Here is a 55,390-nt window from a genome sequence, read left to right on the forward strand (position 1 = left end):
GGCCGCGGCCGTGGTCGTCACGGCCGGCGTGACCGGGTTCCTGGTCCTCGGCGGCGACAAGGACGACCAGGCCGACGGCGGATCCGGGACGCAGACCAGCCAGTCGCCCACACCGACGGCCGAACCCACCGCCACCTCCTCCGGGAGCGACGACAACCCGCGCGACGGCGAGGCCGAGAAGCCGACGATCGCGGGCTGGAAGGTCGTCGTGAACCCCAGGTGGGGCGTCGCGTTCGACGTGCCGGCCGACTGGGAGGTGCAGGACCCGGGCACCCTCATCGCGTTCGAGGAGGAGAACGCGGACGAGCTCAAGCCCCTCGTCACCATGACCGGTACCGCCGTCTACCAGTCCAAGTGGTGCACGTCGGACGACGACAAGGACGGCCGGTCCGACGACACCTCGCTGGCCGCGGTCGGCACCAAGGGCGCCGACGGCGCCAAGGACACCGACGAGGTGGCGATCAACACGGTCGCCTGGTGGGTCTACGGCGGCTACACCCAGCCGGACAAGAAGAGCATGGTCTTCGAGGAGAAGGCCGAGCCCTTCACGACCACCTCCGGCATCGAGGGCAGCATCGCCTGGGCCGAGTCGAAGAACACGCCCAAGAAGGGCAAGTGCGCGACCGACGGCAAGGCGATGACGTTCGGCTTCAAGAACTCCTCGGGCAACTACGTGTCCTGGAACTTCTTCGGCGCCAAGGGCGTGCAGAAGGAGGTCCCGAAGGAGACGATCCTGAAGATCGCCGGAACGGTCCGCCTGCACGGTGAGCCCACGGAGAGCTGACCTGCGCCGACGGGCGGCGGGAAGCCGGTTTGGCAAGTCGGCCCCGGGGCGGTGATAGTCAGCCGGTGAACTCCGCCGCCTGTCCCGCCGCCCCCGGGCGCCGCCCGCGCAGACCCGCCCCGCGCAGACCCGCCTGGGCGGGCCGCAACTACAGCCTGCTGACCGCCGCCGCGGGCGTCACCCACCTCGGCAGCCACGGCGCTCTCATCGCCGCCGCGTTCGCCGTGCTCGACGCCGGTGGCGACGGCGGCGACGTGGGCCTGGTCGCCGCCGCCCGCACCCTGCCGCTGGTGCTCTTCCTGCTGATCGGCGGCGCGCTCGCGGACCGGCTGCCGCGGCACCGGGTGATGGTCGCGGCGAACGTCCTCAACTGCGTCTCGCAGGGCCTGTTCGCCCTGCTGGTGCTCACCGGCGACCCGCAGCTGTGGCAGATGATGCTGCTCACCGCCCTCAACGGCACCGGCCAGGCGTTCTTCAGCCCGGCCGCCGAGGGCATGCTGCTCTCCTCCGTGCAGGGCGAACAGGCCGGGCGGGCCTTCGCGGTGTTCCGGATGGCGATGCAGGGCGCGGCGCTGGGCGGCGCGGCCCTCGGCGGCGCCATGGTCGCCGCGATCGGACCGGGCTGGGTGCTCGCGGCGGACGCGGCGGCCTTCGCCGTCGCCGCCGGGCTGCGCTCCTTCCTCGACGTCAGCGGTGTCCCGTCGCGCGCGCCGGGCGGCGGCTTGCTCGCCGATCTGCGCGAGGGCTGGCGGGAGGTCGCCGGACGGCCCTGGCTGTGGGGCATCGTCGTGCAGTTCTCCCTCGCCAACGCGGTGGTCGGCGCCGCCGACGCGGTCTACGGACCGCTGGTCGCCCGCGACCACCTCGGCGGGCCCGCGCCCTGGGGCCTGGCGCTCGGCTTCTTCGGGGCGGGCACGGTCGTCGGCGCGCTGCTGATGACCCGCTGGAAGCCGCGCCGGCTGCTGCTCGCGGGCACGCTGTGCGTCTTCCCCCTGGCCCTGCCCTCCGCGGCGCTCGCCGTACCGGTGCCGGCGGCGGCGCTGTGCGCGGTGATGTTCGTGACCGGGGTGACGCTGGAGGTGTTCGGCGTGTCCTGGATGACCGCCCTGCACCAGGAGATTCCCGAGGACAAGCTCTCCCGGGTCTCGGCCTACGACTGGTTCGGCTCGGTGGCGCTGATGCCGCTGGCGACGGCGCTGGCCGGGCCCGCGGAGCAGGCGTTCGGGCGCACCCCGGCGCTGTGGGGGTGCGCGACGCTGGTCGTGGTGGCCACGGCGGCGGTGCTGTGCGTGCCGGACGTGCGCAATCTGCGGCGGCGGACCAAGGAGGTCGCGGTGGCGGGCGCGCCGGCCGTACCCGGCGCCGAGAGCGGGTCAGCCGATGCCGAACGCCCCGTCGGGGGGCTCGGGTGACGGTACGGCGTCCTCGTCCCGGACCGGCCGGGCGTCGCCGATGAACGCCCGCAGCGCGCGCCCGTGTTCGACCCTGGCGGGGAAGACGTCGGCGGCGGTGAGCCGGGTCAGGGCGGCGATGTCGACCGGGTGGTGCGCGGCGACCAGTACCGCGTTGCCGAACCGGCGGCCGCGCAGCACGGCCGGTTCGGCGATCAGCGCCAGCTCCTCGAAGACGGCCGCGAAGGTGGCCAGCTGGGAGCGGAGGAAGGCGAAGGGCGCGGCGTCGGCGAGGTTCGCCAGATAGACACCGCCCGCGCGCAGCACCCGCTGTGTCTCCCGGGCGTAGGCGAGGGAGGTCAGATGCGCGGGCACCCGCGAGCCGCCGAACACATCGGCGACGAGGACGTCCGCGCTGTCGTCGGGGGCCTCCGCCAGCCAGGCCCGGGCGTCGGCCGCGTGCAGCGCGATCCGGGCGCCGGCCGGGAGGGGCAGCTGCTCGACGACCAGGTCCAGCAGCGCCCGGTCGGCCTCGACGACGTCCTGCCGGGAGCCGGGACGGGTCGCCGCCACGTACCGGGGCAGCGTCAGCGCCCCGCCCCCGAGGTGGAGCACGTCCAGCGCCCGCTCCGGCTCGGCGACGGTGTCCAGCACATGCCCCAGCCGCCGGGCGTACTCGAACTCCAGATGCGTCGGCTCGTCGAGGTCGACGTACGACTGCGGCGCTCCCTCGACGGTGAGCAGCCAGGCCCGTTCCCGGTCCACGTCGGGCATCAGCTTGGCCGTCCCCTGATCGACGGACCGGCTGACGGGTATGGGCTCGTTCACGGGTCCATTGTGCCGGTGGCGGCGACCCCGCCCCGCCGCGCCCGGTCACGCCGCCTCCCTTGGGGGAGCCTCCCTCCGGGAAGCCCGCTCCGGTAACGGCTCCCGCGGCACGCGCCGCTCCGGCCTCCGCCTCTTCTCCCCCTTCAGCACTTCACGTCCGGCGCCGGCCGTCGGGCGCGGCCGGCGGCCGGATGCCGGCACCGCGCAGCTCACGGTGCGCGCGTCGAGCAGGGACACGCCGCAACGGGCAAGCGGGGCCCGCCTCTCGGCACGGTGCCGAGGCGGACCCCACCCGTTTCAGCCGACGGTCGTCACCGTGCCCGCGCCGACCGTGCGCCCGCCCTCGCGGATGGCGAAGCCGAGGCCCGGCTCCAGCGGCACCTCGCGGCCCAGCTCGACCGTCATGGTGACGGTGTCGCCGGGGCGGGCGACCGCGGTCTCGCCGAGGTCGACGGCGCCGACCACGTCGGCGGTGCGGACGTAGAACTGCGGCCGGTAACCGGTGGCCACCGGTGTCGTACGGCCGCCCTCGCGGGCCGACAGGACGTACACCCGGGCGGTGAAGCGCCGGCTGGGCGCGACACTGCCGGGCGCGGCGACGACGTGCCCGCGCCGGACCGCGTCGCGGGGCACGCCGCGCAGCAGCAGGGCCACGTTGTCCCCCGCCTGCGCCTCCTCCATCGGCTTGCCGAACGTCTCCAGGCCGGTGACGACCGGCTCCACCCCGGCGCCCAGCACCTCGACGCGGTCGCCGAGCCGGACCGTGCCCCGCTCGACGGCACCGGTGACGACGGTGCCGCGGCCGGTGATGGTCAGCACGTTCTCCACCGGCAGCAGGAACGGCGCGTCCAGATACCGCTCGGGCAGGGGCACATAGGTGTCCACGGCGTCGAGCAGCGCCTCGATGGACGCCGTCCAGCGCGGGTCGCCCTCCAGGGCCCTGAGCCCGGAGACGCGGACGACGGGGACGGAGTCGCCGCCGTAGCCGTGCGCGGTGAGCAGGTCGCGGACCTCCAGCTCGACCAGGTCGATCAGTTCCTCGTCGCCCGCGTCGGCCTTGTTGAGCGCGACGACGACGTGGTCGACGCCCACCTGCCGGGCGAGCAGCACGTGCTCCGCGGTCTGCGGCATGATCCCGTCGAGCGCGGAGACGACGAGGATCGCCCCGTCGAGCTGCGCCGCGCCGGTGACCATGTTCTTCACGTAGTCGGCGTGGCCGGGCATGTCCACGTGCGCGTAGTGCCGGGTGTCGGTCTCGTACTCGACGTGCGCGATGTTGATGGTGATGCCCCGGGCGGCCTCCTCCGGGGCGCGGTCGATGCGGTCGAACGGCACGAAGGTGCCGGTCCCGCGCTCGGCGAGGACCTTGGTGATGGCGGCGGTCAGGGTGGTCTTGCCGTGGTCGACATGGCCCATGGTGCCGATGTTGAGATGCGGTTTGGTGCGGACGTACGCCGTCTTGGACATGGCTGTACCTCGAAGTCTCTGCGGAGAGGGCTCCGCGCCGGAGAGGGGGACCCCAAGGATGTGCCGACCCTCCCCCTGCGGGGTCCGCCGGACGATCCGGAGAGGGTCAGCGTCGGGCGCCGTCGACGGCGGCCGGGAAGACGGGCACGGCAGCCTTCGGGGCATCCGCGACCGCGGATGCTGCGAGGAGGAAGGCGTACCGGAACATGACGCAGATCATTGCCGACGCGTTGTCCCACGTCGAATGGTTTTCCGGGGTGCGGGACCGGGCGGCGGGCGGGAGCGGTTGCGGCGATCACGCGTCGTCGTCGGTTAATGTCACCGAATGCTCGATGCCACCACCCGCTCTGGGGGCACCGCCACGGCCACTCCCCTGGCCGCCGCCTCGGAACTCGCCGTCGCCGTTCCCGCGCCCGCCGGTCTCCCGGCGCGCTGCGCGCGCGTACTGCTCTCTCCCTGGGCCCGTTTCTCGCTGCTCGTCGCGCTGCTCATGGCCGCCGCCGCCTCGGTGCTGCTGTTCGAGCCGCAGCGGCTGCTCGCGCACGGCTGGCCGCCGCAGCTGGGCGGCGCCGCGGCGGTGCTGGTGTTCGCCCTCGCGTACGGCCTGTGCACGGTGGCGTTCGTGCCCCGGCCGCTGCTGAACCTGGCGGCGGGCGCGTTGTTCGGCTCGCAGCTGGGGCTCGGCGCGGCGGTGGGGGGCACGGTGCTCGGCGCGGGGCTCGCCTTCGGGCTGGGCCGGATGCTGGGGCAGGACGCGCTGCGTCCACTGCTGCGGGGCCGGGTGCTCACGGCCGTGGACGGGCAGCTGAGCCGGCACGGGTTCCGCTCGATGCTGGCGGTGCGGCTGTTCCCGGGGGTGCCGTTCTCGGCGGCGAACTACTGCGCCGCCGTGTCCCGGATGGGCTGGCTGCCGTTCCTGTTCGCGACGGCGCTCGGTTCGGTGCCGAACACCGCCGCGTACGTCGTGGCCGGTGCCCGTGCCTCGACGCCCACGTCGCCGGCCTTCCTGATCGCGATGGGCTGTATCGCGGTACCGGCGCTGGCCGGTGCGGTGGTGGCCTGGCGCAAGCGCCACCACCTGCGGGGCCGCTGATCCGTCAGACTCCTTCCAGGATCATCGCGTTGGCGAGTCCGCCCGCCTCGCACATGGTCTGCAGGGCGTAGCGGGCGCCACGCGCGCGCATGGCGTGCACGAGGGTGGTGGTCAGGCGGGTTCCGCTGGCGCCGAGCGGGTGCCCGAGGGCGATCGCGCCGCCGTGCGCGTTGACCTTGGCGGGGTCGGCACCGGTCTCCTGCTGCCAGGCGAGCACCACGCTGGCGAAGGCCTCGTTGACCTCGAAGAGGTCGATGTCGTCGAGGGTGAGGCCGGCCCTGCGCAGCACCTTCTCGGTTGCCGGGATGACGCCGGTGAGCATCAGCAGCGGGTCGGACCCGGTGACGGCGAAGCTGCGCAGCCGGGCCAGCGGGCGCAGGCCGAGGCGGGCCGCGGTCTCGCTCGACGTGATGAGCACGGCGGAGGCGCCGTCGTTGATCGGGCTGGCGTTGCCCGCGGTGACGTTCCACTCGATCTGCGGGAAGCGCTCGGCGAACCCCGGGTCGTGGTAGGCGGGCTTGAGGCCGGCCAGGATCTCGGGGGTGCTGGACGGCCGTACGCACTCGTCGCGCGCCGCCCCGTCCAGGGGTGCCACCTCGGCGTCGAACAGGCCCTGCTCCCAGGCGGCGGCCGCCTTGCGGTGCGAGGAGACGGCGAACGCGTCCATCTGCTCGCGGGTGATCGACCACTTGGCGGCGATCAGTTCGGCGCTGATGCCCTGGGGGACGAGGCCTTCGGGGTAGCGCTCGGCGACACCGGGGCCGAAGGGGTCCTTGCCGGGCGGCACGTTGGACCACATCGGCACCCGGCTCATCGACTCGACGCCGCAGGCGACGACGAGGTCGTAGGCGCCGGAGAGGACGCCCTGGGCGGCGAAGTGCACGGCCTGCTGGGAGGAGCCGCACTGGCGGTCGACGGTGGTCGCGGGGACGGACTCGGGGAAGCCCGCCGACAGCACGGCGTAGCGGGTGGTGTTCATGGCCTGCTCGCCGACCTGGTCGACGGTGCCGCCGATGACGTCGTCGATGAGCGCGGGGTCGACGCCGGAGCGCTCGACGAGGGCGCGCAGGGTGTGGGCGAGGAGTTCGACGGGGTGGACGTGGGCGAGGGAGCCGCCTGGCTTGCCCTTGCCGATGGGGGTGCGTACGGCTTCGACGATGACTGCGTCGCGCATGCTGCGGGCCTCCTTGGCCGCCGTGGCGGGGGCCGGCGGACGCGCCGGCCGGCCCACCGGCTCCATTACCAGTGAGTAGGAAATCCGAACTCACCATAGCCCTACGAGTTGGAAAATCAAACCCTCACCTAGACTGGCGCTCATGGCCGCCCCCAAGGACCCCCGCCCCTGCTCGATCGCCGACGCCCTGGCGCTCGTCGGCGAGAAGTACTCCCTGCTCGTCGTACGGGAGGTGTGTCTCGGCAACGGCCGCTTCGACCAGCTGGTGCGCAACATCGGCGCCCCGCGCGACATCCTGGCCACACGGCTGCGCCGGCTCGTCGACGCCGGGATCCTCACCAAGCGGGCCTACAGCGAACGCCCGCAGCGGTTCGAGTACCGCCCGACGCAGGCGGGCCTCGAACTGGTCCCGGTGCTGCTCACTCTCATGGAATGGGGCAACCGCCATCTGCGCCCCGACGGCGACCGGCCCATGGTCCACGAGCACAGCTGCGGCAACGAGCTGGTCCCGGTGGTCACCTGCCAGAGCTGCGGCGAGTCCGTCCACCACCAGGACCTGACGCCCCACCCGCAGTCCCCGGGCTGGACGGTGGCGGGCCCGACGGCGGCGTGACAGCGCCTCCGGGACGGGCATCGAGATCGCTGCCGAAGCCGTCCTGGAGCGGGAGGCGTACTTCGGCGCCCCGGCCGAGCGCCTGCTCCCGCTCGGCCGGTTCCATGCCCGTGACCGGCCCCGTTACGGGGCGCCGACCGTCGGCGACGGCACCGGCGTGTTCACCGTCGCGGCGACACTCACCCGCGCACTCGCCGGCGGCGCCCCCGACGAGCTGGACACCTGCGCCGCCCTCCCGGGCCGAACGCTCCCGACCACGTACGGGGACGGCCTGCCGGACGACGACCCGCGCGCGGTCGCGGAGGGCGTCGCCCGGCTCGCGGCGACCGCCGGAGACAGCGGCGCGCCGGATCCGTACCGCTGGCCCTACTGACGCACTCGGCCCTGAAGAAGATCAAAGCCGGTCCATGACTCCCCGCCGGTAGACGTCCAGGCGCCCGCACATCCCCAAGCGTCCCCGCGCGTAGGGCTGTTCCGCGTGGACGACGGCTTCGGCCAGGTGGGAGGCGTCGCCCTGCTCTAGCCGGTCGAGCTGGGCCCCCGTCGCCGCGGCGGCGGCCGCCGCACCGCGCTGCCAGCGGTCCCGCCACTCGGCGAGCCGGGGCCCTGCCAGCGCGGCGGCGGCCCGGTGGAAGGCGGCCAGCGCCTCGGGGCCGCCCTCGCGCAGCTCCCGGTAACCCTCCAGCGCCAGATCCCGCCGGGCGCGGGCGATCCGCTCCCGCTCCGCCTCCGGGGCGTCCGCCGGGATCGCGGTCGCGGCGGCGTAGGTCTCCGGGTCGGCGAGGTGGCGCGGGGGCAGTGTGAGCACCGCGTCCCCCGCTTCGGGCAGCCCGCTGTTCTGCATCAGGACGGTGATGCGCAGCTCGCCCTCGTTGACGAGCCGGTGGACGGTGCCGGGCGTGAACCAGACGACCGTCCCCGGCGCCAGCCGCGTGACCTCGTACCCGGAGGCGGTGAGCGTCTGCACGGCCCCGCGCCCGCCGGTGACGACGTACCCCTCCGAACAGACCACGTGCATGTGCGGCGTGCCGCCGCGGACGCCGTCCGCGGCCGGCCAGTCGTACACCGTCAGCCCGGAGACTCCCACGCCGCCGGGCAGGCCCTCGAAGGCGGCGGCCCTCACCACGGGTGCGTCTCCAGGTACTCGGCGATCTCCTTCCGCTGCCACGCCCCGTCTGCCACCACGACCCGGTAGCGGCGGGTGAGGGTGTCGCCGGGTGCCAGCTCCAGTTCCTCGAAGAACGCCCAGGACGGCGCGACGGCCGCGAACGGCTCGTCGCGTACGAACCAGTGGGCGGGGTGGGCCCCGTGCTTCCCGGTGTGGTCGTTCTCCGGGGCGTGTGCGAAGACCAGGGTGGCGTGGCCGTCCACGCCGTCGTGCTCGCCGCAGTACGCGAGCCAGGGCGCCTGCGTGCCCATCAGGCCGGGCCCCTCACCTTCCGGGCCGGTGATCCGCCCGCCCCGGAAGGCGCGCGGGCCGCGCCAGAACAGGCCGGTGTAGCCGGCCAGCTCCCGCCCGGCGGTGGTCGGACTGCCGAACAGCAGCGGCTCGGCACGCCGGTTGGTGATGGCGCTCGTCCAGGTCAGCGCCCATGAGCCGCCCGCCGGATCGACGTCGTGGACCTCGATGCGCCGCCGCTCCTCGGCCCACAGCTCGCCGCTGTGCGGGTGCCAGGTCAGCCGCTCGGCGACGACCACCCGGTCCCCGTCACCGGCGACCTCCTCGAAGCCTGCGTGGGCCATCGAGCCGATCCGCTCGGGCAGCGCCAGGTAACCCTCGCCGTGGACGTAGGAGTTGCCGCCCCACAGGTTGGCCCCGGACAGATGGGAGGCGGTCAGCTGAAGGCCCTTGTGCCAGCGGTGGTCGTTGGGCCGGTAGCCGGTGACGACCGCGCCGGACAGGGTGCGCAGCGGGTGGAGATAGGGCTTCGGGGCCTCCCAGGCCGCCTCGGGCCGGTAGACGTAGGCGAGCAGTTCGACGCCGGTCCGCGGATCGGTCACGGTGATGCGGTCCCCGTGCGTGTGCGTGATGCGCGGGCCGCCGGTCACGCGGGCACCTCCTGGCTGCCGGCGGACGCTGCGGGGGCGGCGCCGGGCGCCCAGCCGGGGGCGCCTCCGTGCAGCTCGGTGTAATAGGGGTCACCGGGGCCGATCTCGCCCCGGCGCACGGTGGCGTCCGTGAACGCCGACTTGTACAGCGCGGTGACCAGCTCCAGGCTCTTGCGTCCGTCCGGCCCGCTGCTGCGCGGCCGTTCCCCCGCGCGCATGCTGGCGACCAGTTCGCGCAGCTGCGCCAGGTGGGAGCTGGGCACGTCCGCGCCGAAGTCCCGCCAGGTGGCGGCCTCCGCCTCGGGCACGTCGCGCGCGGGCGTGATCCGCCAGGAGGCGTTGCTGTAGCCGTACAGGTGGGTCAGCTCGATGGTGGCGCGCTCGCAGTCGATCCGGATCCGGCTGACCTCGTCGGGGCTGAGCACGCTGTTGACGACGGTCGCCAGCGCACCGTTCTCGAACCGCACGAGGGCCGTGGAGACGTCCTCGGTCTCCACGTCGTGCACCAGCCGGCCGGCCATCGCGCGCAGCTCGCTCCACGGGCCGAGCACGTCGAGCAGCAGGTCGGTCTGGTGGATGCCGTGCCCCATGGCCGGGCCGCCGCCCTCGGTCCGCCAGCGTCCGCGCCAGGGCACGGCGTAGTAGGCGGTGTCGCGGTACCAGGTGGTCTGGCAGTGGGCGACCAGCGGGCGGCCGAGGGCGCCTTCGGCGAGCAGCCGCCGCACATGGGCGGCGCCGGAGCCGAAGCGGTGCTGGAAGACGATCGCGGCGTACGGTCCGCCGTCGGCGCCCTCCTCGGCCTCGACGGCGTCGAAGTCGGCGAGCGAGGGCACGGGCGGCTTCTCGCACCACACCCAGGCCCCGGCGCGCAGCGCGGCGACGGTCTGCTCGCGGTGCAGGGTGGGCGGGGTGCAGACGCAGACCAGGTCGGGGCGCTGTTCGCGGAGCATCCGCGCCAGGTCGGTGTAGGGGTTCGGAATGCCGCCTTCCGCACAGAACGCCTCGACGGCGCCCGCGTCGATGTCGACCGCCGCGACCACCTCCGTCTCGCCCTCCTCGGCGAGCGCGGCCAGGGCGGGCAGATGCTCACCGCGGGCGATGGCGCCGGTGCCGATGACGGCGGCGCGGACCGGGCGGCCGGCGAGGGAAGCGGACGACGTGGGCATAGGGCTGATCAGCACTCCTCGGGGTGGCGAGCCAGGACAGCACCGGCCGCAGCAAGCGCTTTCCCTCGGCTGGCAACGTAGGCTCCCGCGCGCCGCCCGGTCAACACCCCGAAGCGATCACCCGCGATCTCCTTGAAACCCCTGTGTCGGGCTTGTCATCCGGGGACGCTACGCTGCCCCTCGACACATCTGATCACCGCGCGCGTGGGGCCCGGTGTGCCTGTCATCACCGCTCATCACCGCGCGCGGCGGCAAGAACGTCTCCCGTCGTCCGTTCCACGATCGGCACTTGGACTCCGTAACTTCCATGTCTTGGTTCGAATCACTCATCCTCGGACTCGTCCAGGGGCTGACCGAGTTCCTCCCCGTGTCCTCCAGCGCGCACCTGCGGCTGACCGCGGCCTTCTCCGGCTGGGACGACCCGGGCGCCGCCTTCACGGCGATCACCCAGATCGGCACCGAGGCCGCCGTGCTGATCTACTTCCGCGAGGACATCGGGCGGATCGTCTCGGCGTGGTTCCGCTCGCTGTACGACAAGGCGTGGCGCAAGGACCACGACGCCCAGATGGGCTGGCTGGTGATCGTCGGCTCCATCCCGATCGGCGTGCTGGGCGTGACGCTCAAGGACCAGATCGAGGGGCCGTTCCGCGATCTGCGGATCACCGCGACGATGCTGATCGTGGTCGGCGTGATCATCGGGATCGCCGACCGGCTGGCGGCGCGCGACGAGACGGGCGGCCGGCACCGCGCGGTCAAGGAGCGCAAGGGCCTTCAGGACCTCAGGGCCAAGGACGGCCTGATCTTCGGCCTGTGTCAGGCCGCCGCCCTCATCCCGGGCGTCTCCCGCTCGGGCGCGACGATCAGCGGTGGCCTGTTCATGGGCTACCAGCGCGAGGCCGCGGCCCGCTACTCCTTCCTGCTCGCCATCCCTGCGGTACTCGCCTCCGGCTTGTTCGAGCTGAAGGACGCGATGGAGGGCGGCCATGTGACCTGGGGGCCGACGATCTTCGCGACCGTCATCGCCTTCGTCACCGGATACGCGGTCATCGCCTGGTTCATGAAGTTCATCTCGACCAAGAGCTTCATGCCCTTCGTCTGGTACCGCATCGCCCTCGGCGTCATCCTCATCGCCCTGGTCACCTTCGGCGTCCTCAGCCCGCACGCGGCCGAATCGGCACACTGACCGGCGCCGCGCGTTTCGGCCATGAGCGGGGCGAGGTGGCGCGATCACGGCTCGTGACCAACTCCATACGAATCGAGTAGCCGTGCGGTAGCGCAGTGTCAGTGCGACCGCCTAGGCTTGCCCGCATGTCCCGTGATTCCGTTGCCCCTGGTTCCGTGCGCTCTGCGGCCGAGGTGAACGAGCAGATCCGCGCGCTGTGGCTGCGCGCGGGCGGCACCCTGTCGGCGCAGGAGCGAGCGGAGTACGAACTGCTGGTGGTCGAATGGGCCGCCGCCATGCGGGGCGAGGTCGTCGCGGCGGCCTGAGAACGGCGGTATCCGGCACCTGACGGACGTTCCGCCGCGCCGCGGCCCCGTCGTCCTGGTCGCTGTGCGCTGTCCCCCGGAGAGCTGGAACGCCGGGAGCGCGCGGGCGGCGACCGGCCGGCCGGTCTCGCCGTACGCCGGCCGCGGCGAGTGCACGCGCACCGGCCGTACGACTTGGCCGACACCGGCGCCGCCGAGTGCGCCCGCCGGATCAGGGATTTCCTTCCCGCACGGCCTTGCCCGGCCCCCTCCGAGAAGCCGCGCGCGGCGTACTGACGCTTCGGATCGTTCACCCGCCCGCCCTCGCCCGCACCACCCGCTCGGAGCCACCGCATATCGCGCACCGCACGCCCTCTTGGCGGGAGGGGTCCGGTACCCAACACTGAGCCGATGACGCAGCGCGTGGAGCTTGCGACCGTGATGGACCGGCTGGCCGTGGACGGGCTGGTCACCGACTACGCCGTGGCCGTCGACGACGGCGACTGGGAGGCGTTCCGAGAACTGTTCACCCCGGACGGCCGGGCGGACTACCGCTCGGCCGGTGGGGTCGAGGGCGAGGCGCGGAGCGTCGCGGCGTGGCTCGCCGAGAGTCTGCGGGCGTATCCGATGCGGCAGCACCTGATCGTCAACCGCCGGGTGCGGTTCGGGATCCTGGAGCAGGACACCGGTGACACGGCCCGGGTCCAGGCCGACTACGTCAGTCCGATGGGGTTCGCCGCCGCCGACGGCGACTCGGCGGCGCCCCATCTGGTGTGCGGCGGCAGGTACTCGTTCGGGCTGCTGCGGACGGCGGACGGCTGGCGGCTGCGCGAGGTGGTCGTGCGGGAGAAGTGGCGCCGGCTGCCCGAGGGCACGGGTGCCGCTGTGCTCGACTGATCCCGCGCCCCCTGTTTCGAGATCGTCCACAGCGCGCAGACTGGAAGCCACGGGTAGGGAGGCGCGTATGAACACGCTCGGACGGTGGCTCGGCATCCCGTGGCGGCGCTCCGTCCTCGCCGCGGCGGCGGGCGCGCTGCCGATGCTCACCTTCCCCGGCCCGTCCCTGTGGTGGTTCGCCCACGTCGCGCTGGTGCCGTGGATCCTGCTGGTCCGCACGGCGCCGACCGGGCGGCGGGCGCTGTACGACGGCTGGTGGGGCGGGTTCGGGTACATGCTGGCCGTGCACCACTGGCTGCTGCCGAACCTGCATGTGTTCACGTTCGTCATCGGGGCGCTGCTCGGCGCGCTGTGGGCGCCCTGGGGCTGGCTGGTGCGGCGTCTCCTGGGCGGTACGCCGGGGCCGGGCCGGGTGGCGGGCGCCCTGCTGGTGCTGCCCTCGGGTTGGCTGGCGGTGGAGCTGGTCCGCTCCTGGCAGGGCCTGGGCGGGCCCTGGGGGATGCTGGGCGCCGGCCAGTGGCAGGTGGCGCCGGCGCTGCGGCTTGCCTCGGTGGGCGGCGTGTGGCTGCTGAGCTTCCTGCTGGTGGCCGTGAACGTCGCCGTCGCCGTGCTGGTCGCGGTGCGTGCGGCGCGGGTGCCGGCGGTGGCCGGGCTGCTCGCCGCGGCGGCGGCCGGCGCGGCGGCCTGGGCGTGGGCGCCGCGCCCCGAGGTGCGCGGCGAGGTGCGGATCGCGGTCGTGCAGCCCGGTGTGGTGCACGGCCCCGGCCAGCGGTTCGACCGCGAGGAGGAGCTGACCCGGCGGCTGGCCGGGCAGGACCTGGATCTGATCGTGTGGGGCGAGAGCAGCATCGGGTTCGATCTGCTGGCCCGGCCCGACCTGGCCGAGCGGGTCGCGGCTCTGTCCCGGCTGACGGACACGCCGGTACTGGTCAACGTGGACGCCCGGCGCTCGGACCGGCCCGGTATCTACAAGAGTTCGGTCCTGGTCGGGCCGGGCGGCGTGACCGGCGACCGGTACGACAAGATGCGGCTGGTCCCGTTCGGCGAGTACGTCCCGGCGCGTTCGCTGCTCGGCTGGGCCACCTCGGTCGGCGAGGCGGCCGGCGAGGACCGGCGGCGCGGCACCCGGCAGGTGGTGATGGACCTCGGCGGCGGCCTGCGGATCGGCCCGATGGTGTGCTTCGAGTCGGCGTTCCCGGACATGAGCCGCAAACTCGCCGGGGCGGGCGCCGATGTACTGATCGCCCAGTCGGCGACCTCGACCTTCCAGCAGAGCTGGGCGCCCGCGCAGCACGCCTCGCTGGCCGCGCTGCGCGCCGCGGAGACCGGCCGGCCGATGGTGCACGCGACCCTGACCGGCATTTCCGCCGTCCACGGCCCCGAGGGGCAGCGGATCGGTTCCTGGCTCGGCACGGACCAGAGCGCCGCCGAGGTGTACGAGGTGCCGGTGGCCGCCGGGACGACGCCGTACGTCCGGTTCGGCGACTGGCCGGTGTACGCGGCGCTGCTGGTGCTCGCCGGGTTCGCCGTCGCCGAGGGGGCGCGGGCGGTCAGGCGGCCGGTCCGGAACGCTCCAGAACCGCCCGCACCACCCGTTCGCACAGTTCGTGCGTCGCCAGCGCGTCCCGGGCGCTGAGCACCCGGCCCGCGCGGACGGCGTCGAGGAAGCCGAGGGCGGCCTGTTCGATGCCGCGCTGCCGGGCCACCGGCACCCAGTCGCCGCGCCGCCGCACGGTCGGCTGGCCCTTGTGGTCGATCACCTCGGCGAGGTTGACCACCTGCCGCTTGGTGTCCTGCCCGGACACCTCCAGGATCTCCTCGGTGGAACCGCTGAGCCGGTTCATCACGCCGAGCGCGGTGAAGCCGTCCCCGGCGAGCTGGAGCACGACGTGGTGCAGCAGCCCGTCCTGGATCCGGCCGCGCACGGTCACGTCGTCCACCGGCCCCGGCACCAGGAACCGCAGGGTGTCCACGACGTGGATGAAGTCGTCGAGGATCATCGACCGCGGCTCTTCCGGCAGCCCAACCCGGTTCTTCTGCATGAGGATCAGCTCGCGCGGGTGGTCGGCGCACTGCGCGTAGGAGGGCGCGAGCCGCCGGTTGAAGCCGACGGCGAGACTCACCCCCCGCTCCTCGGCGAGCGCCACCAGCCGCTCGGAGTCCGCGAGTTCGTAGGCGAGCGGCTTGTCGACGTAGGTCGGTACGCCCGCCTCCAGCAGCCGGGTGACGATTTCCGGGTGGACGGCCGTCGGCGCGTGCACGAAGGCGGCGTCCAGGCCCTGGGCGATGAGCGAGTCCAGGTCGGCGTGGCGCTGCCCGGCGGGCAGGTGCAGGCCGTCGGCGACGCGGGCGAGCGTCGCGGGGGTCCGGGTCTGCAGGTGCAGCTCGACCCCGGGCAGGACGCCGAGCACCGGCAGATACGCCTTCTGAGCGATGTCCCCGAGTCCGATGCAGCCGACCTTCACGTGCTCTCCTCCGCCCCGTGACTACCGCTTACCCGTGTGTGTCTCGTGCGTCTTGCCGGTCTCGTGCGTCTCGACGGAAGCATACGGGGGCTGCGGGGGCCGCCAGTCGGCGATGCTGTCGAAACCGCGCAGGAAGAGGGCGGGCCCGGCCTTGGAGAGGGCGGCGAGCGCCGTGTCGCGGAGGGCCATGCCCGCGCGGTTGCGCAGCATGTTCAGCCGGGCGACCCTGACGGCCCGGCGGGCGACGGCGGTGGTTCGCGGGAGGCGGGTCGCGGTGTAGGCGGCGAGGTCGTCGCAGTGATGGGCCAGCACGACCGCGTCCTCGATGGCCTGGTTGCCGCCCTGCCCGAGGGTCGGCGGCATGGCGTGCGCGGCGTCACCGAGCAGGGCGACGCGGCCGCGGTGGTAGGAGGGCAGTGGCTGGGCGAGATGGCGTACGTCGTGGCGCAGCACGTCCTCGGGGCGGGCCGCGGCGAGCACGGCGGGGATCGGGTCGTGCCAGTCGCCGAAGCGGCGCAGCAGTTCGGCGCGTTCGTCGTCGCAGCGTCCGCCCTCGGGGGTGACGGCGGCGGCGTACGCGTACACCCGGCCGTCCTTCAGCGGATGTGTGCCCCAGATGCGGCCCCGGCCCCAGGTCTCGTGCGAGGCGAACTCCGCGCCGGGCAGCGGGATCAGCACCCGCCAGGTGGTGAAGCCGGCGTAGACGGCCCCCGGATGCCCGGGGAACAGGGTGCGGCGTACGGCGGAGCGGATGCCGTCGGCGGCCACCACCAGGTCGGCCTCCAGCTCGCCGTCGGGCGTGGTCACTCGGGCCGGGCGGCGGGTGTCGCCCGGGTCGGCGAGGGTGGCCCCGGCGGCCGTGCGGACGGTGCCCTCGGGGAGCAGCGCGGCCAGGTGGTCGATGAGGGTGGCGCGGTGCAGCAGGACCAGGGGGCCGCCGAAGCGCTCCTGGGCCGTGGCGGCGCTGGTGCGGGAGAGCCAGCGGCCGCTGGGCGTGCGCAGTCCTCCGTCGCCCTGCCAGGCGGCCAGGTCGCGGATGGTGGCGCCGAGACCGATGACGTCGAGGGCGCGCAGGGAGTTGGGGGCCAGGGAGATGGCCGCGCCGACGGGCGCCAGCGAGGGGGCCCGTTCCAGGACGGTGACCCGCGCGCCCCGCTGGTGCAGGGCGACGGCCGCGGTCAGGCCTCCGATGCCACCGCCGATCACGACCGCCCGCGTGGGCTGTGCCATGGCTCCTCCTCGTCACACGGCTTCCTCGTCAGCCGGGAACTACGGATGTAGTGTCGGCTCATCCCGAGCGTACTACAGGCGTAGTGCAGGGAGAAGCCTGCCGATAGGGTTGGCCTCCATGTCCGAACGCTCCGCCAGCGGCGCCTCCCGCGCCGGCCTCGTCGCCGACACCGCCCTCGCCCTGCTCGCCGAACGCGGCATGCGCGGGCTGACCCACCGGGCGGTCGACGAGGCGGCCGGGCTGCCCCAGGGCTCCACGTCCAATCTGGCCCGCACCCGGCAGGCCCTGCTGGAGCTGGCCGTGCGGCGGCTCGCCGACCGGGAGGCGCGGGTGCTGGCGCTGCACGAGATGCCGGACCCCCGCGGCGGCCTCGACGCACTGGCGGACGGGCTCGCCCTCGCGACCCACCGCGCGCTCACCGGCAACCGCGAGCTGACCCTCGCCCGCTACGAGCTGGCCCTGGAGGCGACCCGGCGCCCGGAGCTGCGGACCTACTTCGACGCCACGGGTGCCCGTTTCCGCGACCAGTTGCACGCCCTCCTCACCGGGATGGGCTCCACCGCCCCCGACCGGCACGTGCTGTCGCTCGCCGCCTGGGCGGACGGGCTGATGTTCAGCTGTGTCGCGGGCTCGTTCAGCACCCTGGCGCCCAGCCTGGACGACATCAGGTCGGACCTGCGGGAGCTGCTGCACGGGATGCTGGGCGGCCCCCGGCACTGAACGACCCGCGTCAGCCGCACGAGACGTGAACCCTTCGCACGGGGCCGGAGATCACCCGTACGGCGTAACGTCCGCTGGTCCGTGGTGCCCGGGGAAGCCGGAGCCATCATTGTTGCCGGGTGCATCGAACGACGACCACCGCAACGCTTCTGGTCACCGTGGCCGTCTCGGCCCTCTCCGGCTGTACGACGGTCCCCCGCCCGCCCGGGCCCGAACCGTCCGCCGCGCCGTCACCGCCCGCGGCACCGGCTCCGGCTCCGAGCGTGCGGACCGAACCGCAGATCGTGCAGGCGCCGGCCCAGGAGGCCCTGGGACTCGTCGGACCTCCACGGCAGCGGGAGCGCTCCGTGCCCGAGCCCTCCACGCCGCCCGCGACCACCTCCGCGCCCGCAGCCCCGCCCGCTCCCCCCGCCCGGCCCCGCCCGCCACAGCGCCCACAGCGCCCGGAACCCCGGTACTCGAAGCAGCCATCCGGCGTCCCCGACATCGCGGAGTCCACCCGCGGGGAAGTGACCCGGCAGGTCCCGCAGCGCCGGGCGGACGTCTGCGCCCTCGGCAGGAAGTACGGCGGCTGGCGCTCCGGCAGTCCGGAGTCGGCGATCTGCGACGAGACGTACGGTCGCTGAACCGGGGAGGCGGGACGAGGGCCGTTACGAGGGCCGTCGCTCAGGCCGGGCGGGCGGGACGCCGGGGCTCAGGGACGGTGCTGCGGGGGCGGCCCCCAGCTCCCGCCGCCCGGGGAGTCACCCCCTGAACCCCCGGAGCCCCCGGAACCCCCGGAACCCCCGTCTCCCAGGGTCAGCTCCAGCCTGCCGATCGCCGCGCGCACCCCGTCGCCGTACCCGTCGTCGCCGAGGGCGTCGGCCGCGCCGCGGGCCAGGCGCAGATGCGCGCGGGCGGCGTCGGAGCGGCCGAGCCTGGCGTAGTCGGCGGCCAGGTTGAGGTGGAGGGAAGGGTAGAGGGCGCGCACGGCGAGGGTGCCCTCGTGCTCGGCGAGCCGGTCGTCGCTCAGTTCCTCCGCGGCCGTCAGAGCCCGCAGGTCCCAGGCCAGCTCATCGGAGGGGTCGTCCTGGGTGTCGGCCAGATAGTGCGCCAGGGTGCAGCGGTGCAGCGGTGCTCCGTCCTCGCCGATCTCCGCCCACAGCTGGAGGAACCTCTGCCGGGCCTCTTCCCGGTCCCCCGCGTGATGCAGCATCACGACCTGCCCGATCCGCCCCATCACCGCGTCCGGCACCGCCTGCCCCTGCCGCTCCACGACCACATCCCTCCGCCCGCTCGCCGTCGATCCCGTCCCTCCCGACGCTAACGGCCCCCACGGACATTCCGTCCGAGGCGGCTCCGCGCGGCGGGAAGCAAGGGAGCCGGGGCGGGGGCAGGGCCCCGCCCCGGTGGGCGAAGCGGAGCCGTGCCCGGCGGCGGACCGGGTCAGCCCAGGTTCGGGATGCGCCAGTCGATCGGCTCGTGGCCCTGGCGGGCGATCGCCTCGTTGATCTGGGTGAAGGGGCGGGATCCGAAGAACTTCTTGGCGGAGAGCGGGGAGGGGTGGGCGCCCTTCACCACCACGTGGCGGTCCTCGTCGATCAGGGGCAGCTTCTTCTGGGCGTAGTTGCCCCACAGGACGAAGACCGCCGGGTCGGGGCGCTCGGCCACCGCGCGGATCACCGCGTCGGTGAACTTCTCCCAGCCCTTGCCCTTGTGCGAGTTGGCCTCGCCCGCGCGGACGGTGAGGACCGCGTTGAGCAGCAGGACGCCCTGCCGGGCCCACGGCATGAGGTAGCCGTTGTCCGGGACCGGCAGGCCCAGCTCCTCCTGCATCTCCTTGTAGATGTTGCGCAGCGACGGCGGGGTCCTCACCCCGGGGCGCACCGAGAAGCACAGGCCGTGGCCCTGGCCCTCGCCGTGATACGGGTCCTGGCCGAGGACCAGCACCTTCACCTGCTCGTACGGCGTCGCGTCGAGGGCGGCGAAGACCTCCTCGCGCGGCGGGTAGACGGGACCCTTCGCCCGCTCCTCCTCCACGAACTCCGTCAGCTCCTTGAAGTAGGGCTTCTGCAGTTCGTCGCCCAGGACCCCGCGCCAGGACTCGGGCAGCATGGCGATGTCGGTCACATCAACTTCCTTACGGTGTGCGGTCGCTTCCAGGTCTCAGAACCTACAGGCGACCACTGACAACCGGCCGCGCGGACCGTCTCGGCCCGGCCTCACCAGCTGGTCTTGCGGTCCAGCTCCCACATCATCATGATCGTCGACGGGTCCAGGGCCCGCTCCCCGCCGGAGATCTCCTCGCTCGCCGCGATGTACTGCTTGCCCTGCCACAGCGGCAGCAGCCGCGCGTCGTCGACGAGGATCTGCTGGGCCTCCTCGAACTCCCGCTCCACCTGGGCGCGGTCGCTCTCCCGGCGGGAGCGGGGCAGCAGGTCCTGGGTGATCTCGGGCGCCGGGTAGGGCGTGCCGAGGGCGTTCTCCTTGCCGACGAACGGCGCGATGTAGTTGTCGGCGTCGGGGAAGTCGGGGAACCAGCCGCGCCCGAAGACCGCGTACTCGCCCTTCTGGTAACCCTCGACGTACGTCTTCCAGGGCCGGCTCTTCAGGGTGATCTCGAACAGGCCGGACGCCTCCAGCTGCCGCTTCAGCTCCTTGAACAGGACGGCGGTCTCGGAGCCGTAGCGGTCGCTGGTGTACCAGAAGGTCAGCGGGACGGGCTCGGTGATGCCGGCCTCGGTGAGGATCGCGCGGGCCTTGCCGGCGTCGGGGTCGCCGTAGTCGTCGAAGAAGCCGGTGGTGTGCCCGTTGATGCCGTTGGGGACCATGGAGTACAGCGGGTCCACGGTGTCCTTGTAGATCTTGTGGGCGATGGTCGGCCGGTCCACGAGCTGCGCGACGGCCTTGCGCACGGCGGCCTTCCCGGCCCACGGATCGCTGGGGTTGAACACCAGGTAGCTGATGTCGATGCCGGCACCCTCGACGAGCTGGATGGTCCGCTCGGCGTCCCTGGTCTGGAGGTCGACGATGTCGTCGGCGGCGAGACCGCGGTAGGTGAGGTCGATCTCCTGGCTCTTCAGGGCCTCCACCATGGCCCCGGAGTCCTGGAAGTAGCGGATGGTCACCGCGTCGTTGCGGCGCTCGGCGTAGCCGTCGTAGTGGTCGTTGGTGACCAGTTCGGCCCGGTCGTTCTCCTCGTAGGCCTCGAGCTTGTACGGCCCGGAGCCGGTGACCTCGTCGCCCTGGCGCAGCGCGTCGGCCGGGTAGCTGCCGGGCTCGACGATGGACATGGCGGGGGTGGCGAGCACGAACGGGAAGGTGGCGTCGGAGGTCTTGAGGTGGAAGACGACCTCCCGGTCGCCGCGCGCCTCCACCCGGTTCAGGCTGCCGAGCAGGCCCGCGGGCCCGCCGGGCGCCTTGATGCTCAGGATCCGGTCGATCGAGTGCTTGACGGCCCGGGCGTCCAGCGGGCTGCCGTCGGAGAACTTCAGTCCCTTGCGCAGCTCGCACCGGTAGGTGCGGTTGGCGGTGTCGGTGAACTCGCAGCTCTCGGCCGCGTCGGGCTGCGGCGTGGTCGAGCCGTTGGGGTAGCTCAGGAGGGTCTGGTAGATGTTCCGGAACAGCTCCCAGGAGCCGTCCCAGGACGCGGCGGGATCCAGGGTGGTGGGCGCGCTGGTGGTCCCGACGACGATCGGGCCTTCGTCGGCCTCGCCGCTGTCGGAGAACAGGCCGCAGCCCGCCACCAGGGATATGGAAGCGATCGCCGCCACTTGCCGCAGGCATCGGTTCCGGTTGAACACGCGCACGCTCCTCGATCTGCCATACCAAATGTCGGCAGACACTACCGCAGCAACACGCCGTGCGGACCGTCCTTGCGGGAGGTAGTTGATCACCTTTTGGATGACGACGTTGTCAGGCTCCGGTGAGCGGTCCTACGTCGACACGGGCGCCGCTTCCGTCAACATCGATCACGTCACGTGCGGAGCACGAAACCATCTCGACGCGGGTCGACGGAGAACGGCGCCCGGACAGCGCCGGCGTCAGGCGACGCCCGCGTTGAGGAAGATGCCGCCGTCCACCACCAGCGTCTGGCCGGTGACCCAGTCGGCCTGCTCGGAGGTGAGGAACGCGGCGGCGCCGCCGATGTCCGACGGCACCCCGAGCCGCTTCAGCGGGTAGGCGGCGGCCGCCTCCTCCTCGCGGCCCTCGTACAGGGCCTGGGCGAACTTGGTCTTGACCACGGCCGGGGCGATCGCGTTGACCCGCACCTTGGGCGCGAACTCGTGCGCCAGCTGCACGGTCAGGTTGATCAGAGCGGCCTTGCTGACCCCGTACGCGCCGATGAAGGGCGAGGGAGCGAGGCCCGCGACGGAGGCGATGTTGACGATCGCGCCGCCGTTGTCCTTCTGCCAGGCGTGCCAGGTGCGCTGGGCGAAGCCGAGTGCCGAGACCACGTTGGTCTCGAACACCTTGCGGGCCACGTTCAGGTCGAGATCCGCGATCGGCCCGAAGACCGGGTTGGTGCCCGCGTTGTTGACCAGGTAGTCGACCCGGCCGAAGGCCTCCATGGTGCGTTCGACGGCGAGCGCCTGGTGGGCCTCGTCGTGGGCCTTGCCGGCCACGCCGATCGCCCGGTCGGCGCCGAGTTTCTCGACGGCCTCCTTGAGGGCGTCCTCATTGCGGCCGGTGATGCAGACCCGGTCGCCGCGGGCGACCAGGGCCTCGGCGACGCCGTACCCGATGCCGCGGCTGGCGCCCGTGACGAGCGCGACCTTGCCCGAGAGTTCAGTCATGGTGATGTGGTCCCTAGTCGAGCGGTCCGCCGGCGACGTACAGCACCTGGCCGGAGACGAAGCCGGCCGCCTCACCGGTGAAGAAGGCGATGGCGTTGGCGATGTCGTCCGGCTCGCCGACGCGCTGCACGGGGATCATCGAGGCGGCGGCGGCCTTGAAGTCCTCGAAGCCCATGCCGACGCGCTCGGCGGTGGCGGCGGTCATGTCGGTGGCGATGAAGCCGGGGGCGACGGCGTTGGCGGTGATGCCGAACTTGCCGAGCTCCTTGGCGAGGGTCTTGGTGAAGCCCTGCAGACCCGCCTTGGCGGCCGAGTAGTTGACCTGGCCGCGGTTGCCGAGCGCGGAGGACGAGGAGAGGTTGACGATCCGGCCGAAGCCCGCGTCGACCATGTGCTTCTGGCAGGCCTTCGACATCAGGAAGGCGCCGCGCAGGTGCACGTTCATGACGGTGTCCCAGTCGGCGACGCTCATCTTGAACAGCAGGTTGTCGCGGAGCACGCCCGCGTTGTTGACGAGGATGGTCGGCGCGCCCAGCTCCTGGGCGATCCGCGCGACCGCCGCCTCGACCTGCGCCTCGTCCGAGACGTCGCAGCCGACCGCGAGGGCCTTGCCGCCGGCCGCGGTGATCTTCTCCACGGTGTCCTTGCAGGCGGCCTCGTCGAGGTCGATCACGGCGACGGCCCGGCCCTCGGCCGCCAGTCGTACGGCGGTGGCGGCGCCGATACCGCGCGCGGCGCCGGTGACGACCGCGACCCGCTGCTCAGTGGTGGACATTGCTGCTTCTCCTCGCCCTTGGGATGCGGCTCTCACGGCCGCCCATCCGGTGAGCGACCGCTTAGTACCTTCAGCAGACGTGACGCTAGAAGCCCTGGCACCCGGTGTCAACGCCCGATCGGGTGCGTGTGATCGATTACCTGAACGGCCTAGCGCCGCGCGCCCCCGCGCCATGCGGCGCCTAGCGTCGAGGGGCGAGCCCTTCGTGGCCGGAAAGGAGGCGCTCCATGCGCCGTCGCACCGGTGCCGCAGGCACGCTCTTCGCGATCATCGCGACAGTGCCGTTGGCCGGCCCCGCTCACGCACAGGATCTCGACTGCACCCACGTCAGCCACCGGGAGGACGCGCGGGCCGTCTTCGACGCCGACCGGAGTGATCCCCATCGCCTCGACGAGGACCAGGGACCGGACGACGGTGCCGCCTGCGACATGCTGCCCGTCCGGGGCGGCGACGGCGGTGACGGCCTCACCTCCTCCACCTCCCGGCCCAGGCGGCACACGGCTTCCCCGACCCCTGCGGTCCCCGGCACGTCGACCGCCACGGTCTCAGCCGCCGCCACGGCCCCGGCCACCGCCACGGCGACCGGCGCCCCGACGCGCGGCGTGCGGGGCGGGCTGGGCGGCGCGACCGGCACCGGGCCGGGCGCCTGGGACCTCGCCCTCGGCGCCACGTTCGTCGCGGGCGCCGTGCTCACCACCGGCTACGTCGTGCGACGCCGCAGCCGCTGACCGGCCCAGGGGTGCGGGCGCGCCTCTGGCCCGGTCAGCGCACGAGCAGGTCCAGCAATCGCTCCGTCTCGGCCGCCGGATCGGCGGTCAGCCCGGTGTGCACCGGCCCCGGCTGCACGATCGTCGAGCGGGGCGCGATCAGCCAGCGGAAGCGCCGCCCGGCGTCGTCGCCCGCCGCCTGGCCCGCCGCGTCGCCGCCGGCGCAGACGCCCTCGACGGCGCGCAGCGCGGCCCGTACGCCGGCCACGTCGGCCCGCGGGTCCAGGGCCAGCAGCCGTGCCTCGTCGAGGTGGGTGCGGGCGCCGACGTACGCCTTGGCCCGGCAGTAGACGAGCACCCCGGCGTTGACGCACTCCCCGCGCTCGATCCGCGGTACGACCCGTAGCAGCGCGTACTCGAAGACGTCCCGGTCGCTGCGCCGGGTGCCCTTGATGATGTGGCGCTCGGTCATGAGGCGCTCTCCGTCCCATGGATGCGGTCGTGGACGGCGGCGGCGCGGGCGAGCAAGGGCCGCGCGTACGCCCTTCTCAGGTCGTCCGGCGAGTCGAAGCCGGGCTCGTCCGCCAGCCAGGCGTCCGGGATCTCGGCGGTCACCTCGGCGAGCAGCTCCTCGGTGACGCGCGGCGCGAGTTCCGCGGCGGCGGCCCGGACGTCCGGCGCGAAGGTCCGCAGAGCGTGGTCGGAGGCGTCGTAGGGGCGGGCGGCGGAGGCCTCGGCGGACGGCCAGTTGTGGTGCCAGATCATCGTGGCGCCGTGGTCGATCAGCCACAGCTCGCCGCGCCACATCAGCAGGTTGGGGTTGCGCCAGGACCGGTCCACGTTGTTGACCAGCGCGTCGAACCAGACGATCCGCCCGGCCTCCTCGGGGCTCACCGGGAAGGCGAGCGGGTCGAAGCCGAGGGCGCCGGAGAGGAAGTCCATGCCGAGGTTGGTCCCGCCGCTGGACTTCAGCAGCTCCTGCACCTGCTGGTCGGGCTCGCCGAGCCCGAGGTCGGGATCGAGGTCGACGGTGACCAGCCGGGGCGTACGGAAGCCGAGGCGGCGGGCGAGTTCCCCGCAGACCACCTCCGCCACGAGGGTCTTGCGTCCCTGCCCGGCTCCGGTGAACTTGAGGACGTAGGTCCCGAAGTCGTCGGTCTCGACGAGTCCCGGCAGTGAGCCGCCCTCACGCAGCGGTGTGATGTAGCGGGTCGCGGTGACTTCCTTGAGCATCGCCCCAGGTTACTGGGGCGTTCGGGGCGGCCGGCCGCGGCCCGGAGCGGCCCGCGTCCCGATCGGGTGAAGAACCGCGTGGCGGCTGAACCGAACCCGCGTCCCGGCCGTACTGCTGGACGTCGCACCACAGCAGGCCGACCGGACACCAAGTCAGCGGAAGGAAAACCCAGGATGCCCACGGAATCGCTTCACCCCGGGTCGGGCCCGGCCCGTCGTACCGTCATGGCGGCGGCCGGAGCGGCGGGGCTCGCCGTCGCGCTCGCCGGCTGCGGGTCGGACGACGGCGCCTCGTCGGGCACCGTGCTCGGCCCGGTCTCGGAGGTCCCCGAGGGCGGCGGCAAGGTCTTCGCCGACGAGGGCGTGGTGGTCACCCAGCCGACGGCGGGCGAGTTCAAGGCGTTCTCGTCGACGTGCACCCACCAGGGCTGCGCGGTGAAGGACGTCCGGGACGGGCTGATCATCTGCCCTTGCCATGACAGTCACTTCTCGGCCACCGACGGCAGCGTCAAGAAGGGCCCGGCGACCAAGCCGCTGCCGGCCGCACAGATCACCGTCGAGGGCGACGAGATCAAGCTGGCCTGAGCAGCGCGGCCGGGCTCAGCGGCGACCGGGGCGAGGGGGTGCCGGATCCCGCGACGGCCAGGTCGCGCAGCGGGGCGCCGGCCTCGGCGCCCTGGAGGGGCGACGGGCCGTGCGGCCGCCGTACGTTGCCGTCGGCCTGGGTGTGTCGTTGCGCTTGCCGTCGGGGGCGCGCCGCCCCACCCTTGGCTGAACGACCGTCAGATGCCGTATCCGGCAAGGAACTTCGCATGACCGCCACTCAGCGCCGGGGCCGGAAGCTCATGATGACACCCGGCGAGCTGGACGAGTTCCTGGCCACCGAACGCACCTGCCGCGTCGCCACCGTCTCGGCCGACGGCACCCCGCATGTGAGCCCGCTCTGGTTCGTCTGGGACGGCGACGCGCTCTGGCTGTACTCGATCACCCGCAGCAAGCGCTGGGCCCATCTGCGCCGCGACGCCCGCCTCGCCGTGGTGATCGACGCCGGGCGGGAGTACGACGAGCTGCGGGGCGCCGAGCTGTCCGGGACCGCCGCGTTCGTGGGCGAGGTCCCGCGCACCGGCGAGCCGCACCCCGAGCTGGAACACGTGGAGCGGCTCTTCGCGCACAAGTACTTCGGCCTCGACGCCCTGCCGCACGACGGCCGCCACGCCTGGCTGCGGCTGGCACCGGACGCGGTCAGGTCGTGGGACTTCCGGAAGCCGGGCCCGCCGCAGGCGTCTCCGCCTGTCCGGTGATCCGCTCCCCCGCCGTCCGCAGCGCCCGCACCGCCGCCCGGATCGACGGCCGGCGGTCGGCGTCCGCGCGCCAGACGACGTAGACATGCCGCCGCACCCGCTGCCGCAGCGGGACGGTCACCACGCCGGGCGGCATCGGATGGCGGCCCAGCAGCGGCACCACGCACACCCCGAGCCCGGCGGCGACCAGCCCCAGCTGGGTGTGCGTCTCGGCGGCGCGATGGCCGAGGTGCGGCTCGATGCCCTTGGAGCGCAGGGTGAACAGCAGCCACTCGTGGCAGAACTCCCCCTCGGCCCAGGTGATCCACTCGTCCTCGGCGAACTCCGCGAGGTCCACCTCCTGCCGCCCGGCCAGGGGATGGCCGGCCGGCAGGGCGACGTCGGCCGGGTCGTCGAGGATCGCCGCCTTCACCAGGCCGTCGGGCAGCGGCATCGGCTTGTTGTACCAGTCGAGGACCACCGCGAGGTCGAGGTCGCCGCGCACCACGCCCCGGATCCCGCGCTCGGGCTCCAGCTCGCAGGAGCGCAGCCGCAGCGCCGGATGCTCGGCGCGCAGCGCGGCGAGCGCGGTGGGGAACAGACCGCGCGCGGCGGTCGGGAACGCCGACAGGCGCAGCTCACCGACCACCCGGCCGCGCTGCGCCTCCAGGTCGGACTGGGCGAGCGCGACCTGCGACAGGATCCGCGCGGCGTGTTCGGCGAGCAGCCGCCCGGCATCGGTGAGGCGGACCCCCCGCCCGTGCTTGGCCAGCAGTTGCTGCCCGACCTCCCGCTCCAGCTTGGCCAGCTGCTGGGAGACGGCCGAGGTGGTGATGTGCAGCCCCTCGGCGGCGCCGCTGACCGAGCCGTGCCGGGCGAGGGCGTCGAGGGTGCGCAGTCGGTCGAGGTTCAGCATGCGGTGATGCTACGACCCTACGCTTAAGCAACGCTACGAGATATCGCGTGCGAAATCTCGATTGTGCTACGAGATCCACTCCAGCATCGTTGCCTCCATGACCACCGTCGCCTCCACCGCCCGGACCCCGTCCGCCGCCCGTCCCCGGCTCCGCCGCGCCCTCGACTGGCGCGTCCGTTTCACCGTGCTGTCGCTGATCTGGGGCTTCAGCTTCCTGCTCATCAAGGTGGGCACCGAGAGCTACGCGCCCTTCCAGGTCACGCTCGGGCGGCTGGTGTTCGGTACGGCGGTGCTGGCGGCGGCGATGGCGGTGAAGCGGGAGCGGCTGCCGCGCGGCGCCCGCACCTGGGCGCATCTGACGGTCGCCGCCTTCCTGCTGAACGCGCTGCCGTTCTCCCTGTTCGCCTACGCCGAGCTGACCATCCCCTCCACACTGGCCGGCATCTGCAACGCCACCTCGCCACTGTGGGGCATGGCCCTGTCCCTGGTCGCGCTCTCCGAGGACCGGCCGACCCGCCTGCGCGTCGCCGGGCTCGGCCTCGGCTTCCTCGGCGTCCTCACGGTGCTCGGCGCCTGGCAGGGCTTCGCGGGACTGGACGCGGGCGGCACGGCGATGGCCCTGCTGGCCTCGCTCAGCTATCCGATCGGCTGGATCTACGTCCGCCGCACGCTCGCCGGGTCCTCCCACTCGAATCTGTCCCTGACCGGCGCCCAGTTGCTGCTGGCCACCGTGCAACTGGCCGTCGTCACCCCGCTGTTCACCAGCCTGCCGACCGCCTTCCCGGTCCTTCCCCTGCTGGCGGTCGCCGCGCTGGGCGCGCTCGGCACCGGGTTCGCCGTGCTGCTCCAGTACGGCCTGGTCGCCGAGGTCGGCCCGACCACCGCGCAGATGGTCACCTACTTCATCCCGGTCATCGCCACCGCCGCGGGCGTCGCCCTCCTCGGCGAGTCCCTGGCCTGGTCGACCCCGGTCGGCGCGGTGATCGTGCTGGCGGGGGCGGCGCTGACGCAGATCCGCCCCAGGACGGCGCCTCAGGCGTAACCGCGCACCGGCGCGGGACCCACCGCCGCCGCGATCGCGTCCGCCAGCGGTTCCGTCTCGGCCTCGGCCAGCGCGGAGACGGTGACCCGGATGCCGGGCGGCGCGCTCATCCGGAAGCGGGCACCGGGGGCGACGGCCCAGCCCGCGTGCAGCAGCCGTGCGACGGCCCCCGTCTCGTCGGGCACCGGGATCCACACGTTCATCCCGCTGCGCCCGTGCGCGGCGACCCCGCGCTCCGCCAGTGCCCCGATGAGCGCGTTCCGGCGCCGTCCGTACGCTGCCGCCACCGCCCGCGCGTCCACCGCACCGTCCGTCCAGAGCCGGACCACGGCCCGCTGGGTGATCCGGCTGACCCAGCCGGGCCCGAGCTGCTGCCGGCCGCGCACCCGGTCCACGGTGACCGCGTCCCCGGTGAGGACGGCGAGCCGCAGATCGGGCCCGTACGCCTTGGCGACCGAGCGCACCAGGGCCCAGTGACGGGTGGTTCCGGCCAGCGGGTGCAGCGGCAGGTCGACGATCCGGTGGCCGTGGTCGTCCTCGATGAGCAGCGTCTTCGGGTGCTGCCGCAGAACGGACCGCAGGGCACGCGCGCGCGTGGCGGTCACCACGGCGCCGGTCGGATTCTGGGCCCGGTCGGTGACGATCAGGGCACGGGCCCCGGCGGCGAGGGCGGCGCGGACGTCGTCGGGGAGCGGGCCGTCGTCGTCGACGCCGACGGGGACCGTGCGCAGTCCGAGCGCCGGGACGAGGTCGAGCAGGCTGCCCCAGCCGGGGTCCTCGACGCCGACCGCGTCACCGGGCTTGAGATGGGCGGCGAGGACCCGCTCGATCGCGTCCAGCGAGCCGGAGGTGACCGCGACGGGCCCGTCCGGCACTCCGTCGGCGTCGAGGTCGGCACGGGCGATCCGCTCCAGCTCAGGCTCCACCGCCGTCTCGCCGTACAGCACCGGCCGCCGGTCGCCCTGTCCGGCCGCCGCCGCGAAAGCCGCCGCCAGCGGGGGCAGCAGTGCCGGATCCGGATTGCCGGCGGCCACGTCGCGTACGCCCTCCGGCACCTCCACCCGGATGTGCTCGCGCCCGGTGGTGGCCGGTCTGGCACGCACCCGGCTGCCCCGGCGCCCGTCGGTCTCGATGACCCCGCGCTCGCGCAGGACGCGATACGCGGCCGCGACGGTGTTCGGGTTCACTCCGAGCCGTGCGGCCAACTCCCGCATGGGCGGCAGCACTTGGCCCGGTTCGAGATCGCCGCTCGCCACCGCCTCCTCCACGCTCGCCGAAATCTCCGCCGCACGCCGCCCACTGATCGGATATTCTCCTAGCACAAAGCCAATTATGCACTAGTGCAATGGAGAGCGCCATGCAGGGAACCGAGCAGACGTCGTCGCAGCCCGCCGCCTACACCCCGACCGACCGCACCGTTCCCACGCGCTCCGCCGACCGCGCCTCGTACGACAGGGAACTGGTGCACGCGATACTCGACGAGGGCTACGTCTGCCACCTCGGCTTCGTCCGTGACGGCGCCCCGGTCGTACTGCCCACGCTCTACGGCCGGGTGGGCGAGCGGCTCTACGTGCACGGCTCGACGGGTTCCCGCCCGCTGCGCATGACCGGCAAGGCCGACCCGGGCCTGGAGGTCTGCCTCACGGTCACCCACGTCGACGCGCTCGTCCTGGCCCGCTCGGCGTTCCACCACTCGATCAACTACCGCTCGGTGGTGGTGCACGGACTGGCCTACGACGTCACGGACCCCGACGAGAAGCGCGAGGCCCTGGACGCCCTGGTGGACCACGTGGTGCCGGGCCGCGCCGCGGACTCCCGCCCCGCCGACAAGAAGGAACTCGCCGCCACGGCCGTCATCCGGCTCGACCTGAACGAGGTCTCCGCCAAGCTGCGCACCGGCGGGGTGAACGACGAGCCCCGGGACCTGGCCCTCCCCCACTGGGCCGGTCTCGTCCCGCTGCGCAAGGGCTACGAGGCCCCGGTGGCCGACGCCGACCTGGCCCCCGGCACGCCGGTCCCGGACTACCTCACGGCCCTCTGACCCCGGCCCTCCCAGCCCCTGCGCCCTCAGCCGCGGCACTGCGGTTCCCGGTCACCGAGGCCTACGAAACCGGGGGCCCTGTCAAACCGGGGGCCCCGCCAAACCGGGGGCCCCGCCAAACCGGCACAGAACCGTGGGCCCTCAGGAAACCGGGAGCCCTACGAAACCGGCGGGACTTCCGACCCGGCGGGCTTCCGAAACCGGCGGGCCTCCCGAAACCGGCGGGCCCCCGGCACCGCCGTGTCCCTCCCACACCGCCGGGCCCGCCCAACACCGTTGGACCCCGGCATCGGTGGGCCCTTCCACACCGCCAGGCCCCTACGTCACCGCCGGGCCCCTCCCGCACCGGCGGGCCAGGCGCACCGCGCCCGCGCGGCAGCTGACGCGGCGCACCGCCGACGGGCCCGGCGGCACGGGCGGCGAGGCGACCGGCGCGGGCCGGTCGACGGCCGTAGAGCCACGCCCTCGGCACTGCTCACACCGCCCCGGCTCGCCGTCGATCTGATCGCCGTGCCGACCCGGCGTCACACGGAGCGGCCATGTCCACGCACGGCCGCCGAGCCGCCGGACCTCCCGGCCGGGCGGCCGCGCCGCCACGCAGCCGCGGCCTCACGCACCCGTGCCCCGCGCGGACAGCTCCCGCTCCGCGCCGCCGCCCTCCATCGGCTCCGAGCCGCTCTTCGCGGGTGCCGAGGACTGCGCGATGAACGCGCCGACCAGTACCACCGCACCGCCCGCGATCTGCGGCAGCGACAGGTGTTCGCCGAGCAGCACCCAGGCCAGGACGGTCGCGATCACCGCTTCCAGGCAGGCCACGACACCGGCGACCTGCGGCGAGAGCCGGCGTACCGCCAGCACGCCGGTGACATAGGCGACGACCGTGGCGACGAGCACGATCCAGCCGAGCAGCAGCCAGGCCGCGACCGGGGTGCCGTCCATGCGCGCGGTGCCGGTGAGCACCGACCAGTCCATCCCCCAGGGGCGGGCGACGACGGTCAGCACGGCGGCGCCGACGAGCAGGCCGTACGCGATCACGCCGAGCGGGTCGGGGGCGTCCTCGCCGGACTCGCTGCCCTGGTCGGACAGGACGAAGTAGCCGACCTGGCAGCAGGCGGCGCCGAGCGCGAGCAGCAGGCCGAGCGCGTCGAAACCGAGCCCCGACCACACCTCGACCACACAGGCGAGCCCGCCGACGGCGAGCACCACGCCGAGCGCGGCGGCCCGGGTCACCCGCCGCCGCTGCACGAAGCGCACCCAGCCGAGGACGAGCGCGGGCGCCAGGTACTCGACGAGCAGCGCGACCCCGACGGGGATCCGGGAGATCGCGGCGAAGTAGCAGGCCTGCACACCGGCGACGGCGAGCAGTCCGAACCCGGCGAGCAGCGCGGGGCGGCGGCGCAGCAGGGCGCGGTGCCGCACGGCGAGCGGAAGCATCACCAGGGCGGCCCCGGCGACCCGCAGCCACACCACGTGCAGGGGGTCGAGACCGGCCTCGATCAGCGGCTTGGCCGCGACTCCGGAGCCGCCGAACGCGACGGCCGACGCGAGTGCGAGACCGAGCCCGAAGCCCTTCCCACGGCTGCCCTGACTGCTTTCAGACGTATGCACCGGCACATGATGACAGGCGTTGACATGAGCTTCACCCCCGATGACACCTGTCTCACCGGCTGGACCTCAGAACCCCGCCTCGTCCCCCGCGGCGTGTTCCCGCGCGGGCCGCGCAAGCGGTGAAGACCGCGGCGGAGGCGAGGTCTCCTCGAGCAGCCGGACGTCGAGCGCCGGGCCGTCGATCCGCGCCCGCAGCCCGGTCACATCGATCCCGGCCCGGCCCAGCACCTCGACCGCCCGCGCCTCGGGGTCCACGAGGATCCCGGCCAGCAGATCCACCCCGCGCGCCCGGGCCTCCCCGCGCCGCCCGGCCCGCTCGCGGGCGTACGACAGCGCTGCCGCGGCCACCGGCGAACAGCCCTCCGCGCCGGGCACCACCGGGAGGGCGCCGGAGTCCTCGACACTGCCCTGCCAGCGCAGGCCGTAGCCGATGCTGCGCTGCACCAGATACCCGAGCAGCCGGGCGAGCCGCGGTCCGCCGTCGAGGACCGCCCGGACCTCGGGGTCGTACTCCAGCAGCGAGTGGAGGAGATGGGCGGTGTCGATCTGCGGGTCCCCGTCCCGCACGGCCCGGCGGCGGGCGGCGGCGAGCGCGGATGCCGTCCCGGCGTCGAGCCCGGCATCGTCGTCCACGCGGCGGGCGGCCCGGTCATGGACCGACTGCCGGGGGATGGGGGGGTGCACACCCCTACCCCATCAGCCCCTGCGGATCGGGGCATCCCCGGCGAGATGCATTTTTGCGTCCCACACAGAGCGGACGTCCCCGGCCCGGATCTCCTCCTCAGGGAGGAGATCAAGCCGTATCTCCTCCCGAGGCGCGCGCCGCCTTGCCGTGCGCCTGGAGGGCGACCATGGTGCCCCGCCGCACGGCCCACAGGGCGATGGACAGCGGGTGTCGGCTGGTCGCCCTGCCGGCGGTCGACGGACGGCAGTACGTGTGCCGGGTGTACGCCCCGCAGGACGCGCTGCCCGCCGACCCGTTCCGGGACGCCTGGCACTGCACGACGAGGGCCGTTCCCGCGCGTGTGGAACCTGTTCGACGCCGCGGTGACACAGCGAGTGGGCCGACGTCAGCCCGTCCCGCCCGCCGCAAAAAAGCTGACGGTCCGTCAGCCCTGGCGGCGGCGGGTCCACCGCCGTCTTCCGCGGGCGGGCGCGCGAGGACGCCCCGCGGACATCCCGCGGGGCGTCCTCGCCGCCGCAGATCGGCCCTCGCCGCGGATCAGTCCTCGTCGGCGAGGATCAGATACAGCTTCTTGCGGGCGTCGTTGATGACCGCCAGCGCCTTCTCGCGCTGTTCGGCGGTACCGGTCTTCCAGACCTGGCCGAAGGCCTCCATCAGACCGAACCCGGCCTGGCGGATGTCGTTCAGCGCCTCCCAGTCGACGCCCCGCGAGGCCTCCTCCCAGGGAGCGTCCGGGCCCTCCTCGGCCGCCGCACGGCCCGCCTCGGTGAGCGAGAACAGCTTCTTGCCGCCCTCGCTCTCGCTGGAGATCAGACCCTCGTCCTCCAGCAGCTGGAGGGTGGGGTAGACCGAGCCGGGGCTGGGCTTCCACGCGCCGCCGCTGCGCCCGGCGATCTCCTGGATCATCTCGTAGCCGTGCATCGGCCGGTCCTTCAGCAGGGCCAGGATCGAGGCCCGTACGTCACCGCGCCGCGCCCTGCCGCGCGGCCCGCCGCGGCCTCCCCGCGGACCCCAGGGGCCGCCCCCGAAGCCGGGCCCGCCGAAGCCGGGGCCACCCGGCCCGAAGGGGCCGAAGGCGGCACGCCGCCCCTCGAAGCCGTCACCGGTACCACCGCCGAAACCACCCCGGCCGTGCCGGCCGGAACCACCGTGTCCACGCTCGAATCCGTGGGAACGCATGGCGATCACTCCACTCCTTCAGTCGATATTCGTTCAGTCATTGAACTGTCGCGTATCGTTCGCGATGCTTCAACGATATATCGGAAGAGTCCGTACGGCAAGGCCCTGCCGACAGCCCCGGCCGCGGCCGGCCGCCCGCGAAATCGGTCCAGCACTCGTGAATTGGCCTTGGCCTGCGGCTTTGCCGGGCCCCTAGCGTCAAGCCATGCGGATTCGAATCGTCGACGCCTTCACCGACCGCCCCTTCACCGGCAACCCCGCCGGCGTCCTGCTTCTCGACGCCTTCCCGGACGACGCCTGGCTCCAGAACGTGGCCATGGAGGTCAACCACGCCGAGACCGCCTTCGCGCACCGGCTGCCCGAGGGCGGCGAGGCCGACTGGGCACTGCGCTGGTTCACCCCGGTCACCGAGGTCGACATGTGCGGCCACGCCACCCTGGCCACCGCCCACGTCCTGCGCGCCACCGGCGCCCACGAAGGCCCCGTACGCTTCGCCACCCGCAGTGGCGTCCTGATCGCGACGCCGCGCGGGGACGGCTCGATCACCCTGGACTTCCCCACCGCCCCGCTCACCCGCGTCGACGTCCCCGCCGGGGTCGCCGACGCCTTGGGCGCGGTGCCGCACGCGGTCTTCGACACCGGCCCCCACGTCGGCGACCTGCTGCTCGAACTCGCCGACGAGAAGACGGTCCACGCCCTGGCGCCGGACCACAAGGCGCTCGCCGCGTTCTCCCGGCGCGGCGTCATCGCCACCGCCCGCGCCGAGGATCCGGCGCGCGGATACGACTTCGTCTCCCGCTGCTTCTTCCCGAACGTCGGCATCGACGAGGACCCGGTGACCGGCAGCGCCCACACCGCGCTCGCCCCGTTCTGGTCCGAGCGCCTGGGCCGTACCGCCCTGACCGGCCTGCAGGCATCGCCGCGCTCCGGGCGCGTCCATGTCGAACTGCGCGGCGAGCGCACGCTGCTCAGCGGGAACGCGGTGACGGTGATCGAGGGCGAACTGCACGCGTGATCACACCGAAAGGGGCCGTACGACAGTGTCGTACGGCCCCTCTGCCGGTCACGCCGTCGGCAGCCAGCCGACCTTGCCCGCCAGCAGCGCGTAGCCCACGAACGCCCCGATGTCGAGCAGCGAGTGCGCCACCACCAGCGGCCCCACCCGCCCCCAGCGGCGGTAGAGGTGGACGAAGACGACACCCATCACCAGGTTGCCGATGAAACCCCCGATGCCCTGGTAGAGGTGGTACGAACCGCGCAGGACCGAGCTGGCCATCAGCGCGCTGCCGGGCGACCAGCCCAGCCGGCCGAGCCGGTGCAGCAGGTAGCCGACGACGATGACCTCTTCGAGCACGGCGTTCTGCAGCGCCGAGAGGATCAGCACCGGGAACTTCCACCACACGTCGGGCAACGCCTCGGGTACCACGGTGAGGTTGAAGCCCAGGCCGCGGGCGGCGAGATAGAAGGCGATGCCGGTGCTGCCGATCACGGCGGCGATCGCGGCGCCGCGTCCCAGATCGGGCCAGGGCCGGGTGCGGTCGAAGCCGAGGGTGCGCAGGCTCTGCCCCTCGCGCAGCAGGAAGTGCGCGACGAGGGCGACCGGCACCAGCGCCGTCGTGATCCCGAAGAGCTGCCAGGCGAGGTCGAGCCAGGGGCGGCCCGGCGCGGCCGAGGAGTTCAGCGTGGCGGCCTGGTCCTTGAGCCCGCCCGGCCTGGTCACCGAGCCGACGAAACTGATCAGGGCGGAGACGCCGCTGGCACCGAGCGACAGCGCCAGCACCAGCACCGTCTCGTCCCGCAGCACCCGCCGCCCGGGCCGCTCCCCCGGCGAGGTCCCTGCCACCGCACCCGCCTCGCCGCGCACTCTGCCTCCCACTGCCTCACGACAAACCCGGGACAGAGCTTACGAACTCCCCTGACCGTGAGGCCCGACGCCCCTGTCGGCGGGTGCGGGCGTGCCCTCACATCACCCCATCCCCACCTTTTCCGGCACCCCTACGGGCCACAGATGCACCGGCTCGTCCGATCGCATCAGCTCCGCGTACCGCCGAGTCGTCGCGGCCAGTGCCGCGTCCCTGGGCAGGCCGGCCTCCAGGGCCCGATGGAACGTCGCGACCTGCCAGGACGCCCCGTTCGCCCGCCGTCGGCAACGCTCTTCGATGACTCCGAGGTAGAAGTCCCGGTCCGCCGGTTCCACCCCCCAGGCGTCCAGCCCCGCCTCGGCCAGCGGCAGCAGCTCGTCGCGGACCAGGGTCACCGCGTCCGTCTCGGTGAGTCCGCCGTGCCGTCCGCGCCGCGGCCAGGTGAGCCGTGCCTCGATGCCGTACCGGCACGCCGCGTCGAAGTTGGCGGCCGCCGTCTCGAACGGCATCCGGGTCCACACGGGCCGCGACTCCTCGGCCAGCGCCCGGACCAGGCCGTAGTAGAACGCCGCGTTGGCCACGACATCCGTCACCGTGGGCCCGGCCGGCAGCACCCGGTTCTCCACTCGCAGATGCGGAACCCCGTCGGCGACGTCGTACACCGGCCGGTTCCAGCGGTAGACGGTGCCGTTGTGCAGCACCAGCTCGCCGAGCTTGGGAACCCCGCCCGCGTCGAGCACGGCCAGCGGTTCCTCGTCGTCGCAGATCGGCAGCAGTGCCGGGAAGTAGCGCAGGTTCTCCTCGAACAGGTCGTACGCCGAGGAGATCCACCGCTCCCCGAACCAGGTCCGCGGCCGCACGCCCTGCGCCTGGAGTTCGGGCGGCCGGGTGTCGGTGGACTGCTGGAACAGCGGCGGCCGGGACTCCCGCCAGAGCTCTCGGCCGAACAGGAAGGGCGAGTTCGCGCCGACGGCTATCTGCGCGGCCGACGCCGCCTGCGCCGCGTTCCACACATCGGCGAACCGGCCCGGCGTGACCTGGAGGTGCAGCTGCACCGAGGTGCAGGCGGCCTCGGGCGTGATGGACCGGGCGGTGCAGACGAGGTGTTCCACCCCGTCGATGTCGAGCGTGAAGTCCTCGCCGCGCGCGGCCACGATCTGATCGTTGAGCAGGGTGTACCGGTCGACGTCGGAGAGGTTCGAGGAGACCAGGTCGTCTCGCTCCAGCGTCGGCAGAATGCCGATCATCACGATTCCCGCGTCGACCTCTCCGGCTTTCCGGTGAGCATACGCCAACGAGGTGCGGAGTTCCTCGGCCAGTCGATCGAATACCCGCCCGCCCAGCGGGTGTGGGGCTACGTTGACCTCCAGATTGAACATGGCAAGTTCTGTTTGGAAATCACGGCTGGCGATCCTTTCGAGAACTTGACCGTTCAGCATTCTCGGCATGCCGTCGGCGCCCGCGAGATTCAGTTCGATCTCCAGGCCCATCAGATTCCTCGGCCGGTCGAAGCGCTTCTCCTCCAGGAGCCGCTCCAGACCCTTCAGGCACTTCTGGAGCTTGTCGCGGTAGCGCTGCCGATCGGACAGGTCGAACGCGCCTGCCTCGACCTTCTCCCCCATCGAAGCGTCCCTCCTTCGGTGGGCGGTCCGGGCGGCCCGGCCGCCGATGTGCGGGTCAGGGTGGATGATGCCCAGCCGTTGCGATCCATAACGTCCCCGGCCTGCGCCTCGGACGGCTACTCTGGTCACACCTGTCCAGATCGATCGACGGCACATTCCCCGGGCATGGCGCCGGAAGCATTTTCCGCGGGCCGCCCACTCGTGAAAAACGCCGACAAGAAACAGCCGACCGCGGCTCGCCCTTTGTGCGAGGTCAGCGGCGCGCGATCGGTCTGGAATCGGGAGGATTCCCCGCGTATCATCGACCTCCCACCGGCTGAATGACTTCTTGCCGAAGTGCCCCGGATCAGCTAGACGAAACACCGGGTGAACAACTGTCGTATAAACTCCGCGCACAAGGCAGAGAAGGTTGGCGCCCGGTCTCAGGAGCCTGCCGTCGGCACTCCGCGGCAAGCCCTCACCCGCATCTTTCGGGCACAGACCCCGGCCCCCGCCTCTCTGACCTCGTGAGCTGACAGCGTCGTCCGCCCCCAGCCCCCTCGCTTCACTGTGCCTGTCGAATGAGAGGCGACCCACCATGCCGCTGCATGTCCCCCAGGCTCCCGCGCCCGCACTTCGCTCCGTCCTCACGGCACTCGGTTCCCCCACCGCTGTCCGCGAGGCCCGAACTCCCTCGCTGCTCACCGCCCCGGGGCCCGTCACCCCCGAGCTGCCGCTGCCGGTGCACGTTCTCGACAGCGTCGGCGCGGACGGCGTGCCCGCCACCCGGCTGGCCGGCTGGCGTTTCCTGATCCGCTCCGGCGACCGTGCCGTGGCCGCCGCCGAGACCAGACTGACCCCGGACGGCTGGGCGTTCTCGCACTTCTTCGAGGGGCCGTACATCCGGTCCACCGAGCAGGCGCTGCACCAGGCCGGGACGCTGACCCAGCCCTATCAGCCGCGCCTGCTGTCCGTGCCGAGCCTGTACATGCTCACGCTCTGGCTGCACGGCGACTGCGCCGCGGACGGGGCGACGGGCAGCCCCGCGGCCACCGATCTGCTGGTGCCACTGGCACCCGCACCGCCCGGCATCGCCGCCCACCGCCCGCACCGCGTCGCCGAGCTGCTGCCGGTGCTGACCGTCAGGGCGGCCCCGGCGTCGCCGACGCCCCCGACACCCCTGCTCGGCTCGCCCGCCTGAGAACCGACCGGCCCCCGAGCACAACGCCTACCCCGCCACGAGATCCGTGGCGGGGTACGGCCGTTCGCCGCGTCCCCCGGCTGGACTAGCCCCTTCCGGCCATCGGAAACCACCCAAAGGGACAGTGCAGTTGGGATGAACCGTCCGCGTGGGTGACGCGTCATGAACCTATGAGAAGCGGTGCTGTGAAATCCCTGCGGATCGACGCCCGTGGGGCAACACTGGGGTTCCGACCGACTTATCCAACGGGGGCGGCCATGAACACGACAGAGCGAAAGATCCCGACAATGTGCCAGCACCAGCCACCGTGCCCGACCGCCGACTCCGCCGACCGGGAATCCGCCCGTCTCGTGGCGCACCACCCGGAGCAGGGATGGAGCCTGCTGTGCAACGGCGTCGTGCTCTTCGAGGACACCGGTGAGCTCCTGCCGGACGGCCAGATCATCGCCCCGCACCGTCCTGTGGACACCAGCCGGGTGATGACCGCCGCCTGAGCACCACCCGTACCGAGGGGCCGGCCCACGGACCGGCCCCGCTGCGTGTCCGCCGCCGGTCAAGCCTCCGGCACCCGGGCGAACCGGTCGAACGCCGCCTGCGCGTCGACGAGCAGACCGCTCCGGCGGTGTTCCGGGCGTCGGGGCTGGAGGAGCCGTGAGCCGGCCGGCCCTATCGTGACGGGCATGCACTCCTACACCATCGGCCAGGCCGCACGACTGCTCGGCGTCAGCCCCGACACCGCACGCCGCTGGGCGGACGCGGGCCGAGTGGCGACACACCGCGACGAGACCGGGCGCCGGCTCATCGACGGCCGGGACCTGGCCGCGTTCTCGGTCGAACTCGCCAAGGCCGGCAGCTCCGAGGAGGAGACCCCCCACACCTCCGCCCGCAACGCCTTCCCCGGCATCGTGACCGCGATCAAGCTCGGCGATGTCGCGGCCCAGGTCGAGATCCAGGCGGGTCCCCACCGCCTGGTCTCCCTGCTCACCCGTGAGGCCGTGGAGGAACTGGGCCTGGAGGTGGGCATGGAGGCCACGGCACGCGTCAAGTCGACGAATGTCCATGTCGACCGCAGCTGAGGGCCGACTCTCTCCGTAGGAACGTACATGCGCGCCTCCGACTGCCCAAAGCTCGCTCATGCGATGCTCCAGCAGACTTTCAGCTCGCATCTGCGTCACTATGATCGGCGTAAGGGACACCCGGGACCCCGTACGCGTCACCGCGCGGGACGCGCCGCGGACGAAGTGCGCGAGACACCCGTGGACGACAGAGAGAGTGGCCAGTGATGACCCGTACCACTGCCCGCAGGACCCTGCGCATCGCCGGCGCGGGCGTCGCGGCGCTGCTCACCCTGAGCGCCTGCTCGTCCTCCTCCGACGACGACGCCACCGAGAACTCAAGGTCCCCGAAGCTCTCCGGCACGGTCACCGTCTTCGCCGCCGCCTCCCTCGAGGAGAGCTTCCAAACCCTGGGCGCGGAGTTCGAGCGGCAGCACCCCGGCACCGAGGTGTCCTTCAACTTCGGCGGCAGCGACAGCCTCGCCGCGGGCATCACCAACGGCGCGCCCGCCGACGTCTTCGCCGCCGCGAGCCCGAAGACCATGGCCGTCGTCACCGACCGGGACGGCACGGCCGGCCGGCCGGTCACCTTCGTCCGCAACCAGCTCCAGATCGCCACCCTGCCGGGCAACCCGGAGAAGATCTCCGCCCTCGAGGACCTCACCGAGCCGGGCCTGAAGGTCGTGCTGTGCGACACGGAGGTGCCCTGCGGTGCGGCCGCCCAGAGGGCCCTCGACGCCGCCGGACTCGACCTCGAACCCGTGTCGTACGAGCAGGACGTCAGGGGCGCCCTGACCAAGGTGGAACTGAAGGAGGCCGACGCCGCCGTCGTGTACCGGACGGATGTGCGGGCCGCGGGTGACAAGGTGGAGGGCGTGGACTTCCCCGAGTCGGCCGACGCCGTCAACGACTACCCGATCGCCCTGCTCAAGGACGCCCCCCACGCCCAGGCCGCCAAGGCGTTCATCGCGCTGGTCCGGTCCGCCGAGGGCCAGAAGGTGCTCACCGACGCCGGGTTCCTCAAGCCATGAGCCCCGAGAGCCCGGCGGGCGGACCGCCCCGGCGCCTCAAGGGCTCGCGCGCAGTGCCGCTGCCTCTCCTGGCCCCCGCGCTCCTCGGACTGGCCTTCCTGCTGGTGCCGCTGATCGCCCTCCTCGTCCGCACCCCCTGGCGCGGCCTGCCGGTGCAGCTCACCAGCCCCGGGGTGTGGGAGGCGCTCCGGCTGTCCCTCATCTGCGCCACGGCCGCGACCGCGCTCAGCCTGGTCCTCGGCGTCCCGCTGGCCTGGCTGCTGGCCCGCACCGAGTTCCCCGGGCGCGGCCTGGTCCGCGCGCTGGTGACCCTGCCGCTCGTCCTGCCGCCGGTGGTGGGCGGTGTCGCGCTGCTGCTGGCCCTCGGCCGCAACGGCGTCGTCGGGCGGTGGCTCGACGCGTGGTTCGGCATCACGCTGCCGTTCACCACCGCGGGCGTCGTCCTCGCGGAGACGTTCGTCGCGATGCCGTTCCTGGTCATCAGCGTGGAGGGCACCCTGCGCGCCGCAGACCCGCGCTACGAGGAGGCCGCCACCACCCTCGGCGCCTCCCGCTTCACCGCCTTCCGCCGGGTCACCCTGCCCCTGATCGCCCCCGGCATCGCGGCGGGCGCCGTCCTGGCCTGGGCCCGCGCGCTGGGCGAGTTCGGCGCGACGATCACGTTCGCGGGCAACTTCCCCGGCCGCACCCAGACCATGCCGCTCGCCGTCTACCTGGCCCTCCAGAACGACCCCGCCGCCGCGATCGCCCTCAGCCTGGTCCTCCTGGCCGTCTCCATCGCGGTCCTGGCAGGCCTGCGCGACCGCTGGATGAGAGCCACATGACCGAGAACGGCCCACCCGCGAACAGCACTCCGAGCAAGGCCCCCGCACAGAACGGCGGCCTGGACGCCCGTCTGATCGTCGACCGAGGGACCTTCCGCCTGGACGTCGCCCTCTCCGCCGCCCCCGGCGACGTCGTCGCCCTCCTCGGCCCGAACGGCGCCGGCAAGACCACCGCGCTGCGCGCCCTCGCCGGGCTCACCCCGCTCACCGGCGGGCATCTGCGGCTGGACGGCGTCACGCTGGACCGTACGCCGCCCGAGTCCCGCCCGGTCGGGGTCGTCTTCCAGGACTATCTGCTCTTCCCGCACCTCACCGCCCTGGACAACGTGGCGTTCGGACCGCGCTGTCAGGGCGCGACCAAGGCGGCGGCCCGCGCGCATGCCGCCACCTGGCTGGACCGCATGGGCCTCGCCGAGCACGCCGGCGCCAAGCCGCGCCGCCTCTCCGGCGGCCAGGCCCAGCGGGTCGCCCTCGCCCGCGCCCTGGCCACCCGCCCCCGGCTGCTGCTCCTGGACGAGCCGCTGGCCGCCCTGGACGCCCGCACCCGCCTGGAGGTGCGCGCCCGGCTCCGCCACCACCTGGCCGACTTCGAGGCCGTGGCCGTGCTGGTGACCCATGACCCGCTGGACGCCATGGTGCTGGCCGACCGGCTGGTGGTGGTCGAGGACGGGCGGGTCGTGCAGGAGGGGACGCCCGCCGAGATCGCCCGCCGCCCGCGCACCGACTACGTCGCCCAGCTGGTCGGCCTGAACCTCTACAAGGGCCGCGCCGAGGGCCACACGGTCCGCCTGGACGCGGGCCCGGCCATCACCACCACCGAGGACCTCGTCGGCCCGGTGTTCGTCGCGTTCCCGCCGGGCGCGGTGACCCTCTACCGCGAGCGCCCCGCCGGCTCCAGCGCCCGCAACCTCTGGCGCTGCTCGGTCACCGGCCTGGAGACCCACGGCGACCAGATCCGCACCGCCCTCACCGGTGAGCTCCCGCTCGCCGCGGACCTCACCACGGTCGCCGCCGCCGAGCTGGACCTGCACCCCGGCGCGGAGGTCTGGGCCACGGTGAAGGCCACCCAGACGCACGCGTACCCCGCCTGAGGGGCGCCCCCGGAACGCACGCGCCTGAGGGGCGTCCCCGAACGCGGAAAGGGCCCCGCTCCGGCCGTCCAGGCCGAAGCGGAGCCCCGCCCGCGAGGGATCCGCGAGGGATCGCGCGGGATCAGTCCTCGTACGCGTCCAGGGGCGGGCACGAGCACACCAGGTTCCGGTCACCGAACGCCTGGTCGATCCGGCGCACCGGCGGCCAGTACTTGTCGGCGGCGGAGACCCCGCCCGGGAAGACGGCCTCGTCGCGGCTGTACGCGTGTTCCCACTCGCCGCCGACCGCGCCCGCGGTGTGCGGCGCGTTGCGCAGCGGGTTGTCGTCGGCGGGCCACTCACCCGTGCCGACCTTCTCGATCTCCGCGCGGATGGCGATCATCGCGTCGCAGAACCGGTCCAGCTCGGCCAGGTCCTCGGACTCGGTCGGCTCGATCATCAGCGTGCCGGCCACCGGGAACGACATCGTCGGCGCGTGGAAGCCGAAATCGATGAGCCGCTTGGCGACGTCGTCGACGCTCACACCGGTCGCCTTGGTGATCGGACGCAGGTCGATGATGCACTCGTGCGCGACCAGCCCGCCGGGACCCGTGTAGAGCACTGGGTAGTGCGGCTCTAGGCGCTTGGCGACGTAGTTGGCGCTGAGCACCGCCACCTGCGTGGCCCGCTTCAGCCCCTCGCCGCCCATCAGCCGGACGTACGCCCACGAGATCGGCAGGATGCCCGCGGAGCCCCACGGCGCGGCCGAGATCGGGCCGACGCCCGTCTCCGGACCGGCGGCGGGCTGGAGCGGGTGGTTCGGCAGGTACGGCGCCAGGTGCTCGCGGACGGCCACCGGGCCGACACCGGGACCGCCGCCGCCGTGCGGGATGCAGAAAGTCTTGTGCAGGTTCAGGTGGGAGACGTCACCGCCGAAGTGGCCCGGCTTGGCCAGCCCGACCAGCGCGTTCAGGTTGGCGCCGTCGACGTACACCTGGCCGCCCGCCTCGTGCACCCGGGCGCAGATCTCGGAGACGTGCTCCTCGAACACACCGTGCGTCGAGGGGTACGTGATCATGAGAACGGCCAGCTCGTCGCGGTACTGCTCGATCTTGGCCCGCAGGTCGTCGACGTCGATCTCGCCGTCCTCGGCGGTCTTGACGACCACGACCTTCATCCCGGCCATGACGGCGCTCGCGGCGTTCGTCCCGTGCGCGGAGGACGGGATCAGGCAGACGGTGCGCTGCTCGTCGCCGTTGGCCCGGTGGTAGCCGCGTACGGCGAGCAGACCGGCCAGCTCGCCCTGCGAACCGGCGTTCGGCTGGAGCGACACCTTGTCGTAACCGGTGACCTCGGCCAGCCGGTCCTCCAGCTCGCGGATGAGCGTGAGGTAGCCCTCCGCCTGCTCGGCGGGCGCGAACGGGTGCAGCTGGCCGAACTCCGGCCAGGTGACCGGCTCCATCTCCGTGGTCGCGTTGAGCTTCATGGTGCAGGAGCCCAGCGGGATCATGCCGCGGTCGAGCGCGTAGTCCCGGTCGGCGAGCCGGCGCAGGTAGCGCAGCATCGCGGTCTCGGACCGGTGCTGGTGGAAGACCGGGTGGGTGAGGAAGTCGTCGGTGCGCAGCAGGTCACCGGGGAGCACGTCCCCGGTGGCCGCGTCCAGCGCCTCGACGTCGCCCTCGACCCCGAAGGCGGTCCATACGGCGCTCAGCTGAGCCCGCGTGGTGGTCTCGTCGCAGGCGATCGACACCTGATCGGCGTCGACGAGCCGCAGGTTGACACCGTTCTCGCGGGCCGCGGCGACGACCTCGGCGGCCCGGCCGGGCACCCGCGCGGTCACCGTGTCGAAGAACGCGCCGTGGACGACCTCGACCCCACCGTTGGCCAGGCCCGCGGCCAGGATCGACGCGTAGCGGTGGGTGCGCCGGGCGATGCCCTTCAGGCCCTCCGGGCCGTGGTAGACGGCGTACATCCCGGCCATCACGGCGAGCAGCACCTGCGCGGTGCAGATGTTGCTGGTCGCCTTCTCGCGGCGGATGTGCTGCTCACGGGTCTGGAGCGCGAGCCGGTAGGCCCGGTTGCCGTCGGCGTCGACCGACACGCCGACCAGCCGTCCGGGCAGGCTGCGCGCCATCTTGTCCTGCACCGCCATGTAACCGGCGTGGGGCCCGCCGAAGCCCATCGGCACACCGAACCGCTGGGTCGTGCCGACGGCGATGTCCGCGCCCAGCTCGCCGGGCGACTTCAGCAGCGTCAGCGCGAGCAGGTCGGCGGCGACGGTGACGAGGGCGCCCAGCTCGTGCGCCTGGTCGATGACCGGCTTGATGTCCCGCACGGCACCGGAGGCGCCCGGGTACTGGATCAGCACGCCGTTGATCTCGCGCCCGGCGACCTCCGCCGGGATGCCGTCGCTCAGGTCGGCGACGACCACCTCGACACCGGTCGGCTCGGCGCGGGTCTGGATGACGGCGATGGTCTGCGGCAGCGCGTCCGCGTCGACCAGGAACAGCCCCTTCTTGTTCTTGCCCATGCGCCGGGACAGCGCCATCGCCTCGGCGGCGGCCGTGCCCTCGTCGAGCAGCGAGGCACCGGAGGTCGGCAGGCCGGTGAGGTCGGCGACCATGGTCTGGAAGTTCAGCAGCGCTTCCAGACGACCCTGGGAGATCTCCGGCTGGTACGGCGTGTAGGCCGTGTACCAGGCGGGGTTCTCCATCACGTTCCGCAGGATCACGGGCGGCGTGAAGGTGCCGTAGTAGCCGAGACCGATCATGGAGCCCAGGACCTGGTTGCGGTCGGCCAGCGCCCGCAGCTCGGCCAGCACCTCGGCCTCGGAGCGCGCACCCGGCAGGTCCAGGGCGTCGGCGTTCTTGATCACATCCGGGACCGCGGCGGCGGTCAGCTCGTCCAGCGAGCCGTAGCCGATCTGCGCGAGCATCTTGGCCCGAGCCTCCTGGTCGGGCCCGATGTGGCGCTGCTCGAACGGAATGCCCTGTTCGAGTTCGGAGAGCGGAATGCGAGGGGCGGTCATTGCGGAGGCCTCCTGGTCTGACGCGACCTGCGAGGGGCACCACGGCGCGGGTGCCCGGACGGCCTCCCCCTCTGTCATCTCAACCTGAGAGCTTCACCGGATCACCCGAGGGATCCGGCTTTCACCGTCGGTGAGAGCGGAAGCCGTCGACACCCGCTCTGCTTTCCAGAGTGACCTCGTCCGTGCGGTACGTGGGCCTGAGAGATTCCGGGGAGGATTTGCTCCTTCGGCGCCTCCGGTCGTCTCCGGAGGACTCTCCCGCACGGGGTCAGCAGCCGTTGCCAGCCTACCAGCGCGGTCAACGCCCAGGCGTTCGAGTGGCCGCCTGCTCCAATGTGCTCTTTCGTAGTGCTTACGGATGAGTTGCGACCACGTGGAGGGCCCGGTGCAGACCGACATCGATCCGCGCAACCTGATCGGCCGCAAGGCGTTCGACCGCAACGGCACCAAGATCGGCACCATCGACGAGGTCTACCTCGACGACGCGACCGGCGTCCCGGAGTGGGCCGCCATACGCACGGGCCTGTTCAGCAGGGACGCCTTCGTCCCCCTCGAACCCAGCGAGCTGATCGAGGGCAGCCTCCACGTGCCCTTCGACCGCGCCCTGATCAAGGACGCCCCCGACTTCGGCGTGGGCCGGCACCTCTCCCCCGACCAGGAACTCCAGCTCTACCACCACTACGGCCTCGACATCGCGCCCCCGCCCGCGCTCCCGGACCACGAGTTCGGCAAGCTGGCGGGGACGGACGAGACCTGAGCCCCCGGGGTGAGCGGCCACCGGCGGGGCCGGGCGAGCACCCACCGGCTTCACCCACCGAGCCCGTCCGGCCGCGACCGCCCAGCCGCTCACCCCGGGTCCCACCCCGACACCACGGTCCGACACCTCCCCTTCCCCGGGACCTCCAGCCCCACCAGGACCCGCGGGCCCAGAACCCCCGGACCCGCCCGGCCCGCCGGGACCCATTGGGCTGCCGAGACGGCCAGGCCCGCCCGAGGCCACCATGACCTGCGGGGCCGCCAAGACCGCCGGTAATGCCCGGATGACCGAAGCCGCCCGGACTGCCGTGGCCGCCCGAACCGCTCTGCCGGAACCACTCACACCGCGACACCGCCGGGATCACCAGGGCCCGCTGGCCCCACGGGCCCCCCGACTCTTCGCCGCACCAGCGGCAACGGCTCAGCCGCCTCCAGCGCCGGATCATCGATCCGGAACGTCCGCACCCGGCCCGGCTCCGAATCCGGGGTCTCGAACCGCACGGTCACCCTCCCCAACCCGCTGCCCTGCACCCAGCCGTGCCCGTACTCGGCGTGCACCACGTCATGCCCCGCCGACCAGTGCCGCTCGGCCGGCTCGTCCCCCACCGGCCCCCGCTCCTCGACCCCGGCCTCGAAAGGCCCGTCCTCCCGCTCCCCCGCCGCCTGCGCGAACAGGTCCTCCTGTGTGTAGTCCGCGAGGCCGGTGACACCGACCCCGAGCAGCCGGACCCCGCCCGTGGTGTCCACCGAATCCAGCAGCCGCGCCGCGGCCTCCCGCACCACCGCCGGGTCGTCCGTGGGGCCGCGCAGCGTCTCGGAGCGGGTCAGCGTGGAGAAGTCGTACCGGCGCACCTTCAGCACGATGGTCCGCCCCGACAGCCCCGCGCCCCGCAGCCGCCGCACACACCGGTCCGCCAGCCGCTGCACCTCCAGACCCACCCGGACCCGGTCGTGGATGTCCACGTCGTAGGTGTCCTCCACCGACACCGACTTCGCCTCCCGCTCGGCGACCACGGGCCGCTCGTCCCTGGCCAGCGCCATGGCGTGGAGCGCGTGCCCGTGCGCCTTGCCGAGCAGACGCACCAGCTCGTCCTCCCCCGCCTCGGCGAGTTCCTCGACCGTGGTGATCCCTGCGCGCCGCAGGTGATCCCCCGTCGCCGGGCCCACGCCGGGCAGCGTCCGCACCGGCATCGGCCCGAGCAGCGCCCGCTCCGTCCCCGGCTCGATCAGCACCAGCCCGTCCGGCTTGGCCTGCTCGGACGCGATCTTCGCGAGCATCTTGGAGGCCGCCAGCCCCACCGACCCGGTCAGCCCGGTCACCGCGCGGATGTCCGCCCGCAGCTTCGTCCCCGCCAGCCGCGCCGACTCCTCGTCCCAGGCCGTACCCCCGGCCTCCAGATCCACGAACGCCTCATCGAGGCTCAACGGCTCCACCAGCGGCGACAGCGATCTGAGCAGCTCCATCACCTGCTCGCTGATCGACCGGTACAGACCGAAGCGCGGCACCAGATACGCGGCGTTCGGCGCCAGCCGCCGCGCCTGCGCCATCGGCATCGCCGAGTGCACCCCGAAGACCCGTGCCTCGTACGAGCAGGTGGCGACCACACCCCTGGGCCCCAGGCCGCCCACGATGACGGCCTTCCCGCGCAGACTCGGCTTCGACGCCTGCTCCACCGAGGCGAAGAAGGCATCCATGTCGAGATGCAGGATCGTGGGCGCGGTTCTCACATCTCCGATGCTGCACCACACCACTGACAATGCGGCCCCACGCCCCAGTAAGCGCTTGAGAACCGCTCACTCCACTGCCCCCGCAACACACCGGCGGATCCCCCGGCACGCCGCCTGCGACCGCCTCGGCGACCGGCTCAGACCGCGCGGTTGCGCCGCCGTGCCAGCTCGTCGGCCGGGTTCTGCCCGACCAGCGTCTCCCCCGTGTCGATGCGCTCTCCATGCAGCTGGGACAGCGCGTTCTCGACGTCCCGCCACACCACGCCGACCGCGATCCCGAAGATTCCCTGACCGCCCTGGAGCAGCGCGTGGACCTCGTCGGGGGAGGTGCACTCGTACACCGTCGCGCCGTCGCTCATCAGCGTCATACGCTCAAGATCACGGAAACCGCGTTCCCTGAGATGCTGAACCGCGGTGCGGATGTTCTGCAGGGACACCCCGGTGTCGAGGAACCGCTTGACGATCTTCAGCACGACGACGTCCCGGAAGCTGTACAGCCGCTGGGTCCCGGACCCGTAGGCGGGCCGCACGCTCGGCTCCACCAAACCCGTACGCGCCCAGTAGTCCAGTTGCCGATAGGTGATGCCGGCGGCCGCGCAGGCCGTCGGACCGCGGTAGCCGACCTCCTCGGCCGCCTGGGACGCCGCCCCCTCGCCGTCGGGCACCGCCGTTGGCCGCTGCGGAGCGTGATCGGCCGCCCTGCCGTGAAGCGGATACGGACCGCGCTCCCCGAGACCGCGTCCGGGGACACCCCCAGCCGTACCGTCGCCGCTGCTTCTCACGCCGACCTCCGTCCTTGACCTGCCTTCTCGACGGTAGGCAGTCACCAAGGGTGCGTCAACGATCGCCACACTCGGCACGCCGAGTGATAATCACCCTAAGAGTGGTTTCCCGTACCCCACCGCGGGGAAAGGCTAGCCGAATGCTCTCGGCGGGAGCCGCAGGACGCTCTCACTCGCCGCAGGCACGTGCCGACGGAGTGCTGTCACGGGCGCGCGGCCCCGCAGACCCGAGAGCCGCTGGACCGCGCCCGCCTCACTGGCTGCTGGTGCCGAAGTCCTCGGGGGAGATCTGGTCGAGGAACTCGCGGAATTTCTCCACCTCGTCCTCCTGCTCGTCCGGAATCGCGATACCGGCGTCGTCCAGCACCCCGTCACTGCCGTAGATCGGCGTGCCGGTGCGCAGGGCCAGCGCTATGGCATCGGAAGGACGGGCGCTCACCTCGACCCCACTGGCGAAGACCAGCTCCGCGTAGAAGACGCCTTCACGCAGGTCCGTGATGCGCACTTCGGTGAGCTCCTGGCCGACGGCCTCCAGCACGTCCTTGAACAGGTCGTGGGTCAGCGGCCGCGCGGGGGCCATGCCCTGCTGGGCAAAAGCGATCGCCGTCGCCTCCCCCGGCCCGATCCAGATGGGGAGGTAACGGTCGCCTCCCACTTCACGCAGGAGCACGATCGGTTGGTTGGAGGGCATTTCCACCCGGACACCTACGACATCGAGCTCGTTCACACAGCAACCCTAGGCCGTGCTCGGGATGTTTGGGTAGTCGGGCCGGTATCAGGCGTCCGATCCGGCCGTCCGGGCCCTCTCGGCCAGACGCCGACGGGCCCGCCCGCACGGCCCCTCGCGGCGGCATGCCCGGCTCAGGGCAGCCGCACCCCGAGGGCGGTCTGCACCAGCGCCGCGTGCAGCTTCACCGTGAGTCCCGCCAGCTCCTTGCTCCGCGCCTCGGCGAGCGCCCTGGTCTGGGGATTGCGGTGGCGCTTCAGCGGAGCCACCACCTGGTCCACCAGCCCGGCCTCCCGGTCGGCGGCGGCCTTCATCAAACGCAGATGGCGCGGCTCGATCCCGAACCGCCCCAGCTCCGCCACCAGGGTCGCCACGGTGACGGTCTCCGCGTCGTACACCCCGTCGGACAGGGCCGTGATCAGGCCGTACGCCTCCCACTCGGCCAGCTGTCGCTCGTCGATCCCGGCAGCGGCGAGCAGCTGGGCCCGCCCGATCCGGGCCGCCGTGGGCCCCTCGGCCGGCTCCGGGGCCTCGCCGTCACGCTGCCTGCCGAGCGTGGGAAGCCGTACGTCCTCGCCGCGCTCCATCGCGTCGAGGTACTCACGGATCACCTTGAGGGGCAGGTAGTGGTCCCGCTGCATTCTCAGGACGTGACCGAGACGCTCGACGTCACCGGCGCTGAACTTGCGATACCCCGACGGAGTCCGTTGCGGCTCGATCAGCCCCTCCGACTCCAGGAAACGGATCTTGGAGATCGTGACCTCGGGGAACTCCTCGCGCAGCACGTTCAGCACCGTGCCGATGCTCATCAGCCCACTGTCCGCGGCGGCGGTACCGTGGCCGGCACCGCCGCTCGGTGTTTGAAGCATGGACCTTCCCTGGGGTTCCCCCCGGACTGCGTCCGGGGGGAGGGTCAGATGCCCTGCCGACTGGCGTAGAACACCAGCCGGTACTTGCCGATCTGCACCTCGTCACCGTTCGACAGAGCGACCTGGTCGATCCGCTCGCGGTTGACGTACGTGCCGTTCAGACTGCCCACGTCGGTCACCGTGAACGAGCCGTCCGGGCTGCGCCGGAACTCCACATGCCGCCTGGAGACGGTGACGTCGTCCAGGAAGATGTCGCTCTGCGGATGGCGCCCCGCCGTGGTCAGGTCGCTGTCCAGCAGGAACCGGCTCCCCGAGTTGGGCCCGCGGCGCACCACCAGCAGCGCGGAGCCCAGCGGCAGCGCGTCGACGGCGGCCTGCGCCTCCGGGGAGAGCGTCGGCATCGGCGTCTGACCGGTGGCCTCGGCGTCGTAGGCCTCCAGACCGCTGATGGAGATGGTGGAGGTCGTCTCCGACGGACGCTCCGGCGTCGCGCCCGCCCGCAGCGGCGCGCCGCAGTTGGAACAGAAGCGGCTGCTCTCCGCGTTGCGGTTACCGCACCTCGTACACACCAGGACCGACATGGACGGATCCTCCTGCCGCGGCTGCCCCGCCGGGGCATTGGACGCGTACGGACCAGAGGAGAACCCTCCACCCGTACTTGAGGTTGACGGTTGCCCGAAACCTATGCCGCCGGACTGGCCAGGGTCAACAGACGCCACGCCCTGACCTCCCGAAATGTCACCGCCCGGACCAGCCACCTGGTCCCGGAACAGTGGGCGCTGGCCCTCCGCGTCAGGCTGTGCACGATGGCGAGCGGTCGCGTTGCTGTCGCGGCCCTCTCGTGCGCTCTTGCCGAACAACTTCGCAAACAACTTCACGGGCGATTCCCCTTGACCGAAACAGACCCGCCCGTGGGGCAGGACGAACCCTGATTGCACACACTGGTCGAGCCGGACATCCTCACAACGTCCGTGTCCACCAGACAGTTTCCACCACGCACCACCCAATCGGTGCGCCGACCCCCCGCAACCTCATGCCCTCGCCGGAAGTCCGCCATGCACCGGCGGTTCACTGGGAGGACGACCGAGCGTAGTCAGGTCGCTTCGCGGCCCGCAAGGCGTCCACGACGATCTTGTCGGACCGCTCGACGGTCACGGTGGCCTGCTCCTTCTCAAGCGTCTGCACCACGCCTCCAGGGATGTTCAGCGCCGGTTCGAGGTCCTGCGGCTTGCCGATGACCTTGAAACGATAGGGCGCGTTGATCTTGTTCCCATCGACGCTCACACTTTCGCCGGAATCCGTGAGGTAGGTTCCGGCGACCACCCGCACGCCGTTCACCTGGATCGCCTCCGCGCCGGCGGCGCGCAGCTCCTGGATGGCGTCGAGCAGCATGTCCGCCTCGACCGTCCCCTTGGTGTCCTCGATGGTCATGGTGATGCCGGGGCCCTCCGCGGCCACCGTGCCCGCCAGGACGCCGAGTTGTCTCTCCTTCTCGATCGTCTGCCGACGGGCCTCCTCGGCCTGGTTCGAGCTGTTCTCCAGCTCGTCCCGCTGCTTCTCGAGCCCCTGCTTCTCGTCTTCAAGACGCTGCGTGCGGTCATCGAGTTCATCGAGGATGCGGACCAGATCCTCCTGCCGCGCCCCGCGCAGGGCGTCGTCGCCCTCGCTGTTCGACGCGACCTGCACGGCCAGCCCGAAACCGAGCCCGAACAGCAGCACGGCCACGATGAGTTGGGCCCGGGTCACCCTCGGCGGCCACAGCCCCTTCACCAGCCGCTGCCGGCCGGTCAGCGCCGGCGCGGCCGCACCCTCCGGCTCGGCGACACCCTCCGGCTCGCCCGCCTGCGGTACCGCCGCCGGCACCTCCTCTGGCAGCTCCCTGCGCAGCCGGTTCTCACCCGTTTCGTCGAGGTTGCTCATCGGCCTCACGCCCGGAACACGTGCCGGCGGATCGCCGCGGCGTTGGAGAAGATCCGGATGCCGAGCACGACCACGACACCGGTGGACAGCTGGGCGCCCACACCCAACTTGTCGCCCAGGAACACGATCAGCGCGGCGACGACCACGTTCGACAGGAACGAGACCACGAAGACCTTGTCGTCGAAGATGCCGTCGAGCATGGCCCGCAGACCACCGAAGACGGCGTCGAGTGCCGCCACCACGGCGATCGGCAGATAAGGCTCGACGACCGCCGGAACCTCGGGCCGGACCAACAGGCCGGCCACGACTCCCACGACGAGGCCCAGTACGGCGATCACGATGTGCCTTTCTCAGTTCTCGGCTGTGCTGACTCAGTGCTCGGCCGCGCGGTGCGCACGGTCACGCTCGGCGCGGCGGGCAGCCGGAGATCGTCCTCCACGGAGATGGCGGTCCGGATGCCGAAGTTCTCCTGCAGCGCATGCAGATACAGCCCGTCCGCACTGTTCTGGAACCGGGCGCTCAGGTTCTTCCCGTCGCCCACCGCGAGGACCGTGTACGGCGGTACCAGTGGCCGGTTGTCGACCAGTATGGCGTCGCCCGCGGCCCTGATCGCCGACAGCGCGGTCAGCCGCTGCCCGTTGATCGAGACGGCCTCCGCGCCGGACTCCCACAGACCGTTGACCACCCGCTGCATGTCCCGGTCGCGCACCCGCCCGGTGTCGGAGAAACCGGAGGTCCCGCGCGGGTCCGCGTCACCGCCGGCGCGGGAGTCCTTGGCGTCGTCGACGACGAGCCTGACCCCGGGGCCCTGCACCTCGGTGGCGCCCGACAGGATGCCCATCAGCTCCATGCGCTCGCCGCCACCGCTCTGCTTGAGCGCCGCCCGCCGACGCGCGTCGACCTCGCCCCGCAGCTCCTCGACGTCGCTCTCCAGTTCATCGGCCGCCTCGGTCTCCCGGTCGATGCGGTCGATCAGCTCCTCGCGCTCCTTGGCCAGAGCGGGAGCGGCCACCCGGGCCTGCGCGGCACCGACGGTGACCACGAGGGCGGCCAGGACCAGGCCGGCGGCGAGACCCAGCCGGGCCCGGAGGGTCCTGGGCATCCCCCCGCCCCCCGCGGCCTTCTTCCGCGCCGCCGCCTCGGCGTAGCCGTCGTCGAGGCTGTGGTCCATGACGTTGGTGAGCAGCGACATGGACGCGTCCGGACGCGCGTAGGGACGCGGGGACGTGCTCCGAACGGGGGGCTCCTGCGGCATGCCGCACATCGTCGCACGTCGCGGCCAGTACCTCCGAATGGCCCCACCGGCGTGCCGGACAGGCCCCCTTGGGGGACACTTGTCCGGCACGCGCGCGTGCAGGGCGTTTTACCGTCCGGCGCTGTCCACGACCGCCGACCACTCGTCGAGCAGGGCCTGCGCCGACGCGTCGTCCGGCCCCTCGGCCCACAGGTGCGTGACCGCCTCCGCCGGGTCGGGCAGCACCATCACCCAGCGCCCGTCGGCCTCCACCACCCGCACTCCGTCGGTGGTGTCCACGAAGCGGTCACCGGCCGCCTCGACGACCCGCCGCATGACCAGCCCCTTGACGGCCCACGGAGTCGCCAGGTCCCGCTTGAGGACGTGGGCCCGCGGAATCCGCGCGTCGATCTGGCTGAGGGTGAGCTGAGTCCGCGCCACCAGCCCGATCAGCCGCACGAAGGCCGCCGTGCCGTCGAAGACACTGCTGAACTCCGGAACGATGAAGCCGCCCTTGCCGTCACCGCCGAAGATCGTCGACTCCTCGGCCCCGACCCGCGTGAGGTCGTCGGGCGAGGTGGTGGTCCACTCCACCTGCGTCCCGTGATACGCCGCCACCTGCTCGGCGATCCGCGTGGTGGTGACGGGCAGTGCCACCCGCCCGCTGCGCCGCTCGGCGGCCACCAGGTCGAGCATCACCAGCAGCGCCCGGTCGTCCTCGACGATCCGTCCCTTCTCGTCGACCAGCGACAGCCGCTCGCCGACCGGGTCGAACCGCACCCCGAACGCCGCCCGCGCGGACGCGACGATCTCACCGAGCCGCACCAGGCCCTTGCGTCGCGCCTCCGCCGACTCGGTCGGCCGGGACTCGTCCAGACCGGGGTTGATGGTCAGGGAGTCCACCCCGAGCTTGCCGAGCAGACTCGGCAGCAACAACCCCGCGCTGCCGTTCGAGGCGTCGACGACGACCTTCAGACCGGACTCGGCGATCCCCGTCGTGTCGACGTTCCGCAGCAGCGACCCGGTGTACGAGTCGAACACGCTCGCCGGGAAGTGCAGGTCCCCGATCTCACCCGGGAACGCCCGCCGGTACTCCTGCCGCGCGAACACCCGGTCGAGCTTGCGCTGACTGGCCTGCGACAGATCCGCGCCCTGCCCGTCGAAGAACATGATGTCCACCGAATCAGGCACCCCGGGCGTGGTCCGGATCATGATCCCGCCGGCACTCCCCCGCGCGGTCTGCTGCCGCGCCACGGGCAGCGGTACGTTCTCCAGGTCCCGTACGTCGATGGCGCTGGCCTGCAGCGCGGAGATCACCGCCCGCTTCAGCGCACGCGCGCCGCGGGAGTGGTCACGCGCCGTGGTGACCGTCGCGCCCTTCTTGAGCGTGGTGGCATACGCCCCGGCCAGCCGCACGGCGAGTTCGGGCGTGATCTCCACGTTGAGGATGCCGGAGACGCCACGAGCGCCGAAGAGGTGCGCCTGGCCCCGGGACTCCCAGATGACCGAGGTGTTGACGAAGGCGCCGGCCTCGATCGTCTTGAACGGATAGACCCGCACATTGCCCTGCACGATCGATTCTTCACCGATCAGGCACTCATCACCGATGACCGCGCCGTCCTCGATCCGCGCGGCCCGCATGATGTCGGTGTTCTTCCCGACCACGCAGCCCCGCAGATTGCTGTGCGGCCCGACGTACACGTTGTCGTGCACCACGGCCTTGTGCAGGAAGGCGCCGCTCTTGACGACGACGTTCGAGCCCACCACGGTGTGCTCGCGGATTTCGGCATCGGCCTCCACCTTGGCGTAGTCGCCGATGTAGAGCGGGCCCCGCAGAACGGCATCGGGATGGACCTCCGCTCCCTCGGCCACCCACACACCCGGGGAGATCTCGAAGCCGTCGATCTCGACGTCGACCTTGCCCTCCAGGACATCGGCCTGCGCCTTCACATAGCTCTCGTGGGTACCGACGTCCTCCCAGTAGCCTTCGGCGACATAGCCGTAGATCGGCTTGCCCTCCTTCATCAACTGCGGGAAGACATCGCCGGACCAGTCGACGGGCACATCGGCCTCGACATAGTCGAAGACCTCGGGCTCCATCACATAGATACCGGTG

58 protein-coding genes and 1 riboswitch (2 of these 59 only partly in view) are annotated in these 55,390 nt (G+C 72.6%); of the genes, 25 read left to right on the forward strand and 33 right to left on the reverse strand.

What is annotated here, in order from left to right; translation table 11 throughout:
- Positions 1-784: the 3' portion of a hypothetical protein gene (locus VE614_RS03665; RefSeq protein WP_324931826.1), read on the forward strand. Its footprint begins 245 nt before the window's first position; the window shows 784 of its 1,029 coding nt (coding positions 246-1,029); its start codon lies off the left edge, out of view; the stop codon is at positions 782-784.
- Positions 785-849: 65 nt separating this feature from the next.
- Positions 850-2,196 (forward strand): MFS transporter, encoded by a 1,347-nt coding sequence (locus VE614_RS03670; RefSeq protein ID WP_324931829.1) that lies wholly within the window; start codon positions 850-852, stop codon positions 2,194-2,196.
- On the opposite strand, the gene VE614_RS03675 is transcribed toward VE614_RS03670, so the two are convergent.
- Positions 2,158-3,003, reverse strand: coding sequence for a fused MFS/spermidine synthase (locus tag VE614_RS03675; RefSeq protein ID WP_324931832.1), 846 nt, complete (start codon positions 3,001-3,003; stop codon positions 2,158-2,160). The genes VE614_RS03670 and VE614_RS03675 overlap by 39 nt on opposite strands.
- Positions 3,004-3,300: 297 nt before the next feature.
- Positions 3,301-4,470: an elongation factor Tu gene (tuf, locus tag VE614_RS03680; RefSeq protein WP_324931834.1), complete on the reverse strand. Its 1,170-nt coding sequence runs from the start codon at positions 4,468-4,470 to the stop codon at positions 3,301-3,303.
- Between the two features lie 325 nt (positions 4,471-4,795).
- On the opposite strand from tuf, the gene VE614_RS03685 reads away from it, so the two are divergent.
- Entirely contained in the window at positions 4,796-5,563 is a 768-nt protein-coding gene (locus VE614_RS03685; RefSeq protein WP_324931837.1) for a TVP38/TMEM64 family protein, read from the forward strand.
- Between the two features lie 4 nt (positions 5,564-5,567).
- On the opposite strand, the gene VE614_RS03690 is transcribed toward VE614_RS03685, so the two are convergent.
- On the reverse strand, positions 5,568-6,737 hold the full coding sequence (locus VE614_RS03690) for a thiolase family protein (RefSeq protein ID WP_324931839.1): 1,170 nt from the start codon (positions 6,735-6,737) through the stop codon (positions 5,568-5,570).
- Between the two features lie 142 nt (positions 6,738-6,879).
- On the opposite strand from VE614_RS03690, the gene VE614_RS03695 reads away from it, so the two are divergent.
- Together VE614_RS03695 and VE614_RS03700 are read left to right on the forward strand one after the other, a co-directional pair.
- A complete protein-coding gene (locus tag VE614_RS03695) occupies positions 6,880-7,350 on the forward strand; it encodes a helix-turn-helix domain-containing protein (RefSeq protein WP_324931842.1) in 471 nt (156 codons plus the stop codon).
- Between the two features lie 157 nt (positions 7,351-7,507).
- Complete coding sequence (locus tag VE614_RS03700) at positions 7,508-7,723, forward strand: hypothetical protein (RefSeq protein ID WP_324931845.1); 216 nt, start codon at positions 7,508-7,510, stop codon at positions 7,721-7,723.
- 21 nt (positions 7,724-7,744) lie between these two features.
- On the opposite strand, the gene VE614_RS03705 is transcribed toward VE614_RS03700, so the two are convergent.
- Genes VE614_RS03705 through VE614_RS03715 form a run of 3 tightly spaced genes read right to left on the reverse strand, consistent with a single transcriptional unit; the run spans position 7,745 to position 10,565 of the window.
- Positions 7,745-8,476, reverse strand: coding sequence for a cupin domain-containing protein (locus tag VE614_RS03705; RefSeq protein ID WP_324931849.1), 732 nt, complete (start codon positions 8,474-8,476; stop codon positions 7,745-7,747).
- Complete coding sequence (locus VE614_RS03710; protein WP_324931852.1) at positions 8,470-9,399, reverse strand: PmoA family protein; 930 nt, start codon at positions 9,397-9,399, stop codon at positions 8,470-8,472. Before VE614_RS03710 ends, VE614_RS03705 begins: the two co-directional genes overlap by 7 nt.
- Positions 9,396-10,565 (reverse strand): Gfo/Idh/MocA family oxidoreductase, encoded by a 1,170-nt coding sequence (locus VE614_RS03715; protein WP_324931856.1) that lies wholly within the window; start codon positions 10,563-10,565, stop codon positions 9,396-9,398. Before VE614_RS03715 ends, VE614_RS03710 begins: the two co-directional genes overlap by 4 nt.
- Positions 10,566-10,872: 307 nt before the next feature.
- On the opposite strand from VE614_RS03715, the gene VE614_RS03720 reads away from it, so the two are divergent.
- The 5 genes from VE614_RS03720 (at position 10,873) to lnt (ending at position 14,565) form a co-directional block, all read left to right on the forward strand.
- Positions 10,873-11,748, forward strand: coding sequence for an undecaprenyl-diphosphate phosphatase (locus VE614_RS03720; RefSeq protein ID WP_324931858.1), 876 nt, complete (start codon positions 10,873-10,875; stop codon positions 11,746-11,748).
- Positions 11,749-11,873: 125 nt separating this feature from the next.
- The gene (locus VE614_RS03725) at positions 11,874-12,053 is read left to right on the forward strand and encodes a hypothetical protein (protein WP_324931861.1); all 180 of its coding nucleotides are present in this window, start codon (positions 11,874-11,876) and stop codon (positions 12,051-12,053) included.
- Between the two features lie 84 nt (positions 12,054-12,137).
- Positions 12,138-12,329 carry a phosphotransferase-like protein gene (locus VE614_RS03730; RefSeq protein ID WP_324931993.1) on the forward strand — a complete coding sequence of 64 codons (192 nt, stop codon included), beginning with the start codon at positions 12,138-12,140 and terminating at the stop codon, positions 12,327-12,329.
- Positions 12,330-12,443: 114 nt separating this feature from the next.
- Positions 12,444-12,929 (forward strand): nuclear transport factor 2 family protein, encoded by a 486-nt coding sequence (locus VE614_RS03735; protein WP_324931864.1) that lies wholly within the window; start codon positions 12,444-12,446, stop codon positions 12,927-12,929.
- 67 nt (positions 12,930-12,996) lie between these two features.
- Positions 12,997-14,565 carry an apolipoprotein N-acyltransferase gene (lnt, locus tag VE614_RS03740; RefSeq protein ID WP_324931867.1) on the forward strand — a complete coding sequence of 523 codons (1,569 nt, stop codon included), beginning with the start codon at positions 12,997-12,999 and terminating at the stop codon, positions 14,563-14,565.
- Here lnt and VE614_RS03745 read toward each other — a convergent pair.
- Together VE614_RS03745 and VE614_RS03750 are read right to left on the reverse strand one after the other, a co-directional pair.
- Positions 14,480-15,394, reverse strand: a complete 915-nt coding sequence (locus VE614_RS03745; RefSeq protein WP_324931870.1) for a Gfo/Idh/MocA family oxidoreductase — start codon at positions 15,392-15,394, stop codon at positions 14,480-14,482. The genes lnt and VE614_RS03745 overlap by 86 nt on opposite strands.
- 21 nt (positions 15,395-15,415) lie before the next feature.
- The gene (locus VE614_RS03750) at positions 15,416-16,624 is read right to left on the reverse strand and encodes an FAD-dependent monooxygenase (protein ID WP_324931873.1); all 1,209 of its coding nucleotides are present in this window, start codon (positions 16,622-16,624) and stop codon (positions 15,416-15,418) included.
- A 118-nt stretch (positions 16,625-16,742) separates the two neighbouring features.
- On the opposite strand from VE614_RS03750, the gene VE614_RS03755 reads away from it, so the two are divergent.
- Together VE614_RS03755 and VE614_RS03760 are read left to right on the forward strand one after the other, a co-directional pair.
- Positions 16,743-17,345 (forward strand): TetR/AcrR family transcriptional regulator, encoded by a 603-nt coding sequence (locus VE614_RS03755; RefSeq protein WP_324931876.1) that lies wholly within the window; start codon positions 16,743-16,745, stop codon positions 17,343-17,345.
- Positions 17,346-17,608: 263 nt separating this feature from the next.
- Complete coding sequence (locus VE614_RS03760) at positions 17,609-17,971, forward strand: hypothetical protein (RefSeq protein WP_324931879.1); 363 nt, start codon at positions 17,609-17,611, stop codon at positions 17,969-17,971.
- 68 nt (positions 17,972-18,039) lie between these two features.
- On the opposite strand, the gene VE614_RS03765 is transcribed toward VE614_RS03760, so the two are convergent.
- The 5 genes from VE614_RS03765 to fabG form a co-directional block, all read right to left on the reverse strand.
- On the reverse strand, positions 18,040-18,564 hold the full coding sequence (locus tag VE614_RS03765; protein ID WP_324931996.1) for a hypothetical protein: 525 nt from the start codon (positions 18,562-18,564) through the stop codon (positions 18,040-18,042).
- Positions 18,565-18,770: 206 nt separating this feature from the next.
- Positions 18,771-19,454, reverse strand: a complete 684-nt coding sequence (locus tag VE614_RS03770) for a uracil-DNA glycosylase (RefSeq protein ID WP_324931882.1) — start codon at positions 19,452-19,454, stop codon at positions 18,771-18,773.
- Between the two features lie 92 nt (positions 19,455-19,546).
- Complete coding sequence (locus tag VE614_RS03775; RefSeq protein ID WP_324931885.1) at positions 19,547-21,127, reverse strand: ABC transporter substrate-binding protein; 1,581 nt, start codon at positions 21,125-21,127, stop codon at positions 19,547-19,549.
- Positions 21,128-21,367: 240 nt separating this feature from the next.
- Complete coding sequence (locus VE614_RS03780) at positions 21,368-22,120, reverse strand: SDR family oxidoreductase (RefSeq protein ID WP_324931888.1); 753 nt, start codon at positions 22,118-22,120, stop codon at positions 21,368-21,370.
- 13 nt (positions 22,121-22,133) lie between these two features.
- Positions 22,134-22,895 (reverse strand): 3-oxoacyl-ACP reductase FabG, encoded by a 762-nt coding sequence (gene fabG, locus VE614_RS03785; RefSeq protein WP_324931891.1) that lies wholly within the window; start codon positions 22,893-22,895, stop codon positions 22,134-22,136.
- A gap of 227 nt (positions 22,896-23,122) precedes the next feature.
- Between fabG and VE614_RS03790 the strand changes: the two genes are divergently transcribed.
- Entirely contained in the window at positions 23,123-23,623 is a 501-nt protein-coding gene (locus VE614_RS03790; protein ID WP_324931894.1) for an excalibur calcium-binding protein, read from the forward strand.
- A 34-nt stretch (positions 23,624-23,657) separates the two neighbouring features.
- Here the strand turns inward: VE614_RS03790 and VE614_RS03795 are convergent, their stop codons facing one another.
- Positions 23,658-24,074, reverse strand: a complete 417-nt coding sequence (locus tag VE614_RS03795) for a DUF3037 domain-containing protein (protein WP_324931897.1) — start codon at positions 24,072-24,074, stop codon at positions 23,658-23,660.
- The gene (locus VE614_RS03800; protein WP_324931900.1) at positions 24,071-24,835 is read right to left on the reverse strand and encodes a HipA family kinase; all 765 of its coding nucleotides are present in this window, start codon (positions 24,833-24,835) and stop codon (positions 24,071-24,073) included. Before VE614_RS03800 ends, VE614_RS03795 begins: the two co-directional genes overlap by 4 nt.
- A gap of 174 nt (positions 24,836-25,009) precedes the next feature.
- On the opposite strand from VE614_RS03800, the gene VE614_RS03805 reads away from it, so the two are divergent.
- Together VE614_RS03805 and VE614_RS03810 are read left to right on the forward strand one after the other, a co-directional pair.
- Entirely contained in the window at positions 25,010-25,420 is a 411-nt protein-coding gene (locus VE614_RS03805; RefSeq protein WP_324931903.1) for a Rieske (2Fe-2S) protein, read from the forward strand.
- Between the two features lie 227 nt (positions 25,421-25,647).
- Positions 25,648-26,136 (forward strand): pyridoxamine 5'-phosphate oxidase family protein, encoded by a 489-nt coding sequence (locus tag VE614_RS03810; RefSeq protein ID WP_324931907.1) that lies wholly within the window; start codon positions 25,648-25,650, stop codon positions 26,134-26,136.
- On the opposite strand, the gene VE614_RS03815 is transcribed toward VE614_RS03810, so the two are convergent.
- Entirely contained in the window at positions 26,078-27,031 is a 954-nt protein-coding gene (locus VE614_RS03815; RefSeq protein WP_324931910.1) for a LysR family transcriptional regulator, read from the reverse strand. The two genes, VE614_RS03810 and VE614_RS03815, sit on opposite strands and share 59 nt — an antisense overlap.
- A gap of 97 nt (positions 27,032-27,128) precedes the next feature.
- Between VE614_RS03815 and VE614_RS03820 the strand changes: the two genes are divergently transcribed.
- Positions 27,129-28,073 carry a DMT family transporter gene (locus VE614_RS03820; protein WP_324931913.1) on the forward strand — a complete coding sequence of 315 codons (945 nt, stop codon included), beginning with the start codon at positions 27,129-27,131 and terminating at the stop codon, positions 28,071-28,073.
- Here the strand turns inward: VE614_RS03820 and VE614_RS03825 are convergent.
- Entirely contained in the window at positions 28,064-29,395 is a 1,332-nt protein-coding gene (locus tag VE614_RS03825; RefSeq protein WP_324931916.1) for an aminotransferase class I/II-fold pyridoxal phosphate-dependent enzyme, read from the reverse strand. The two genes, VE614_RS03820 and VE614_RS03825, sit on opposite strands and share 10 nt — an antisense overlap.
- A gap of 35 nt (positions 29,396-29,430) precedes the next feature.
- Between VE614_RS03825 and VE614_RS03830 the strand changes: the two genes are divergently transcribed.
- Complete coding sequence (locus VE614_RS03830) at positions 29,431-30,114, forward strand: pyridoxamine 5'-phosphate oxidase family protein (RefSeq protein ID WP_324931919.1); 684 nt, start codon at positions 29,431-29,433, stop codon at positions 30,112-30,114.
- Positions 30,115-30,723: 609 nt separating this feature from the next.
- Here the strand turns inward: VE614_RS03830 and VE614_RS03835 are convergent.
- The 3 genes from VE614_RS03835 to VE614_RS03845 all read right to left on the reverse strand — a co-directional run bounded on the left by VE614_RS03835 (position 30,724) and on the right by VE614_RS03845 (position 33,586).
- Positions 30,724-31,728, reverse strand: coding sequence for an EamA family transporter (locus VE614_RS03835; RefSeq protein ID WP_324931923.1), 1,005 nt, complete (start codon positions 31,726-31,728; stop codon positions 30,724-30,726).
- A gap of 60 nt (positions 31,729-31,788) precedes the next feature.
- Entirely contained in the window at positions 31,789-32,406 is a 618-nt protein-coding gene (locus tag VE614_RS03840; protein ID WP_324931926.1) for a Clp protease N-terminal domain-containing protein, read from the reverse strand.
- Between the two features lie 538 nt (positions 32,407-32,944).
- Entirely contained in the window at positions 32,945-33,586 is a 642-nt protein-coding gene (locus VE614_RS03845; protein ID WP_324931928.1) for a PadR family transcriptional regulator, read from the reverse strand.
- Positions 33,587-33,791: 205 nt separating this feature from the next.
- On the opposite strand from VE614_RS03845, the gene VE614_RS03850 reads away from it, so the two are divergent.
- Complete coding sequence (locus VE614_RS03850) at positions 33,792-34,601, forward strand: PhzF family phenazine biosynthesis protein (protein WP_324931932.1); 810 nt, start codon at positions 33,792-33,794, stop codon at positions 34,599-34,601.
- Between the two features lie 48 nt (positions 34,602-34,649).
- Here the strand turns inward: VE614_RS03850 and VE614_RS03855 are convergent, their stop codons facing one another.
- The gene (locus VE614_RS03855; protein WP_324931999.1) at positions 34,650-35,450 is read right to left on the reverse strand and encodes a type II CAAX endopeptidase family protein; all 801 of its coding nucleotides are present in this window, start codon (positions 35,448-35,450) and stop codon (positions 34,650-34,652) included.
- 102 nt (positions 35,451-35,552) lie between these two features.
- On the reverse strand, positions 35,553-37,070 hold the full coding sequence (locus tag VE614_RS03860) for a glutamate--cysteine ligase (RefSeq protein WP_324931935.1): 1,518 nt from the start codon (positions 37,068-37,070) through the stop codon (positions 35,553-35,555).
- Between the two features lie 577 nt (positions 37,071-37,647).
- On the opposite strand from VE614_RS03860, the gene VE614_RS03865 reads away from it, so the two are divergent.
- Both VE614_RS03865 and VE614_RS03870 read left to right on the forward strand, forming a co-directional pair.
- Positions 37,648-38,250 (forward strand): hypothetical protein, encoded by a 603-nt coding sequence (locus tag VE614_RS03865; protein WP_324931938.1) that lies wholly within the window; start codon positions 37,648-37,650, stop codon positions 38,248-38,250.
- 287 nt (positions 38,251-38,537) lie between these two features.
- Positions 38,538-38,744 (forward strand): DUF5999 family protein, encoded by a 207-nt coding sequence (locus tag VE614_RS03870; RefSeq protein WP_324931941.1) that lies wholly within the window; start codon positions 38,538-38,540, stop codon positions 38,742-38,744.
- Between the two features lie 59 nt (positions 38,745-38,803).
- Here VE614_RS03870 and VE614_RS03875 read toward each other — a convergent pair whose 3' ends face one another.
- On the reverse strand, positions 38,804-38,932 hold the full coding sequence (locus VE614_RS03875; RefSeq protein ID WP_324931944.1) for a hypothetical protein: 129 nt from the start codon (positions 38,930-38,932) through the stop codon (positions 38,804-38,806).
- On the opposite strand from VE614_RS03875, the gene VE614_RS03880 reads away from it, so the two are divergent.
- The 4 genes from VE614_RS03880 to VE614_RS03895 all read left to right on the forward strand — a co-directional run bounded on the left by VE614_RS03880 (position 38,931) and on the right by VE614_RS03895 (position 42,251).
- Entirely contained in the window at positions 38,931-39,326 is a 396-nt protein-coding gene (locus VE614_RS03880) for a helix-turn-helix transcriptional regulator (protein WP_324931947.1), read from the forward strand. The genes VE614_RS03875 and VE614_RS03880 overlap by 2 nt on opposite strands.
- A gap of 206 nt (positions 39,327-39,532) precedes the next feature.
- A complete protein-coding gene (gene modA / locus VE614_RS03885; RefSeq protein ID WP_324931949.1) occupies positions 39,533-40,336 on the forward strand; it encodes a molybdate ABC transporter substrate-binding protein in 804 nt (267 codons plus the stop codon).
- Complete coding sequence (gene modB, locus VE614_RS03890) at positions 40,333-41,160, forward strand: molybdate ABC transporter permease subunit (RefSeq protein WP_324931953.1); 828 nt, start codon at positions 40,333-40,335, stop codon at positions 41,158-41,160. Before modA ends, modB begins: the two co-directional genes overlap by 4 nt.
- Entirely contained in the window at positions 41,157-42,251 is a 1,095-nt protein-coding gene (locus tag VE614_RS03895) for an ABC transporter ATP-binding protein (RefSeq protein ID WP_324931956.1), read from the forward strand. The genes modB and VE614_RS03895 overlap by 4 nt, the downstream gene beginning before the upstream one ends.
- A gap of 121 nt (positions 42,252-42,372) precedes the next feature.
- On the opposite strand, the gene gcvP is transcribed toward VE614_RS03895, so the two are convergent.
- On the reverse strand, positions 42,373-45,258 hold the full coding sequence (gcvP, locus tag VE614_RS03900) for an aminomethyl-transferring glycine dehydrogenase (protein WP_324931959.1): 2,886 nt from the start codon (positions 45,256-45,258) through the stop codon (positions 42,373-42,375).
- Between the two features lie 175 nt (positions 45,259-45,433).
- Positions 45,434-45,529: riboswitch (glycine riboswitch) on the reverse strand.
- A 114-nt stretch (positions 45,530-45,643) separates the two neighbouring features.
- Between gcvP and VE614_RS03905 the strand changes: the two genes are divergently transcribed.
- Positions 45,644-46,015 (forward strand): PRC-barrel domain-containing protein, encoded by a 372-nt coding sequence (locus tag VE614_RS03905; protein ID WP_086738835.1) that lies wholly within the window; start codon positions 45,644-45,646, stop codon positions 46,013-46,015.
- Positions 46,016-46,353: 338 nt separating this feature from the next.
- Here the strand turns inward: VE614_RS03905 and VE614_RS03910 are convergent, their stop codons facing one another.
- From VE614_RS03910 to VE614_RS03950, 9 genes are all read right to left on the reverse strand, one after another.
- Positions 46,354-47,742 carry a DNA polymerase IV gene (locus VE614_RS03910; protein WP_324931966.1) on the reverse strand — a complete coding sequence of 463 codons (1,389 nt, stop codon included), beginning with the start codon at positions 47,740-47,742 and terminating at the stop codon, positions 46,354-46,356.
- Between the two features lie 137 nt (positions 47,743-47,879).
- On the reverse strand, positions 47,880-48,524 hold the full coding sequence (locus tag VE614_RS03915) for a MerR family transcriptional regulator (RefSeq protein WP_324931969.1): 645 nt from the start codon (positions 48,522-48,524) through the stop codon (positions 47,880-47,882).
- Between the two features lie 253 nt (positions 48,525-48,777).
- A complete protein-coding gene (locus VE614_RS03920) occupies positions 48,778-49,251 on the reverse strand; it encodes a bifunctional nuclease family protein (protein WP_004002801.1) in 474 nt (157 codons plus the stop codon).
- A gap of 134 nt (positions 49,252-49,385) precedes the next feature.
- Entirely contained in the window at positions 49,386-50,120 is a 735-nt protein-coding gene (locus VE614_RS03925) for a MerR family transcriptional regulator (protein WP_324931972.1), read from the reverse strand.
- Positions 50,121-50,164: 44 nt separating this feature from the next.
- Complete coding sequence (locus VE614_RS03930; protein WP_324931975.1) at positions 50,165-51,127, reverse strand: FHA domain-containing protein; 963 nt, start codon at positions 51,125-51,127, stop codon at positions 50,165-50,167.
- Positions 51,128-51,188: 61 nt separating this feature from the next.
- A complete protein-coding gene (locus VE614_RS03935) occupies positions 51,189-52,040 on the reverse strand; it encodes a DUF881 domain-containing protein (RefSeq protein ID WP_324931977.1) in 852 nt (283 codons plus the stop codon).
- A 5-nt stretch (positions 52,041-52,045) separates the two neighbouring features.
- Complete coding sequence (locus VE614_RS03940) at positions 52,046-52,378, reverse strand: small basic family protein (protein WP_003988855.1); 333 nt, start codon at positions 52,376-52,378, stop codon at positions 52,046-52,048.
- Entirely contained in the window at positions 52,375-53,304 is a 930-nt protein-coding gene (locus VE614_RS03945; RefSeq protein ID WP_324931981.1) for a DUF881 domain-containing protein, read from the reverse strand. Before VE614_RS03945 ends, VE614_RS03940 begins: the two co-directional genes overlap by 4 nt.
- Positions 53,305-53,403: 99 nt before the next feature.
- On the reverse strand, positions 53,404-55,390 hold the 3' portion of the coding sequence (locus VE614_RS03950) for a mannose-1-phosphate guanyltransferase (protein WP_324931984.1). It continues 509 nt past the right edge of the window; only the last 1,987 of its 2,496 coding nucleotides appear in the window; the start codon falls outside the window, past its right edge; its stop codon occupies positions 53,404-53,406.

It is taken from the genome of Streptomyces sp. (assembly GCF_035645055.1).
Classification (GTDB): Bacteria; Actinomycetota; Actinomycetes; order Streptomycetales; family Streptomycetaceae; genus Streptomyces.

Bases quoted from the DNA above. Each gene is read 5' to 3' on its own strand.
- gcvP (WP_324931959.1), bottom strand. From the start codon at position 45,258: ATGACCGCCCCTCGCATTCCGCTCTCCGAACTCGAACAGGGCATTCCG.
- VE614_RS03895 (WP_324931956.1), top strand. From the start codon at position 41,157: ATGACCGAGAACGGCCCACCCGCGAACAGCACTCCGAGCAAGGCCCCC.
- VE614_RS03765 (WP_324931996.1), bottom strand. From the start codon at position 18,564: ATGGGGCGGATCGGGCAGGTCGTGATGCTGCATCACGCGGGGGACCGG.
- VE614_RS03690 (WP_324931839.1), bottom strand. From the start codon at position 6,737: ATGCGCGACGCAGTCATCGTCGAAGCCGTACGCACCCCCATCGGCAAG.
- VE614_RS03800 (WP_324931900.1), bottom strand. From the start codon at position 24,835: ATGCTCAAGGAAGTCACCGCGACCCGCTACATCACACCGCTGCGTGAG.
- VE614_RS03860 (WP_324931935.1), bottom strand. From the start codon at position 37,070: ATGGGGGAGAAGGTCGAGGCAGGCGCGTTCGACCTGTCCGATCGGCAG.
- VE614_RS03805 (WP_324931903.1), top strand. From the start codon at position 25,010: ATGCCCACGGAATCGCTTCACCCCGGGTCGGGCCCGGCCCGTCGTACC.
- VE614_RS03875 (WP_324931944.1), bottom strand. From the start codon at position 38,932: ATGCCCGTCACGATAGGGCCGGCCGGCTCACGGCTCCTCCAGCCCCGA.
- VE614_RS03945 (WP_324931981.1), bottom strand. From the start codon at position 53,304: ATGTGCGGCATGCCGCAGGAGCCCCCCGTTCGGAGCACGTCCCCGCGT.
- lnt (WP_324931867.1), top strand. From the start codon at position 12,997: ATGAACACGCTCGGACGGTGGCTCGGCATCCCGTGGCGGCGCTCCGTC.
- modB (WP_324931953.1), top strand. From the start codon at position 40,333: ATGAGCCCCGAGAGCCCGGCGGGCGGACCGCCCCGGCGCCTCAAGGGC.
- VE614_RS03865 (WP_324931938.1), top strand. From the start codon at position 37,648: ATGCCGCTGCATGTCCCCCAGGCTCCCGCGCCCGCACTTCGCTCCGTC.
- VE614_RS03925 (WP_324931972.1), bottom strand. From the start codon at position 50,120: ATGCTTCAAACACCGAGCGGCGGTGCCGGCCACGGTACCGCCGCCGCG.
- VE614_RS03720 (WP_324931858.1), top strand. From the start codon at position 10,873: ATGTCTTGGTTCGAATCACTCATCCTCGGACTCGTCCAGGGGCTGACC.
- VE614_RS03685 (WP_324931837.1), top strand. From the start codon at position 4,796: ATGCTCGATGCCACCACCCGCTCTGGGGGCACCGCCACGGCCACTCCC.
- VE614_RS03735 (WP_324931864.1), top strand. From the start codon at position 12,444: ATGACGCAGCGCGTGGAGCTTGCGACCGTGATGGACCGGCTGGCCGTG.
- VE614_RS03870 (WP_324931941.1), top strand. From the start codon at position 38,538: ATGTGCCAGCACCAGCCACCGTGCCCGACCGCCGACTCCGCCGACCGG.
- fabG (WP_324931891.1), bottom strand. From the start codon at position 22,895: ATGTCCACCACTGAGCAGCGGGTCGCGGTCGTCACCGGCGCCGCGCGC.
- VE614_RS03880 (WP_324931947.1), top strand. From the start codon at position 38,931: ATGCACTCCTACACCATCGGCCAGGCCGCACGACTGCTCGGCGTCAGC.
- VE614_RS03790 (WP_324931894.1), top strand. From the start codon at position 23,123: ATGCGCCGTCGCACCGGTGCCGCAGGCACGCTCTTCGCGATCATCGCG.
- VE614_RS03850 (WP_324931932.1), top strand. From the start codon at position 33,792: ATGCGGATTCGAATCGTCGACGCCTTCACCGACCGCCCCTTCACCGGC.
- VE614_RS03935 (WP_324931977.1), bottom strand. From the start codon at position 52,040: ATGAGCAACCTCGACGAAACGGGTGAGAACCGGCTGCGCAGGGAGCTG.
- tuf (WP_324931834.1), bottom strand. From the start codon at position 4,470: ATGTCCAAGACGGCGTACGTCCGCACCAAACCGCATCTCAACATCGGC.
- VE614_RS03815 (WP_324931910.1), bottom strand. From the start codon at position 27,031: ATGCTGAACCTCGACCGACTGCGCACCCTCGACGCCCTCGCCCGGCAC.
- VE614_RS03755 (WP_324931876.1), top strand. From the start codon at position 16,743: ATGTCCGAACGCTCCGCCAGCGGCGCCTCCCGCGCCGGCCTCGTCGCC.
- VE614_RS03830 (WP_324931919.1), top strand. From the start codon at position 29,431: ATGCAGGGAACCGAGCAGACGTCGTCGCAGCCCGCCGCCTACACCCCG.
- VE614_RS03725 (WP_324931861.1), top strand. From the start codon at position 11,874: ATGTCCCGTGATTCCGTTGCCCCTGGTTCCGTGCGCTCTGCGGCCGAG.
- VE614_RS03780 (WP_324931888.1), bottom strand. From the start codon at position 22,120: ATGACTGAACTCTCGGGCAAGGTCGCGCTCGTCACGGGCGCCAGCCGC.
- VE614_RS03750 (WP_324931873.1), bottom strand. From the start codon at position 16,624: ATGGCACAGCCCACGCGGGCGGTCGTGATCGGCGGTGGCATCGGAGGC.
- VE614_RS03820 (WP_324931913.1), top strand. From the start codon at position 27,129: ATGACCACCGTCGCCTCCACCGCCCGGACCCCGTCCGCCGCCCGTCCC.
- VE614_RS03795 (WP_324931897.1), bottom strand. From the start codon at position 24,074: ATGACCGAGCGCCACATCATCAAGGGCACCCGGCGCAGCGACCGGGAC.
- VE614_RS03695 (WP_324931842.1), top strand. From the start codon at position 6,880: ATGGCCGCCCCCAAGGACCCCCGCCCCTGCTCGATCGCCGACGCCCTG.
- VE614_RS03810 (WP_324931907.1), top strand. From the start codon at position 25,648: ATGACCGCCACTCAGCGCCGGGGCCGGAAGCTCATGATGACACCCGGC.
- modA (WP_324931949.1), top strand. From the start codon at position 39,533: ATGACCCGTACCACTGCCCGCAGGACCCTGCGCATCGCCGGCGCGGGC.
- VE614_RS03715 (WP_324931856.1), bottom strand. From the start codon at position 10,565: ATGCCCACGTCGTCCGCTTCCCTCGCCGGCCGCCCGGTCCGCGCCGCC.
- VE614_RS03845 (WP_324931928.1), bottom strand. From the start codon at position 33,586: ATGCGTTCCCACGGATTCGAGCGTGGACACGGTGGTTCCGGCCGGCAC.